The organism is Nostoc sp. (assembly GCF_036917095.1).
Lineage (GTDB): Bacteria > Cyanobacteriota > Cyanobacteriia > Cyanobacteriales > Nostocaceae > Nostoc.
In genome coordinates this window covers 1-57,671 of the sequence record NZ_JBALFH010000031.1, presented here as the reverse complement: position 1 = coordinate 57,671, position 57,671 = coordinate 1, and the positions used below count along the sequence as shown (strand labels likewise).

Genomic DNA, 57,671 nt, shown 5'->3' with positions numbered 1-57,671 from the left:
CTAAAGAATTTATGGTATCTCACGGTGTGGAAGTAATCGATCTGAATCTTGACGATTGCGAACAAATGATGAGTGAGTTTATTGAAACTAACCCCGAACTTTGGAATGAAGATATCGGTAATTAGAGACGCGATGAATCGCGTCTGTACAAGAGTTGTCGGTGTCTTGGTGACTTTTGATAGGAGAATTATGGTAGGAGCGATCGCTATCTAAAAAGTCACCTTGCTTTTAACCCAGAAAAAAAGTTACCTCCACACGGACACTCATCACTCCTAACCCAGCAGAAGCGTGCTGTTATTATCAATCAGCCTCAGAGTTCCACTAGTAGCTATGCCTGGGTTGGGCTGTGATGCACCATAGGACTGAATGTAACGCCGCACTTCTAGCGGAAAGTGGGGGTAATCTAATACTGCATCTCCATCGGCAATAGTTGCCCAGAATTCGCGCAAACTAGGAGCTAATTCTTTTGCCTCTGATAATGGTAAGTTTAACGGAGAGTGAGTTAGTAGCTTAACTAGGAAGGGGAAAGAGCGATCGCCCATCCATTGCCGCGATGACTGTTGCAAGTCGGGGAATTCAGGCACTGACTCTACCCGATGAGATAAAATCTGCAACGATTCTTTACCTTGGTCATCCCGATGAAACTCTAGCACCCGATAAGGGTGAGGATAGCTCACTAAAGAACCAGTGGTAATATCATATACTCCATCTGAGTAAGCAATATCCTGAACGTGCAAATGCCCGGTAAATACTAGTTTGACTCCGTAGCGCCTTAGCAACTGCAATAGTTCTGCTGAATTCGCCAACATGTATCGATTTGCCAGTGGATGGCTCGATTGATTGGGCAAATGCTCCACTACATTATGATGCACCATCACCAGAACTAATTCATCACTAGATGCCGCCAGCACTTCTTCTAACCACTGTAGTTGCTTGGCATCCAAACACCCTACCTGCTCACCCTGCTCGTTAAAGGAGTTAGAATTCAGTCCAATCAGCTTAACTCCAGGCAATAACTGACGAATGTAGTAAATCTGCTGCGGATCTTCATAGCCAAACTTCGTGTAATAGTAGGGAAAATCCGCAAAAGCAATTGATTGCTGATTGGCCAACAGCACAGGAACGTCATGATTGCCAGGAACAACATAGACGGGAAAAGGTAGCTGTGCTAAACATTGTTGCAACCAGGCGTGGTTCTCTGGTTCGCCGTGCTGGGTTAAGTCTCCTGGTAACAACAAGAAATCTAAATCGAGTTGTGTTAAATGTTCTAGTACACTTTGAAACGCCGAAATACTTACTTCTACCAGATGAAAACGGCTAGGATGATCCCAGATTGTGTGGGGAAGTGCCAGGTGTAAGTCGCTGACTACCGCAAAACGAAAATTCAGAGCCATTGATTTATGAAAATGTTAAAAACAGGGATTAAAATAAGCCTTTTCCCAAAAGTATAACGCTTGCTTTGTTTCGCTGCTCAGGAGTGCGGTTACTTAACATTTGTATACATTTAGTATAGATTAAACGCTATGCTGACAATTAATTTCAAGGCTGAATATAACCATTAATTTGCAAAAATTATCGGAGATTTGATTGCTAAATATTTAGTAATCAACGCTCAAATAACTGGGCGATCGCTTCTATTTGCACGCAAACAATTAATGAATAATAATTCAATAGTGTTAGCGACACGAAATGCGTAAGCGTACCTCGTCGTAGACATCGCTTTCTTTGTTGGCTTCTCTGCTACTCCCCTTTTCGGTAAAATAACTTAGCAGATCGGTAAGGAACAGGTTCAGGATCATGGCTCAAGCTAGTATTGGGATTATTGGTGGCAGTGGTCTGTATAAAATGGACGCGCTCAAAGATGTAGAAGAGGTGCATGTCCAAACCCCCTTTGGTTCGCCATCAGATGCTTTGATTCTAGGGACTTTGGATGGTACAAGGGTAGCTTTTTTGGCGCGTCATGGCCGCAATCACACGCTTTTACCCTCTGAGTTACCGTTTCGCGCTAATATCTATGCGATGAAGCAATTGGGTGTGGAGTATTTAATTTCAGCTAGTGCTGTGGGTTCCTTGAAGGAAGAGGCGAAACCACTGGATATGGTGGTGCCAGATCAGTTTATTGACAGAACGAAAAATCGGATTTCAACGTTTTTTGGTGAGGGAATTGTTGCTCACATTGCCTTTGGCGATCCGATTTGTAAGAACTTGGCTGTTGTGTTGGCAGATGCGATCGCATCTCTCAATTTACCAGAAGTTACTCTCCATCGCGGCGGCACTTATGTGTGCATGGAAGGGCCAGCTTTTTCCACCAAGGCAGAATCGAATCTTTACCGCAGTTGGGGTGCAACAATCATTGGGATGACAAATTTACCAGAGGCGAAGTTGGCAAGGGAAGCGGAAATTGCCTATGCAACCTTAGCACTGGTGACAGATTATGATTGTTGGCATCCAGACCATGACAGTGTGACGGTGGAATTGGTGATTGGCAATTTGCTGCGAAATGCTGTTAATGCTCAAAAAGTAATTCAAGAAACTGTGCGGCGCTTGAGTGAAAATCCGCCAACCAGTGAGGCGCATTCGGCGTTGCAGTATGCGATTTTGACTCAGTTGGATAAAGCACCAGCGGCGACGAAAGAAAAGTTAGGGTTATTGTTGCAGAAGTATTTGTAGTATTGCTGATGAATGAGCGATGTCTGTCAAGGGGTACAAAATATTTACCATAATTGTCAGCAAAGCAATCCCAGTCTTGATGAGATTGCTTCGCTTCGTACCCTTCTCTACGAGAGGCTGCGCCAACGAGAATGCCAACGGCGAACGCAATGACTAATCAACACTGCGTAAGTCCTACCCACCTAAAACTCAAACAAAGCCTGCATAGGCAGGCTTTGTTTAGATAGCTATAGGTCTGTGGGCGCTTTCAGATTTTGCAACAGATTGAATAACTAATCTCAATCAATGTCTCTGGCTGTTCTCTTCACTGCGTTGGCTGCATCTTCAGCTGTGCGCTGAACATTATTACCAGTATCCTCAGCTCCACGCCGAACATTTTTTGTCACGTCTTCGGCAGCATTCTGGGTATTACCCTTGATATTTTCAATTCCACGCTGAGTTCCCTTAACAACACCTTTGCGAACTTCTTCAGCTGAACTGCCAATATCTTCACCCAGGTTCTTCACTCTTTCACCAAAGGGTGTACCTGTTTTGTAATTTTCGCCATATTGCTCTGGGCTGTCAATTCCCTTGCGATCGATATTTTTTTGGGAATTTTTCGCCAGCGCATCAGCTCTGTCATTAGCTGCCTTCTCATCTGATTTCCCTCTGGGATCTACATCACTAAAGTTATTTATCCCACCCTCAGGAGAAGAGAGAGGATAATCTTTTGTGGGATCGTATCGTTGTTGAGTATAACTTGATTGCTGCTTTTCAGGCTGTGGTGGTTGTGTTGCTACTCCTGGATCGCCACAAGCTTGTGTCAGAAATAAGAATATTCCTGCAAAAAAAACAGTTAAAACTTTTAAGGGACGAATGCTTTTGAGCCAATTCATTGCTTTTTTCATACTTCTACTCCGTGCATTTTTGTGACTAAGTTAAACTTCAACCAAGACGGCATCTGGAATTAATTTTACATCCAAGGCATCCAGAAAAAATAAGGGTTCTATCTGCCTACTGCTGGATTTGGCTGTAATTCAGGTCTAGCAGTAGCTTCATCTCCCTTATCTTGCAAAAAGCCGGAAGCTTCTTCAAGATTCTCTTTTACAGTCTCAATCCGATCTTGAATCCGATCTCCTACCTTTGGTTCATTCTGAATCAAACCACCTGGTTCAGGTTCTCGGAAGTCCTTGTCTGTGATAATTGGCAATTCTGCTTCTTTCTGGATTCGACCTGCTGGTGTCTCAGCACCAGGATAAAGTATCTCAGATTCTCTATTTGTTGTAGCAATCAGCAATTGCGAACTTGGTTGTAAGCTAGCTTGGTCGCGTCCCTCATTGGCTTTTGGGTTTGCGATTTTCGGATCGGTAGACATTCTGTAGTTGGTATACTTGTCTCCACCATTCTTATAAGGATTGTTTGCTCCACCAGCTTGTACAGCAGGATTTTGTGGATTTGCACCTTGAGCATTTGCCCCACTACAAGCAGTGCTAACTATCAACAATAGTCCAGCTAAAAAGATAGTTACTATTTGGCGCAATCTTATTTTTTTCAAGAATAGTCTCACAGCGTTCACGTAGTCCTCCTTACCAAAATATTAATAAGTTAAGAGTTTGCTGAATCTTTGGAGTGGTCAGCAAGTTATTGTGCTTGTCTTGGTTTGCTCACTTTCGATAACCTCCATTAAGGATATGAATAATAAAATGCTCTTTACCTCTAGCGCAGGCTACATTTTTCTAAGTATAAAAATAAAAATTTTATCTAACTATAGAGAGATATAAAATAAAGTAATATACTTTTCGTAAAAAGAACTACATCAACCTGTTTGATACTTCAAAATCTTTGGATAGGTAGCTGATGTACTGTAATAGTTGAGGCATTGGCCCCTTGTTGCTCTAAGCGTTAAATTACTAAATTAATGAAGCAATTTTTACGTTGGATAATTTTGGGCGGAACGCTGTTTTTTTTAGCGAAAGCTCTGAAGGATAATTGGGTTGGAGTGACTGCTATCCGCATTGATGGGGTAGGATGGGCAATTATAGCGATCGCTACAGGCGTCACTTTACTAGCACATACTTGGGCAGGCTGGATTTGGACTTGGATTCTGCAAGAGTTAAATCAACCTGTATCATCTCCCCAGTTTATCCAGGTTTACCTAAAAACCAACATAGCTAAATATTTGCCAGGTAATATCTGGCATTACTACGGGCGAATTGTAGCCGCCAAAAATGCCAATGTTTCTGCTGGTGCAGCCACCTTAAGCGTTTTGCTAGAACCCCTACTCATGCTAGCGGCTGCTTTAACTATCATTGTTTTATGCAGCAGCCAATTTGCAGCAGCTAATAGTACTTTTGTTCTGCAAATACTACAATTGCTGAGTTTAGCTATAGTTCTTTGTGCGATTCATCCTTGGTTTTTAAACCCAGTTATTCGCTTCTTGTACAAATTGAAAACAAAAAAGTCTGCTGTCACGACTGAACCAACTGTACCCTTCAGTCTTAAAAACTATCCCCTACGACCTTTGTTAGGAGAATTAGGCTTTATGGGACTACGTGGAACTGGGTTTATATTAACTATGTTCGCTTTGGGTTCGTTGGATGCGAATCAAATTCCTTTGTTGTTAGGGGCTTTTAGCTGCGCTTGGTTGTTGGGGCTTGTGATTCCGGGTGCGCCTGGTGGGTTAGGTGTGTTTGAAGCGACTGCATATGAACTTTTACGACACCACTTTCCATCTGCCCTAGTTTTTAGTGCGATCGCTCTATATCGCCTAATTAGCATTCTAGCTGAAACTGCGGGTGCTGCCTTCGCTTGCTTAGACGAACGCCTTGCGAAATCATGAATCAGGCAACGCTCATTTTTGTCTATCTACCTTCATCTGTGAAAATACACGATAACCATCCAGATCCAACTGCGGATTACTGCTTTGTTCTTCTTCCATCTTAATCAAATTGTATTCTACGTTTTCTGCATGAATTGCAAACGTGATATTAAAAATCTCAATAAAATTTATTACCCCTTTGCATTCTTCTTCTGGATACTTTTCATAAAAACGAATTAGATGAGCAATCCGAGTCTCTAAATGCCTGCGGGAATTTTTAGAAATCAAAATAATCTTTAACAGGATAATCACCAATGTTAGAGAATGACCTTGGTTAATCAATAAGATAAATAATGACGAAGGTTCTTTGCCATTTTCTGCTGTCAAGCAGTCAATGACTCGATTACAGGTTCTTAGAAACAATTCCTTGGTGATAATTTCTTGATTATAATCCGTCTTCCATAAGGATAAAGCATCAGCCAACTGCTGCCGTAAATTTTCAACTATTTCTTGATTTTCTACAGAAAAGAATAGATATTTCTCTAGATTTATTTTAAATTCTTCAAAAGTTTGATTTTGAGTTTGTTTGATAAATATATGGGCAATATTTTCATGGCTAAATACACCTTTTTTTAAGACAATTGATTTTATTAAACGCAGAACATGGTCTCCCAAAATACTGGGATTTGTGTAGCGGTTTGTGCTTGATACGGCAGATTGAGAACGAGCAACATACATTGCTAGTTCAAACTTAAATTTGTCTTTTATCTGTTTAGAAAGCCTTCTGGCAGCCTCTTGCTGCTCTTTAGGATTATTTCCATTAACAGATTGATCGATTAATAAATAGGAAGTATAGCGATTAGCCCAATGACCTTTAGATGATTCGCCATATTTAGTGGCAAATAATTTAATTTCTTGGTAGTCTTTGCTGTTGACAAAATTCTCTAGCCAGCTTTTACAAATTTTTACTGCTGGAGGATTATGAGGCTTTATCTTTAAATTTTCATCAACAAATAAATTAACTAGCTCTTGGATATATTTGTCTTTTCTGTTGGTTTTCCAATTATTAATTATGATGTAGCAACAGCGTTTAAGTGTATTACATAAATCCCGATCGTTATCATCTAAAAAAATGCTGTATATTCCAGGTATATAGTTGGAATCCTCTGAATCAAGACCGTCTATAAATAATCCTTTGAATTCCCGTAAAACATCTTCTGGCGGCAATTTTTTGACAATTTCCACGAAGAAGCTATAAACCTCCTCTTGTGCAATTTGCACATTTAGCTGTTTAGTGTTAGATGTAACACAACGCGGATCTTCCTGACTAATTGGTAAACTATTAGCGGTCATTCCAGTTCTCAGGACAAAAAGGCTTCCTGTTCATATTATTACCAGCTTAACCTTGGCGAACAGTAGCATCAATATATTCTTCAGAGATTCAGTAATCTTTTTACACAAATTTGATAAACTCGGACTATAAATAAAGGATTAAATATAAATTATTTAATCCTTCATCAAATAGTCTAGTGAAATTACTTACTTGGAATCATCAAAGACCATACATAACTAAATATGGGCGAGTTAATCTTTGATTTAGATACAACCCGCCCATACATTCTATGGATGTGACTTTACCCATAACTTTGCCAAGACTAGAAGCATAAGCTTGCCGCAGAAGGGTCTGTGAAGCTTGATATTGCGTCAAATAAATTATAACTTTTCTCTACCTTTAGAACCATAACTTTGCCGCAAGTCAGGATTGGAAGCATAAGCTTGCCGCGAGTAATTATAAAATTTTATTTCTTTTGCCGCCCTATAAACATAGTTACTAAGCGACTCAACTCGCTAAACTGCATTTCCAGCAAGTCAGTTCTTTCTTCTGTGAGTTGAACTTGTTCGTGCAACTTCTCTACACCCTGCTCCAACAAGTTCACTCTGTCTTCAACCGAATCTTCTGGCAACTCCAAATACTGAGCGATTGCCTCCCTAATTACTTGAGTCCTGTCTTTATCATCAAGAATGGCACGAGCATCCAGGGCTTCCAACATAGTTTGGGACAATCTGATTGATATAGTTTTATCTTTACCGATTTTTGACATATTACTTTTGAGATACGACCGTGATATTCTTGAGATACAAAAGATCCGGTCAAGCCAGCAATCATATAAAAGTACGCCAAATACAGGGGTGAAGTAAAACTATGCCGTTATGTTTTGCGCCAAGAGATTGGCAAGAAAGATTTGTAAGAGCCTATCAAACAAATCTCAAAAAGAATTTTTTGCTTGAAGGCTGTACATCAGCAGGAAAAACTGCTGGAGCGCTACATGCTTTCGATTCTCTCAAAAACGTCCTGGACTGGCGCTTCTTAGTTGTTGTTGTTCCAGCGGAACACCTAATGCGGCAATACGCTCAAGATGCATTCAACCTCTTTGGTCTTAATCTTTTTTGCTCAGGAACTGTTAGAAGTTTAGGTAGGCTACCCACGCCAGAAGAGTTACTACAACAAGATTATCACGGATTAGTAATCAGTTATCAATGGCTAACTAGCTCCAACAACGCTAGCTTGCTTTTGAACGATTTGTCTCGAACTGTAGCTGGCAAAGTATTTCTGATTCTTGACGAAGTTCATCATGCTAGTTCTGACCTAGCTTTTGGGCAAGCTTGCGAAACGGCATTTCCAGACACGATTATCTCTCATCGATTAATGACTTCTGGTACACCGTTCCGTTCCGATAACAGAAGAATTTTGGGTAACTGGCTGACTTATGCGCCAGTAGAAGAGAACGCTTACCAGTGTATTCCTGACTTTCAATATAGGTTAGCTGATGCCCTGAGTGACGAAATAATCCCTCCCTTTTCGTTTGTCACGATGGAAGGAGAATTTGCTTACCGTCGAGGTCGCGCTGTCTACAATGGTAGAACTTTTACGAATGCAACTAATGAGCAACAGTTAAAAGATGCTCTGAATACAGCTATTGATGTCGAAGGTGGTTGGGTTCAAGAAGCTATTGTGTGGGCGCATACACGGATGAAACGAGACCGAGCCAAAGGACTTCCTGAATGTGCGACTTACGTCAGAGTTCCGACAATTCTTGCAGCACGACAGATGAAAGAGCGCATTCGTCGTCTTACTAATGAAGATGCTCTAGTCGTAGTCTCTAGAGATGACGAACCCGGCTCAATTACTAATTTTCAGCTTGGAAGAGACTCCAGCGAACAGATTGAACAGTTTGCCGCAGAAACTGGCTACAGTGCGCGGTCTTGGATCATTGGAGTAGGAATGCTAGGTGAGGGCGTTTCAATCAAACGATTGAAATATCGCATTCATGCGACCAATATTCGTGCCATTTTATCATTTATGCAAGATTTAGGGCGTTTGTTACGCCGTTTCCCTGAAGATAATCCTGAGCCTGTAGAAACACTCATTCCAGCCCACCCAGATTTAATTGATTTAGCCGTAAGTGCCTTAAATGAGATTGCTCACGTTGTACGGGAAAGGGAGGAAAACGATAGTAGCCAAGATGAGTCTGGCTCGAATGAAGCAGGGAATTCTCAGGGTGGTCAACAACTAACACTCTCTAATTTTATGCCCATTTCTTCTACAGGAGAATTGGGAAAACAAATTGTGGATGGAGAGGAAATTGAATCTGAATACGCCAATGTTGCTGAATGGGCAATCGCAAATAAACCAATTTGGCAAATCTTTCCTAGAACCCCTGCTCATTTGGCGCAAATGCTGGTGGAAGATAAGCCTTTATTTGACATATTACGCAAAGAATATGAAGAAGCATTTAACCAGACATCAAGCAATCAAGGATCTTCAGTCACTGTTATTCTTCAAGGATTTCCTTCCGAATATAACGGATATTTGCCGACTAAAAAAACTGCTTTTGCTCGTAGGGAAGCCAACAAAAAAGCTTATCGGCTAGCCTGCATTTTATATGGTAGTGCCAGCGAGGACGAAAAAAAAGAAAAAGTGAAGCAAATTCACACAATAGCCAAATCAAGAAACTGTCTTCCAAGCAATAGTTTTATTGCTCACGAAGGCTGGGAAAGGATTTATCAATGGCTATGTGATCGAATTGCTGAAGCGCCAACGCTAAAAGGAATTGAAGATTTATGAATCACAACAATTTTCACACTATTGACCCAGGCCAATCTTATATACCAGATAGTGCTGTTGTTCAGAAAGTTTTGTCTGATAATGACAGATTACCAACTGAACAACATGATAAAGCAGTCAGAGCTTTCTTTGTCTCCGATGGTATAGCCTCTGGGATTGGTAAGGATTTAGCTTTTGTTGACCAGATTCCTAACTTTATCAAAGAAATCATTGATAACAAGTTATGGGAGTGTCTTTACGTGGCAAAGGGAGTTGTAACCCCTTACTACTGCCGTTATACCAAAGGCACAGATGCTGAAAATTTTCAAGCATTCATCACTGCCAAGCGTCCTAATGGTTTAGAAACTAGCGTTGAGACAATAGAACGGGTTTTACAAGCAGATTCTGAAATACAACGCAGGTTTCAGGCGATTATTTACGAATCTCGTCAAGGACAAAGAACTGATCTGATTAATGAAACTTCCCGCAGTGACTGCGGGAAGTTAGGTAGCCTCAGTTCTCGGCAGCAAGAAAACTTGCGAGCTGCAAACCGTGCCGCAGAAGCTATTCCAGCAATAGGAGAGTTACTAGATCGGTCACTTATCGCTATAGATGTAGCAGCATTACTAGGACGTGACATAAAAGACCTCAACAACCTAACAGCAGAAGAACGAGAGTATGTAGACAAACGGGATTTGATTGGGTTGAGAATAAACCAGTACATACATACTAACCCAATTCCTGAAGATGAGGACAAAGAACCTGTTTACAGCCGAGAACTCAATAACCATATTAGAGACATACTAGGCATTAAAGATCGTTCCAAGTCCATACGAATGGACAACCCCAAAAAGGCTGCTGAGAAACTGCTTCAGTTTTATCAAGGGGATAAACTCCAAGAATTGATAACTCATCTACGGCAGGGTATAAACACAAATGCTGATAGCCAAGAGCTAACTAGGGAGCATTCTACCCACCAAAATAGCCAGCATTTTTCAGAACCATCCCCCTATAAACCTTCTGCTCCTTCTACTGAAGTTGAAAACACTAATGGGACACAACCTCATAAAAATCAAGCAGTCTCTGATGAAGCAAAATTAACCCTGAGCGTAGCCGAAGGGTTAAATCCGAGCGAGGCCGAGGCTTTAAAAAGTAAGCAAGCTGAAGTGGACGCATGGGTTAAAACAGGAAAAATAACTACGATACCCTCAAAATCACCATCAGGTTTCGATTCTGATACCAAGGCAAACATACCTCTCCTAAAACCTGCACCTGTTGATAATCGCACATTAGAGTTTGCAAAAGTTCAGGAGCGCGAAACAACGGAACTGCAAACCCTAGATCCAACTATGGCATTGACCTCAGATGAACTGGCACAACGATTACAGGTTAAGCCGGATACACTTCGCTCTATCTTTAACAGAAACAAAGAAAGATTTCCTAAATGGGCAAAAAGACACGACCCAGATGGTTGGGCTTGGCAGCGTAATGACATGAAAAAAGGACGTTGTTGGTTGTTTGTTCCTATAAATGAAACCAATTAGTCATCAACACAGGAGGTATTCATGCTGTCAAAAGCAGAATTTGATGCTTGGTGTTGTCGCCTTCATCTATCTCAACAAACGCAAAACTTAATTGAAAAAATCCGCTCATCAGAACCATCCCGCCGCGTAGGAGGTGGACGCAAAAATGTTTCTGGGCGTTATCCCAGTCGAAAAATGGGAGCTACTATTCAATTTGAGTCTCACCGTGTTGAACTTCCTACTATCTACGAATTTGAGCATGATGAGGAAGTTTTAGAGTTTTACGACCAACCCTCTCCAATCAAATTGGACTATCAAGGAAAAAATGGTCGAAACTTAGGGGTGTTGCATACACCAGACTTTTTCGTGATTAGAAGAGATTGTGCTGGTTGGGAGGAATGTAAAACCGAAGAGGAACTAAAAAAGCTAGCTGAAAAAAGTCCAAACCGCTATTTTTACGATTCTGAAAGTAGATGGCGCACTCCACCAGGAGAAAATTATGCACAACAGTTTGAGCTTTACTACCGCCTATGTGTAGACACTCAAATTAATTGGGTTATCCAGCGCAACGTAATTTTTTTGGAAGATTATTTTCGAGCCGAGTCTCTTCATTTAGAAACTGCAATCAACGCAGAAATTCAGCAGTTAGTATCAAGCTCACCAGGAATTTCCTTGGCTGAACTACTAAATCATGGGACACAAGCTAGTGCAGATGACATTTATGCTTTGATTGCCACAGAGCAATTATACGTTGATTTAAGTGTTGCGCCCTTAGCTGAACCAGAACGAGTTTGTGTTTTTTCCGACAAGCACACAGCTACTGCCTATGGTTTGATGCTAAAAACAACAACTTCATCAACTCCCATGAGTTTTTCTGCGATTAACCTTTCTATTGGGACATCAATATCTTGGGATGGCAAAGGCTTAAGTATTATTCATGTTGGAGACACTGAAGTTACTTTACAGGATGAACTTGAGCAATTAATTCAACTGAAAAAGAGTTTATTTTTAAATCTGGTTCAGCAAGCGAAAATAAAAAGCTTACAAAAATCTGAAACACCAGATATAAAAGCAGAATCTTGGGAGCAATTTTATAAAGCAAGCCCTGAAGACCAAGCAGAAGCCCTTCGCCGCTACAAAGTTATTGAACCATATTTAAATGGAAATCCACCTGAAAACGAAACAGTGTCAGAGAGGACTATTCGCCATTGGAAATTGAAGTATTTAGCAGCACAACAGCAGTACAGTTGTGGTTATATCGGGCTTCTCTCGCATCGTAGTGCTAAAGGCAACCGCACGCGAAAACTGCCAGAAGAAACCTTAGTGCTGATGGAGAAATTTATCCTTGATGACTATGAAACCCTCAAACAAAAGAAAATGTGGGAGGTACATGGTGCTTTAGTCAGGGTTTGCGAACAACAAGGTGCTATTGCTCCAAGCTATAAAGCGTTTACAAAAGAAATAAAGAAACGTTCTAGTTACAAACAAATCAAAAAACGCCAAGGTCGTAGGGCTGCATACAAGCAAGAAACTTTTTATTGGGAACTCAACAGGACAACGCCCAGGCATGGCGATCGCCCATTTGAAATTGCTCACATTGACCATACAGAATTAGATGTTGAATTAGTGTGTTCCCGTACTGGTCGTTCATTGGGTAGACCTTGGGTAACTTTTTTGATAGATGCGTATTCCAGAAGATTCTTAGCTGTTTATTTGACTTTTGACTCGCCTTCATATCGTTCTTGCTTGATGGTGTTACGATTGTGCGTTCAACGCCACAACCGTTTGCCACAGATAATTGTGGTAGATAACGGCGCAGAATTTCATAGCGTTTATTTTGAAACGCTTTTAGCCACTTTTGAATGTACGAAAAAAAATCGACCTCCAGCCAAAGCACGGTTTGGTTCTGTATGCGAACGTCTGTTTGGTACTTCCAACACTCAATTTATTCATAACCTACTCGGTAATACACAGATAACTCGTAACATTCGCCAAGTAACCAAGTCAGTTAACCCTAAAAATCAAGCTATTTGGACACTGGGCTTGCTTTACGAATATCTTTGCGCTTGGGCTTACGAAGTTTACGATATAGATGAACATCCCGCTCTTTTCCAGAGTCCGAGGGATGCTTTTGCTGCTGGTATAGCGATCGGCGGTAGTCGGCTTCACCGGATGATTCCTTACGATGAAAACTTTCAGATTCTTACCTTACCTACAACCTCAGAGGGAAAGGCGAAAGTTCAATCTGGAAGCGGCGTAAAAATTAACTCAATCTATTACTGGTCTAATAGTTTTCGTGACCCGCAAATTGAAAATACCTCTGTCCAGGTAAGATACGACCCGTTTGATATTGGTATCGCTTACGCCTTTGTTCGAGGGCTATGGGTACAGTGTATTTCTCAATATTATGCAGAATTTCAAGGTCGTTCAGAAAAAGAACTGAAATTAGCTAGTGCCGAGTTACGCAAACGCTCCTCAAATCATGCACGACAATCAAGAGTTTCAGCTAAGAATCTAGCGGAATTTTTAGCTTCGGTAGAAGCCCAAGAAGCCTTATTAGAACAGCGTTCTTATGATGCAGAAGCTAAAGAAGTCTTTAGGGTAATTGAAGGCGGAAAAGCTACTTTCAGTCGTAACGAAGAACCAAAAGTTATTCAAATTCCTTTTGGTAATACTGACAATCAAGTGACTGAAGTTCAAGCAAACACTCCAGAAACACTTGTAGTTTACGAGGAGTTTTAGTTATGACAATACTTACCGGATTTCCTCTCAAGCTCCTTGAGCAATCTGTCACAGAAAGGCTTGCCTATTTCGAGAATTACACGGTAGCACATCCCCGACTCAAAGAGGTGTATGAAACTCTAGTGCGGACAATTGCTGAACCAGCAGGTGCGTCATTTATTTTTGTCTATGGCCCTAGCGGTATCGGTAAAACAACTTTACGACTGCGGGTTGAGCAAAAATTAACAGAGTTGGCATTACCTAAGTTGGAAAGCGATCGCGGTTGCGTTCCTGTTGTTGGAGTTGAGGCTGTAGCTCCAGAATCGAGAAACTTTAACTGGAAAGATTACTACACACGCGCCTTAATAGCCTTAGAAGAACCACTCATCGATCACAAGTTTAATTACGGTGTACGAGGTATCTATCGTGATATTTTCGGAAAAATTAACGTTGAGTCGAAAGTGGTCGCACCTGCTCTACGCAGAGCTTTAGAAAACGCTCTCAGCTATCGCCATCCAGATGTATTTTTCATAGATGAAGCGCAACATTTTGGGAAAATGGCAAGCGGACACAAACTACAAGATCAGCTAGACTGTCTCAAATCTGTGGCAAATATGACAGGCATCTTGCATTGTCTGTTAGGAACATACGAATTACTGACATTCCGTAATTTAAGCGGTCAACTCTCACGCCGTAGCGTCGATATTCATTTCCGCCGTTATTGTGCTGACACCGCAGAAGATGTACAGGCTTTTAAAAGTGTATTGTTAACTTTCCAACAGCAGATGCCACTTGCAGACCCTCCAGATTTAGTTACTCATTGGGAATATTTTTATGAACGTACTTTAGGATGTGTTGGCATACTGAAAAATTGGCTAACACGCGCTCTTAAAGATGCTCTGGATCGAGAAGCAACAACCGTCACTCTAAAAGACTTGCAAAAACGTGCTTGGTCAGTTGCTCAGTGTCAGAGAATGTTCAAGGAAATTCAAGAGGGCGAACGACAATTATCTGAAACAGAAACAGATGTACAACATTTACGCTCTGCTCTAGGACTTGGAGCAAAGACAATTGCACAGCCAGAAGAAGCTCCAAAAAAGACTCTTCCACAAGGAAAAGTTGGCAAACGCAATCCCAAAAGAGATCCTATTGGAGTGAATCAAGATGTTAGCTAATGGATTAATAACATACGAATGTTGGGATTTAAAAAAGGTTGCTATTCCATCTCGTAGTCGGTTGTATCAATTAGAGCCTGTTGGCATTGGGAGTTCATTGGTAGAAAGCTTAACTGGCTATATATCTCGGCTAGCAGAAGCTCATTGTGTAACCCCAAAAATTTTAATATCCAGAGAACTTGTATCTTTTATACCTAAGACTTATAGAACTACAAATCTCTTTGAAATGCGAAGCTTGACTGGGGCACTCAATGGATTAGGTACGATGGCATTTGATTTAGTCACAGTACTAGAGTCGATGACTCTACGTAATGATTTGCGCTTCCTCACTCTATTAACATGGACTAATATCTTTCCTCAGAGGAAGTTACTTCGTTCTAGACGAGCTTGGTGTCCCTACTGTTATGAGGAGTGGTATTCCTCGAAAGATCAAGTAATTTACGAACCCTTAATTTGGTTTTTTGAGGCAGTTACAGTTTGTCATTGCCACAATCAGCATTTATGTCAGCAATGCCTTCACTGCAAACGAGATATTCCCCCACTAGCTTCCTATTCGAGGCCAGGTTATTGTCCATATTGCTTAGAATGGCTTGGTGTTACTGCTAATCACCAGTCTTCTGATAACACCCCACTGACCAAGGAAGAGATTATTTGGCAAACGTGGGTTATCAAGACTATTGGAGAGTTACTCGCTACTACCCCCCGCTTATCAAAACCTTTGCAAAGGGAAATAGTTGCCCAAGCGTTTTGTAGGTACGTAGAGCAATTTGCTGAAGGAAACACGGCTGCTTTTGCTCGTATGCTCGAAATTCCCAAAAACAAGGTTTGGATGTGGCAAATGGGAAAAGTCTTGCCAGAACTGAATGTGATTTTGAAAATCTGTTTTACTCTTCAGGTATCTGTACTGGATTTTTTGACTCAAGAGACTCTTAAGGAAAACTCTAGTAAATTTCCTGCTACGCCTCAAAACCAAGTCAGAGATAGCAGTACAAAAAAGCTTGAAGTAAAGTTTGATAGCGATCGCACTCAACAATTACTTGAAAATGTGCTTCAAGCGAATGAACAACCGCTACCGATGACAACAGTGGCGAAACGCCTTGGATATCCTAAGCGAGTTCTTTACAGGCATTTCCCAGAGCTATGCCGAGCGATTTCAGCCGAGTACGTTAAGTATATGAAAGAATCTCGCGTCAAACGAATCGAACAGTCTTGCGAGGAGGTAAAACAAGCTGTTATGCAAGTTCACAATGAAGGTATTTATCCTAGTGAGGCAGCTATTTCAAAGCTATTGGCTAAACCAGGATGTTTTCGTGACAAACAAGTTCGCGCTGCTTTAAGGGCAGCGCGAAAAGAAATTTGTTTGGAACCATAACCTTGCCACCCTTTATTGGAAGCATAAGCTTGCCGTTGCGGCAAAGTTATGGGTAAAGTCACAATGGAAGCCTTTCGGCATTTTAAATTTTTAGTGGGGGTGGAGGGACTTGAACCCACACGACCTTTTACGGTCAACGGATTTTCATTCTCCCGCAGCTTTCACTGCTACCTGATGGCTTTAGCAAAATCAGGTTTTAAGAATTGGACTCTCCCTTTACCCTCGACTTAACGTTAGGGTAGCTCCCGTCGGGTCTCTGCACCTTCCCTCAATTTTGGATTTTAGATTTTGAATTTTGGATTAAAGACTAATCGCAAATCTAAAATTTTTGGGCTTGGCTCAGGATTGCCATGTCTGTTACCAGATTTAGGTTTCCCTGAGTTTGAGAGCTTCCACTTGAGGGATTTCTCCTTCAAGGCTCAGTTATCTAAGTCCGTAGCGTCTACCATTCCGCCACACCCCCGCAGGTGTTTGGCAACTAGTATAACTAGTTATTTTGTGAAGGCAGCAAATACCTCCTCATCTATTCCACCATCAATTGTGTCTTTTGTCCAACATAGATTGAAAATATTTTTTCCAGAGTTAAAATTTTTCCTAGTTTCCTAGTTTCCTGGTAATCCATCTGGATGAGTTTTCGATCTTGTTTGACTAGAGCTTTGTTTGCTAGTGGATTCACTATTATAGCATAATACTACGTTTTATAATCAATTTGGACATATAAGAGGAATTCTGGCGTAGTTATGTTGAAAGCGTCATGACTATAGTTTCCTCAGTTTCGCTCTTCAGCCTATGATGGAAAACAGATGCTTAAGACTTGAAAGTTTATGATTGTCGCCCTGCTGTATCTGATTTTAGCTGGAGCTTACCTTCTAGTAATCCCAATTGCTATTTTGCTGTATCTGAAGCAGCGTTGGTATGTAGCTACCTCCATCGAGCGTACCTTTATGTACTTTTTGGTGTTTTTCTTCTTTCCGGGTTTGTTGGTTCTATCGCCGTTTCTAAATTTTCGACCCCAACGGCGACAAATTGAAGTTTAACTAGATTGGTAGGTCATAACTCTCATGCGACGGATTGACGCGATTGGAATTGGCTTGGGCGTTTTTATTGCTGGCGGCTTGGCTTATGTAGGATTGCAGCTAGTCGGTTTGGATAATCAAAAAGCTGGTATATGGAGCCAAGTCTTACTAATCAGTGGGTTAGTTGGCTGGTTAGCCACCTATTTTTTCCGCGCGGTGGGACAAAAAATGACCTACCACCAACAGCGGGAACAATATGAGCAAGACTTTCTGCAAAAGCGGTTAGATGAGCTTACTCCCGAAGAACTAGCACGAATTCAAGCCCAAATAGAACAAGAAGAGCAATCTCAGGTGTAAAGTTATCATTGGTCAGTTGTTATTTGTCCTTTGTCATTAGTCATTTGTCCTTTACTAATGACCAATGACTAATGACCAATGACCAATGACCACTGACACTTGACTAAAATGACTGCGATTTCTGATTGCTTTAAAACCCTTGGGCACAATCGTGAGTGTGCTCTGATTCCTTTTATCACCGCTGGCGATCCAGATTTAGAAACAACAGCAAAAGCGTTGCAGATTCTAGATCGCAATGGAGCCGACATAATTGAACTAGGTATACCCTACTCCGATCCTCTGGCTGATGGGCCAGTAATTCAAGCTGCTGCGACTCGCGCCTTACAAAGGGGTACGAAGTTAGAGCAGGTGTTGGAAATGCTGCAAGGGATTACTCCCAAATTACGATCGCCTATTGTCCTATTTACCTATTACAACCCAATTCTGCACCGGGGAATTGAAAAATTTCTCTCTTCAGTTGCTGCTGCTGGGGTTGCAGGATTGGTAATACCTGATTTGCCCTTAGAGGAAGCAGCAGGATTGCTCCAAGCAGCTAGTGAGAAGGGAATTGATATCATTTTGTTGGTTGCTCCCACTAGTTCTGCCCAACGGATCGAAGCGATCGCTCATTCTTCCCAAGGATTTATTTATTTAGTCAGCGTCACAGGGGTAACAGGGATGCGATCGCAACTGGAAAACCGCGTGTCCGATTTACTCAAAGAAATTCGTAGTGTTACTGATAAACCCATTGGTGTAGGTTTTGGCATCTCCGAAGCTGCCCAAGCCCGTCAGGTAAAGGAATGGGGCGCGGATGCAGCGATCGTGGGCAGTGCATTTGTGAAACGGTTAGCCCAAGGTACACCAGAGGAAGGACTAAATGCGATCGCCGAATTTTGCCAAAGTCTCAAAGCAGCCATCAAGACCACCAACACCAGCACAAATACTCCTCTTGATTAGACGGGGAAACTAGATTAAAAAAGTATAACAGCGCAGTTTTCCTATCCTTGTTTGGTAGACAATTTGACCGTTATGGTTTTGAATATTAACATCAGATATCATGATGTAAAAAAACTAGCCGATCCGGTCGCTTATAGTTTGAGTATTATGTGAAATCAAGTAGGCATAATTTATGAGTGTGAGAGTGAGTCAGTCACAAATGGTTATAATTACGTCGCAATCGAGGAGCAAAGGCGATGAGTGAGAGTATGGCGTTTATCGGCGGCGTTGCCGTAGCGGGGCTGGCGGCTCTCGTATTGCTCAAAGGAACAAATACCCCTCTACAGCCTAACTTTGCCGTTGCTCCGCAAATGCCAGGGACTGTAGTAGCGCCGGGAGTACAGCCACAAATGTATCCTTACGGCCCTTATGGGCAACCAATGTATCCAGGTCAGGTTCAACCATCGACTGCTCCCAATGCTGACCAGCGCCTAGAGATGGAGAAGTTGAACACGCAGATGCAGCTAGAGCGTTTAAAAAACGACAACGAACAGTTAAAGTTGCAAAATCAACAGCTACAGGGTCAAGTTCAAAATTTTAATACTCAGCAGCAGTGGCAATTAGCCCAGCAGAATAACCAGCAAAAAGCAGCAGCATTCCAGCCGCAAAATCCTTGGTGGTCTTCACCCATGCTTTGGGCTGTGGGAGGTGCAACTCTCACTATTGGTGGTGGTGTTGTCGTCGCTGGGGTATTGGCTTTATTCTCACCACGGCAGCGTCCAGCCCGTACTGTACAAGTGATTCACCCTTACCAAGGAAATACACCGCCCTTGGTTCCAGTCCGTCGCGCTGAGTTTCTGCCTGCTTCGCGGATGGAAGCAAGACGAGTTGAAGCCCAAGAATACGACGAAATGCACTAATTAGGGAAATTAAACTACAGATAAACACAGATTTAAAATCTCGTTTCCAGGTTCTACCTGGAAATGTTTTTATTGGGCTGCTGCTGCGAATTCAGGAGGTTCCGCTTCCTTGTTAGGCATTCCCAGTCAGAGGTTGGTAACGAAATAACTATTAAAAGCCGCTTTTAGGAGTTTCCGTAGCATTAGGACTCTCTGTAGTAGCAGGTTGGTTAGTATCGGGAAGTTTCTGTTGGGTATTTTTCTGACTACCTTGATTTTCTAGTTTAGGTAGTGCCTGTTTTGCCAGATTTTCGGCTGCTTGTTTAAATAATGGTTCTATTCGGTTTCGCCAGTATTTAGTATTAGGCAACTTTTCTGGATGGTTTTTATAATCTAAAACTTTATCCCATTTACCATCATCTATTGCTTTATTAATCTCGTTAGATAACGCCTCCGCCTTAGCCCAATCTTGCTGCCACTGGGCAATCACTTTGCCCGTCTCTTGGATACCAGAAGCAGCATTTGCCGGAACCGATTTTAAAAGTGCGATCGCTCCAACTATATCTCCTGATTCATACTTCTGTCTTGCTTGTTCTATAATATTGGCCCTGTTATCGCTAGGCTGCGATCGCTTTGTTTTCTCAGCTTCGGAAGTTAACCCCTTTGGTTTTTCTGGTAATGGAGTTACTACATCGCTAGATTTTGGTTTTGGCTTGGGAGTCGATCGAGTAGCAATCAGGGTACTATCATCTACAATCTTAGTGGCAATGCTTTTTTCGCGCAGGCAAGAAGCCCATTCTGGATTATTGGTTATCACGGCTGGGTGTGCCCAAGCCAAACGACCAGACTTAAGTTTAATTTCTATCCAACCTCGTTTTGTCCGCTTGCCAGTCACCTCGAAACTGGTATTATCACCAACTGTTTGCAAAATATTATCAGAATTAATCGAACTAGGTTCAGAACGGATATTAGAATTTCCGACAACAACAGCCGAGCATTTATTTGCTAAGGTGGTATCCTTGCCTGTAAGATTTAAAGCTAAATTTTTCACATTTGGATATACATTTGCTACCAAGGCAGCCGCGCCACCCGCCAATAATATGCCAATTAATATCGGCCATGGGTCGGATTTACTAGAGTCTTGACGCGCAGGTTTTGGGGCGACAGGATTTGCAGGTGCAACTGCAACCGTTTGCAACCGAGATACTTGAGGCTGAGATTTGGCTACTTGGTAACTAGAATTTTTGGCAGATTCTTGAGGTGTGGAAAGTGCAGGTATAGGATTAATAGCGTTTTTACATGCTTGCAGTGCTTCCGTGGCGTTTTGGTAGCGGTCTTTGAAGTGATAACGCACCATTTTGGTTAACACTGCCGCCAGTCGGTAGTTTACGGTTACTGATTGCTGCCAGATGATTTCGCCCGTTTCTGGATCTTCTTGCAATTCTGTTGCCTGTAATCCTGTTAATGCTTGAATGGCAATAATACCAAGGGAATAGATATCGCTGTTGGGGCGGGGTTTACCTTGCCCTTGCTCTGTGGGCATATAGCCAGGAGTGCCGATAACTACCGTGGCAGAGGGTTGTCCGCCAACTGTCACCAGTTGTGTACGTAACTGCTTCACTGCCCCAAAGTCTACTAAAACTAACTTATTATCTGAGGCGCGACGGATGATATTATCTGGTTTGATGTCGCGGTGAATCACGCCTTGGCGATGGACAAATTCGAGAATTTCTAGAACTTCCTGCAACAGTTGAATTACTTGGCTTTCACTCCAACGCTTACCAGGTATAAGTTCCTCAGCTAGGGTATGTCCTTCAATATATTCTTGTACTAAATAAAATTCTTGGTTTTCATCAAAATACGCTAGCAGCCTGGGTATCTGGTCATGGTTGCCCAGTTTTTCTAAGGTTTCGGCTTCGCTGTTGAACAGGCGTTTAGCAGTATCAAAAACTCTGGGGTCAGTTCCGGGCTTAAGGTGCTTGACAACGCAGATGGGGTTGCCTGGCCGCCTTGTATCTTCGGCAATGTAGGTTTGACCAAATCCTCCCATCGCGAGGACTCGAATTACTTGGTAACGATGGTCTAGTAGCTTGCCTATCATATTTACTCCCCAGAGTTATTACCTAATTTTCCAGCTGGTAATAAATATCTCCAAATTTTCTTCAATGAAATCCGCTATCTTGAGAAAAGATTTAGATTAAAAACGCAGCTTTTTAATAAACGCAGACTGTTTATTTTTCTTTTAGTGCCCCTGTTTACTACCAATGCCACCTAAAATAACAAACTCAGTTTCATGGCAGCAGGCTGAAATCCTCATGCAGCCTGCTTTCATTCGCGTTATCGATAATATCCGCAAGTCGCTTGATGAATCTTCCTGGACGGGAACTTACCACGATGTCCTGATTTGGCCGCCTAGCACCACTGATGAAATCAAAGCATTGGTGACTGAGCTATTGCAAGCAATGGAAACTGCAACGCCCCAAGAAGCAGATGAAATCAGAGAAACTCTGGCTCGTCTGCCGATGCCCCATCCAGGATATCATCTACGTTTGCAGCGTCAACAGCAAGAAGCGAGTATCGATTTGTGGGAACTGTGTTATGAAGTGTGTTTTCTTGAATACACACCACAAAAGGAAGTTGCTGATATTGATACTAGTTTAATCGATGAACTCGGTGAAGTCGATTGGCTGCGTTTGGATGCTAAGTCAAAGGAGTTGGTTGAGCAGGCGTTTGCTAAATTGCCAGAAGGGTAACAAAACTAGCGCTTCTCTCATTATCCCAACAGATCCTTCTAATCAACAGGTTGATGGTGTTGTGGCGATTACTGAGCAGATAAGTCGTAGTGCAAAATTAAATATATATTGTCATTGCGAGTGTAGCGTTCGCGGTAGCGTCTCGTAGAGAAGCGAAACGAAGCAATCGCAAGATTTTGGGATTGCTTCTCTTCGTTCGCAATGACATAAATAATTTTGCGTAACCATTTATTGGGTTTAAAAAGGGTTTTTTGGTGAGAGTTTGCGATCGTCACGTCATGGAAATTGTGAAGAAGTAGCTTTCGCAAGAGTGCTTCAGTATTTGGATTTACTGTTAAGTTGGTGCTATTTAAATTACCTTTATTCGATAGTTTCGAGGCGAAAACGCTTAAATGCTCTAGCTGCTTCAGGAATTAGCTCAATGTACCAATACCCATTCGTTTCATCTGCAAACCAATTAACTATTGCAAGTGCTGGTTGCCCAAATTCACCATCTTTTACTCCAAAAAATTTGCAAAACCTTGTACCTAAATGACCAATTTGTCCAGAAGAGTCACCATCATATCCCGCAGCTTCAGATAACTCCCAAGTACGTAATCTGCGATTATCTTTCATAAAATAACAATGTTGATACAACTTATCTAAAATGGCTTTATGTCCTAGAGTTAATCCGTCATAAATTGAGTGGAACGCCTCCAGATATTTGTCTTCTGAAGGAATATAACGTTCAGTATTTTTCAACACTTTGTTTTTCCCCTTTCGATTTACCAGAATACCAACATCAACGTTACAACAAATATACTAGTATTAAATATTGCTTTAAATATTTTTTTAGATTAATGAGCAGTTAAGATTTTATTAGAATTGTATCAAGTCCTCTTGATTAATCATTTTTTCCACATCTGTGCAAAAATCTACCAGTAAAGAGTAACAGATAAATTAAGGAACAAAAAATGTCTAATAAAATAAACTACACCGAAGCTTGCAATAATTTTGAAAAAGAGCAATCGCCATGAATCGCCGTTATCACTCTCATAACGACAGAACTTAATGTCGTAACCACAGCTTCAATGTTCTTAACAAAATTGCAATGTTGATTATACGCTACAAGAAAATCGGAGATGCATTGAAGCCGCAAACGCTTATTTGCTAAGATTTCCAGTGCGACAACATTAAAACAGGGCAACTTCTCATCACCATGCCAACATCTACACTTGATGATAAAGACGCAGCAGCTATCGAAGCCGCCAGAGTTGGGGTTGCGATATACGATCGCACCGCCTGGGGACGGATCAAAGTAGCTGGCGACGATCGCCTCAATTTCTTACACAACCAAAGTACTAACAATTTCCAAATACTCAAGCCAGGACAAGGTTGTGATACTGTTTTCGTCACTTCCACAGCCAGAACAATCGATTTAGCAACCGCCTACGTTAGAGAAGATGCGGTAATCCTGCTGGTTTCACCCAACCGCCGCGAATATCTCATGGAATGGCTGGATAAATATATTTTCTATGCTGATAAGGTGGAATTATCTGATATTACACAATACACAAACACCTTCAGCCTGATTGGCCCAGGAAGCGACGCTGTTTTAGAAAAGTTGGGTATTGGCGAACTCATCGGACAACCTTATGGTAGTCACAAAGTATACACCATTGCTGCCGCAGAGGGGGTGCGGATTGCTGTGGGTAGTGGGTTAGCGGCTCCTGGATACACCTTCACTTTCCCCTATACTGACAAAGAAACGGTGTGGAATAAATTGTTAGAAGCTGGGGCAGTAGAGATGAGCGATCGCGCCTGGGATGCATTGCGAATCTTACAAGGTCGCCCCGCCCCAGATGCGGAACTCACAGATGATTACAATCCTCTGGAAGTTGGTTTATGGCAAACAATTTCTTTTACTAAAGGTTGCTATATTGGGCAAGAAACTATCGCTCGGTTAAACACATATAAAGGTGTAAAACAACACCTTTTGGGTATCCGCCTCAGTGCCCCTGCGTCAGTTGGAAGTGCGATCGCAGTTGGAGATGAAAAGGTTGGCAAACTTACCAGTTGCACCCAAACGGCTGATGGTTACTTTGGACTAGGTTACATTCGCACCAAAGCTGGTGGCGTGGGCTTAAAAGTCCAAGTGGGAGAAACCGAGGGTGAAGTCGTAGAAATTCCCTTTGTTTCTCACGAGTACCCATAAGCAATTCAAATCAAAATATCTTTCTCTTTATCCCTAGCGCCATAACAAAATTCATCTACCCAAGAAGCTATACTACGGGCATTAGTGCTTGGTATTAAATGCACTTTCCTCTTAACGTGTTGTGGTTGGTTATTCGGGTGTTTGCTGTTGCTCTTAACCTCGGTAGTAATTGCTAGCGATCGCACTGGTTTGCCGTTACTAGAAATCTCAGTGGTAATTGCCAACGATGCGCCTACAGGGATTTGGACAGATGGCGCGTTGCTCTTAACCTCGGTAGCTAATGCCACAGATGGCATAGTTTTGGCTTTACTGTTGACCTCACTGGTCATTGTCGCCGATGCTCCTGAAGGTAACTGACCAGAGTGCCAGCGTACTAGTTGATATTCCCTTAGCAAACCGGAGGATGGCGTTTTTACCGGAGTATCTGGAGCAATTTTAGTTGCATTTGCTACTACCAACTCAGGTTCGCGTGTGCGACTTACCTCAGTAGTAGCTGTAAATGATGGCACAACTCGATCGGCACGTGGCAAGTTGGAATCTAGAGTATTGGCAAGAGAATGAGGCGCAATCTTGCTGGGAGTTACAACCGATGACACATGTTCATCCTCAAAATGCTTCTCATCTGGCGACTCGCTTTCAACTTGGGTTGTAGCGATAGAAGGTTCTGATTTGATTAAACGTAACTCTTCATCAGGATTGAAGTTAAGACCTAAAGCGGCGACTATTTTATCTGGATCGTTATTCAGATCCAGCATAAAAGAGAGTATTTCATCAAACTGCGGTTCCAAAACAGACAGTGTTGCCAAAATAAAACCGGACAAAGGACGCCGCAAACCGTCGTAAGTGCCCCAAATTCGTATTTTGACCAGCCAGGGAATATTTTGCTCGTAGTAAATCAGCCACTTTTGTTTTAAGGATTGACGCAGCTGCTGGATATTCATAGGATGCCTCGCTTCAGTCAACAAGATTGCAGACCTTGATATTGAAAATTTAGCTTTATTTCTGGGGATGAAACCGATAATAGAGCATCTGTTTGACTCTTTGACCACCTAGCAAATGATCTTCTACCAGTAGAGGTACTTCATTGGGTTGAACGCCGCTATACCAGACCATATCGGGTAATACCAGCACCATCGGCCCATTCCCACATTGCCCCAAACAGCTGCTAGCCGTTACCGTTACACCAGAGATTGGCAAAGCTGCAAAAGCTGCTAAAACCTTGAGGGCACCTTGCTTTTTGCAAGTACGATTTTGACAAACCTGCACACATTTAGGAGGAGAGGGTTGGTCTATTATCGGCAAGTTTGATGGTTGAGTTATGTTTGACATTTGTCCTTTGTCCGATGTCATTTGTTCTTTGTCTTTTGCTAATGACCAATGACCAATGACTAATGACTAATCTATTGAAAGTCCTTTTGAGGCTAGCCATTCAGGATTGAATATCCGCGACTGATACCGGGAACCGCTATCACACAAGATGGTGACAATGGTATGTCCTGGGCCCAACTGCTTCGCTAGGGCAACAGCTGCGCCAACATTAATACCTGTTGAACCGCCCATTAACAGCCCATCTTTCCTCAGCAGTTGGTAAACTACCCGTAAAGCTTCTTGGTCATCGATTTGGATGGCATCATCAGCAGGTGCGCCTTCCATATTGGCTGTGACACGACCATTACCAATGCCTTCAGTGATAGAACTTCCTTCTATATTGATTTCGCCGGTTTTGACATAGCTATAAAGTCCACTACCCAATGGGTCGGCAACAACGCATTTAATCGCCGGATTTTGTTCTTTCAAGTACATTGCTACACCAGCATAAGTACCACCAGTACCAGTTGCAGTTGTCCATGCATCTATTTTACCATCTGTCTGAGTCCAAATTTCTGGCCCTGTGGTTTCGTAGTGGGCAAGGCGGTTGGCTAAGTTATCAAACTGATTTGCCCAAATGGCATTTTCCAACTCAGCAGCGACTCTGCCAGATAGTTTGACGTAGTTGTTTGGGTCTTTGTAGGGTACGGCGGGGACGGGACGAACTTCTGCGCCTAGTGCTGTTAGTGCGTCTATCTTTTCTTGTGACTGGGTATCGGGAATAATAATTAGGCATTTGTAGCCTTTAGCGTTGCAAATATGCGCTAGTCCAATGCCAGTATTACCAGCGGTTCCTTCTACAACGGTGCCGCCAGGTTTGAGTAAACCTTTCTTTTCTGCATCTTCAATGATGTAAAGTGCTGCACGGTCTTTGACGGAACCGCCAGGATTGAGGAATTCTGCTTTAGCAAGGATTTCACACCCTGTTTCTTCACTGAAGCTGTTCAAGCGAATCAGGGGTGTGTTACCAACAGCGCCGACGAAGCCATTTTTAATATCCATTTTGACTGTACCTGTGTGAGTATCTATAAAAATTTTGGCTTATAGCAGTGGCATGATTTACAACTAATTTGCCTAAAATCCTATAATGCGTACACTACCAAACTTTACTCATATTCAAAACAAACCCAGGCAATAGCGATTCACCGCTAACATTCGCGGGATTTTCTAGACATTCTTCTGGCACACCAGGATGATGTAATATAGGCTCGGCGATGCTTACGGTCAATTAGCAAGCCTAGCTATACTCCTCGCCTCCTCATGTATTCCTCCATTTTCTCCTTCAACGGTTGGAGGTTATTAGAAGGCGATCGCAGTTAAACTACAAATCCAATATGCGTAGGCGTAGCCCGCCGTAGGCATCGCTTTCCTCTGAGGTTGTTGTCACTCTGGGAAAATAAAATAATTGGAGACGCGATAAATCGCCGTCTCTACAAAGAACTGATTATTATAAAGACGGCGATTTATCGCGTCTTTGCGATTAGCGGCGTGTTATCAAAAAACCTTATCCGAACCGTATAGTTATTTCACATCACAATGCATTTGTATAGTGCGTAAGTCCTAAAGATGACTAAATTGTGGTTGCAAAATTAACTTTGATAATCATATCATTGAAATCCTTGTCGCCACCAGCAGGCAAATCCTCAAAGCCAAAGGTGTTACTTGCTAACAGGCAAATGTGATCCGACCGATCGGAATTAGCACCCAAGAATGGAAAATAAACCGTTGGATCGTTATTAGGATTGTTATCTAAAAGCGTATCAGGGCTATCGTTAACAATAATAAAGGGAACAAAAATCCCACCCGGTTGCAAAGTACCACTGTAAGTAGCACTACCTTGGTTACTCACGGTCAAATCAATACCAGCAACCCGACTACGCACAGCAGCCTGAGTATAACCAGCCTGTCCCGTGAGAATATCAGCATTACCGTCGCCATTGGTATCAATCCCACCATTTTCATCAGTCACTTGATAGAAGCCGACGTAATTGTTGTAAGCCGCCTCTCTATAAACGTTAAATTCAGCGTTGACTGATTGTTTGACATCTCGCAAATCAATCACTTCCCCCTGGAATTTATTTTGGAGATTTGTACCCAAAGGTAAAGCTCGATCTGTCTGCTTAATTTTCACCACTAGATCGTTAAAATCTGTGGCACTCTTACCAGAAGCATCCTTCCAACCGAGAGAGAAACCATCATCACCCAAATTTGTAATTTTTTGGGTTGAAACGCTAGAAAACAGTAATTTTCCGATGGAGTTAGGATTATTGCGTACAGCATCAAGCGTACCATCTTGGACTAATAAGAATCTAAAACTCTGACCAGAATTCAATTCCAGCAGAGTGGTGAAATTATTGGTGTCAAATCCATTAGGAGTATTAGCGATCGCTGATAAAATTACCTTTGACCGTTCTAAAGCTGCTTTGGCATAACCTTCAGCGCCAGGGGCAATACCGTTAATCGTACCTTTAGCATCATCAACAGTAAATAAACCCAGTTCATTCACCAGCTTAGAACTGTGTCCAGTGAGTTTGATTTCCAGTTTGGCTTTAATATCCTTACTTGTAATGTTAAAGATATCATCATTCGGGTTAGTGAGACGGCTGGGTATTTCAATACCATTATTAACATTAATAGTTAATCCTTTCTCAAAGGTGAGATTACCATCGTCAGTGGTACGGACGCGGATTTTGTAACTAGATTTAGTTTTAAAGTCTGGAGATTTGTTGATTTTGAGGCTATTGCCATCAATGATGAAAGCATTATTATCAACATCGTCAATTCCCGAAACTAAGCTGTATGCAAAATTATCGTTTTGATCTGGGTCGGTGCTGCTGAATGTGCCGATGACGGAGTTGGCTGCTGCTTTATCATCGACATTTGTCTGACTCAACGCCAAATTTGTGGGTGCATCATTAACGGCAGTGAGATTAATGTCGCGGGTTACAACAGTACTATTTAAGTTGTCATCATTGACAATAAAGCTGATAGTGCGGGGAGTGGTGCTGGGGTTCTCGCTGCTGTTTTGATAGGTAACAGATTGTATTGCAGTTTGATATTGGGCGACGGTGGCAGTGCCAGTTAAGGTTAAGACACCGTTAGTATAAGTGCCAGTAATGCCATTTTGGTTGGTGAAAGCGAGGGTGTCTTCTGTGGCGACAAAACCGTTGGTAATGCTGATGGTGGCGCTGCTGAGGCTGGTGGAGTCTACATCGGTAACGGTGATGCCAGGGTCGATGGCTGTGGCGGGGTCGTTTTCGGTGTAGGCAAGGGCGGTGGTGCTGGCTGTGATGACTGGGGCACCAGGTTCGGCAATTGTTAAAGTGGCACTATGGTTATTCAGCAGCACTGAGACGTTGTTGCTGTCTATGTTAGCGGCAGCCAAGTCGAGCTTGCCGTCACCGTTGAAGTCTCCTACTGTTACTGAGGTGGGAGTAGTGGGAGTAGTGCTAACAAAGAAGTTGGTGGCGGTGCCAAAGCTCCCTGTGCCGTTACCTAGCAGCACTGAGACGTTGTTGCTGTCGGCATTAGCGGCAGCCAAGTCGAGCTTGCCGTCGTCGTTGAAGTCTCCAACTGTTACTGAAAAGGGAGTAGTGCCGACGGAGAAGTTGGTGGCGGTACCAAAGCCCCCTGTGCCGTTACCTATAAGCACGGAGACGTTGTTGCTGCTGATGTTAGCGGCAGCTAAATCGAGCTTGCCGTCGCCGTTGAAGTCTCCAACTGTGACTGAAAAGGGATTAGCGCCAACAGTGAAGTTAGTGGCGGTGCCAAAGCCTCCTGTACCGTTATTTAGCAGCACGGAGACGTTGTTGCTGTCTATGTTAGCGGCAGCCAAGTCGAGCTTACCGTCGCCGTTGAAGTCTCCAACTGTGACTGAGCGGGGACTATTGCCGACGGTGAAGTTGGTGGCGGTGCCAAAGCCTCCTGTGCCGTTATTTAGCAGCACGGAGACGTTATTGCTGTCTATGTTAGCGGTAGCCAAGTCGAGCAAGCCATCGCCGTTGAAGTCTCCAACTGTGACTGAATAGGGATTAGCGTCAACGGAGAAGTTGGTGGCGGTGTCAAAGCCCCCTGTGCCGTTTCCTAGCAGCACTGAGACGTTGTTGCTGCTACTGTTAGCGGTAGCCAAGTCGAGCTTGCCGTCGGCATTGAAGTCTCCAACCGTTACTGAAAAGGGACGACTGCCGACGGAGAAGTTGGTAGCGGTGCCAAAGCCCCCTGTGCCGTTATTTAGCAGCACTGAGACGTTGTTGCTGTCTATGTTAGCGGTAGCCAAGTCGAGCTTACCGTCGCCGTTGAAGTCTCCAACTGTGACTGTTCGGGGACGACTGCCGACGGTGAAGTTAGTGGCTGGTTGGAAATTCGCGGTACTGTTGGCATCGAGGATGTAGTCTGGGCTGGATTGTAAGTTGACAGTGACGGTTTCGTTGGGGTCAGAGACTCCATCAGCGATCGCTGTGACTGTTAAGGTAGCGGTGGTTTGTCCTTCAGCGATCGCAAAGGTGTTGGCTGTGACAGAGGTGATGTTTGTGCCTGCTGCCAAGGTGTAGTCGGTGGTGGCGGTGGCGGTGCTACCTGTGGTGTTAAAGTTAACCACTAAACCGCCAACTGGGGCAGGAGTGTCGAGGGTGATGTTAAAGCTGCCGACTGTACCGCCTTCTTTGGGGCTAGTGCCTGAGGCGATGGTAATTTTAGGGGTGGTATTCAGCAGCACGGAGACGTTGTTGCTGTTGTAGTTAGCGGCAGCCAAGTCGAGTTTGCCGTCGCCGTTGAAGTCTCCAACTGTTACTGAAACGGGAGTAGTGCCGACGGTGAAGTTGGTGGCGGTGCCAAAGCCCCCTGTGCCGTTTCCTAGCAGCACTGAGACGTTGTTGCTGTCTCTGTTAGCGGTAGCCAAGTCGAGTTTGCCGTCGCCGTTGAAGTCTCCAACTGTGACTGTTCGGGGACGACTGCCGACGGTGAAGTTGGTGGCAGTACCAAAGCCCCCTGTGCCGTTTCCTAGCAGCACTGAGACGTTGTTGCTGTTGTAGTTAGCGGCAGCCAAGTCGAGCAAGCCGTCGCCGTTGAAGTCTCCAACTGTGACTGAAAGGGGACTATTGCCGACGGAGAAGTTGGTGGCGGTGCCAAAGCCGCCTGTGCCGTTTCCTAGCAGCACTGAGACGTTATTGCTGTCTCTGTTAGCGGTAGCCAAGTCGAGCTTACCGTCGCCGTTGAAGTCTTCAACTGTTACTGAAACGGGAAAACTGCCGACGGAGAAGTTGGTGGCGGTGCCAAAGCCGCCTGTGCCGTTTCCTAGCAGCACTGAGACGTTGTTGCTGTCTCTGTTAGCGGCAGCCAAGTCGAGCTTACCGTCGCCGTTGAAGTCTTCAACTGTTACTGAAACGGGAAAACTGCCGACGGTGAAGTTGCTGGCGGTGCCAAAGCCCCCTGTGCCGTCTCCTAGCAGCACTGAGACGTTGTTGCTGTTGAAGTTAGTAGCAGCCAAGTCGAGCAAGCCGTCGCCGTTGAAGTCTCCAACTGTTACTGAGTTGGGACTACTGTCGGCGGAGATGTTGCTGGGGGTGCCAAAGCCCCCTGCGCCGTTACCTAGCAGCACTGAGACGTTGTTGATGTTTCTGTTAGCGGTAGCCAAGTCGAGCAAGCCGTCGCCGTTGAAGTCTCCAACTGTTACTGAATAGAGACCACTGCCGACGGTGAAGTTGGTGACGGTGCCAAAGGTGGCAAATACTCCAGGGTAGGCTTCCCTAATTTCTGGTTGCAAAGCTAGTGTGGAGGCGATTTGCCCGATCTTCACCTCTAGCTCCCAGGTTCCACCATGTTGGGCGTTGCCGATTTTCTGGGCTGAGGCGGCAATATTTGCCCCGGTGAGTTGATGTAGCTTTTCTATAAAGGTTTTTCCGATTTCTCCTCTGGCGACTTCACAGCCATAGATGAGGATTTCTGCGGCAAGCCACTGTTGTAGTTGCTGGCGATAGGTGTGGAGGTTGTCTAAACTTAGTTGGCTATTACCTAGTTGCAAATTGCCGGGGCTACCGTGAGCAATTATCTGGATACTGGCTGCGGGATGGTTTTTTGAGAGGGCGCTGATTTGGGCAATGCCGTCTTGGTGTTTGTTGAGGGTAATTACTTTGGCTGTGGGTATGATGCCTTGGGCAAGTATTTGACGATCGCCAATTGCTGAGTCGATGATAACTAGGGTGTGCTTTGTGGTACTTGCAGTTGTCATTATATTTAACTATTTCCCTGTTTTAATATTAATAATTTGACCTTAAGTAAAATCATTTTGCGGTCAGAACCCCGACTTCTCAAAACTCAAAGAAGTCAGGGATTTTGCAGCTAGCTCCTCAGTAGAATTGCGGCGAAGAGCGGGGAGAGAAATGTTCTAATGAATATTATGTAGCTATTGACTTGATTTTTTATGTATGTATAGTTAATAACTAAACGTCAAACACTCTAGCAATGTTTATCGCTAGTGTCAAAAGTTATATTGCCAATGAGCGTACAATCCACTGCTAAAGCTGCTCTCCCTGTAGAAATACTTGCCTCGCGTCATTTCATCGACTGGCTGCAATCCCAGCAAATTAGTCTGGCTTTCTCTACCTATCAAAGTTCGCGTCTGATGCTGTTAGGGGTGAACGCCCACGGGCAATTGTTGGGATTTGAGCGTGTTTTTGACCGCGCAATGGGGTTATACGCTACCCCAGAACGAATTTATCTCAGTTCTAGATCCCAACTTTGGCAGTTAGATAATGTGCTGACTCCAGGACAACTTCATGATGGTTATGACAAGCTGTATATTCCCCGGATTGCTTATACTACGGGAGATTTAGATATTCATGATTTGGCGGTGGAAGCTGATAACGGACGGATTATTTTTATCAGTACTATATTAAATTGTTTGGCGACGGTGAGCGATCGCCATAGTTGCATTCCTTTATGGAAACCTAAATTTATTTCTAGTTTGGTAAATGAGGATCGCTGTCACCTCAATGGTTTGGCGATGGTGGACGGTAAACCCCGCTATGTTACCCTCTGTGGTGAATCTGATGTGGTGGATGGTTGGCGCGACAAGCGACAAAGCGGCGGTTGTATTATTGATATTCAATCCGATCGGGTGATTGCTAGGGGTTTATCTATGCCCCACGCCCCACGATTTTATCAGGGTAAATTGTGGTTGCTGAATGCTGGCACGGGGGAATTTGGCTATATCGATTCCGATGGAGTATTTCAGGCTGTTGCTTTTTGTCCGGGTTTTTTGCGTGGTTTGGCTTTTACTGGCGATTATGCCATTGTCGGCTTATCTAAGCCCCGCGACAAAACTTTTTCTGGTTTAAAACTGGATGAGAATTTAGTCAATAAAAATACTGAACCCCGATGTGGATTGATGGTGATTGACTTGAAAACGGGTCAAGTTGTCCACTGGCTACGTCTAGAAGGAGAAGTGACAGAACTTTATGATGTGCAGGTTTTACCAGGAGTCCGTCGCCCACAAGCGTTAGGATTCCAGACTAAGGAGATTCAGCAGTTGATTACCCTCGATCCACGTTCTCCTCTCATAGAGGGAAATTTGCAAACTGACAAGTCAGCGCCTACACAAGAATTTACTGACAACGCAAATCGGGATAACATAATCTCTGCGATCGCACCTCAGAATCAAGACTGGCCTAATTCTGATTGGTTATGGCCAACCCCAGCGCAGGAATTATCGGCCATAGAACCGATTTATGAACAAGCATTAGCTTTACAAACACAACTACGATTTACAGAAGCGATCGCTTTATACGAACAAATAATTAGCCAATATCCTCAATATGCTCCCGCTTGGTATCAGTTGGGGGTAATTATGGACAATCAAGGACAAACTAACCAAGCTGTTCTGGCTTACCAACAGGCATTGACAATCAACCCGAAATATGCAGAAGCATACAATAATTTGGGTATCGTGGAAGTAGCCCAGAAAAATTTAGAAAAAGCGATCGCTTGTTTTGAGTCTGCAATTCTTAGCAACCCGAACTATGCTTTTGCTCACAACAATCTTGGTCTAGTTTGGCAAATGCAAGGTAAGCTATCAGCAGCAGCAGCTAAGTTTCAAGAGACTTTACAGAAAAATCCCAATTATCCAGAAGCTTATCTGAATTTGGGCATTGTCTTAGAGGCACAAGGGAATTTAGAAGGTGCGATCGCTTGTTATCGTTCTGCTATTCGCCACAACCCAGACTATATCAAAGCATATAACCGTTTAGGGTCAGCACTGTTATCTTTGGCGATCGCGACTCAAGGTCAAGTAGATGAAGCCAGGGTAGTATTTGAAAAGGTTTTACAACTGCAACCAGACTCGGCTGAAGCATTCAATTACTTGTTTTACCTCAAAGAAATGACTTGCGATTGGCGTAGTCGTCAGTCTGATTTAACCCGCATCTGGGAACAAACTCTCTCTGAGGTTGAGAAAGAAAAACGCACAACAATCTCCCCCTTTGATAGCTTATACAAGCCTTGGGACAAGACTTTTTTGCTAAAAATAGCTCGGACTTATGGAGAAAATATTAAAGCACAATGGGCAAGTCAAAAGCAATCTCTCAATTTTACTCATTCCCGTTCCTTGAATGGGCGGCTACGCATTGGCTATTTATCCAATGATTTCCGCAACCATGCTGTTAGTCATTTAATGAAAAGCTTATTTAACCTGCACGATCGAGCTAATTTTGAGATATTTGCTTACTCTTTCGGCGCAGACGATAACAGCGAATACCGCCAACCCATCCCTGTTAACTGCGAACATTTCCAAGATATTACTACTTTATCTATAGAAGAAAGCGCCCGCCAGATTTTTGATGATGGCATTCATATCTTAATCGATCTCAAAGGTTATACTACTGATTCTCGCAGTGCTATTCTGGCTTTGCGACCTGCTCCCATTCAGGTTAGTTATTTGGGCTATTCTGGAACAATGGGTGCTGAATTTATCGATTATATTATTAGCGATCCAGTAGTCACACCGCCAGAATTTGCTGATGGTTTCAGCGAGAAGTTAGTCACCTTACCCCACAGTTATCAAGTCAACGATTATCAACAAGCGATCGCTTCCACCCCTGTGACTCGTTCTCAGTATGGTTTACCAGAGTCGGGTTTTGTCTTTTGCTGCTTCAATAATAACTATAAAATTGAACCGCAGATTTTCGATGTTTGGATGAGAATTCTCGCCGCAGTTCCGGGTAGTGTGTTGTGGTTAACTGTCAAATTCCCTACTGCTGAGGATAATCTTAGAAGAGAAGCCCAAGCGCGAGGAATTAATAGCGATCGCTTAATTTTTGCCCAATATTCTCACACCAAAGCAGAACATTTAGCAAGACATCAATTAGCAGACTTATTTGTAGATACCCTTTATTGTAATGCTCACACTACTGCTAGTGATGCTTTATGGGCAGGTTTACCAGTCGTCACTTGTATAGGAAAAACCTTTGCTTCTCGTGTTGGGGCTAGTTTGCTAAGGGCAGTTGGTTTACCAGACTTAATCGCTAATAACTTAGAACAATATGAACAATTGGCAATACATTTAGGCCGTTTCCCTACAGCATTGCAGGAACTCAAACAGAGATTAGCACAAAATCGTACCACTTATCCTCTGTTTGATACACCACGCTTTACCCGCAATCTTGAACTTGCCTACTTTGCTATGTGGGAGATTTATGCTGCTGGGAACCCGCCAAAAACAATAGAGGTGAGCTAGATATATTTCAAAATTCTGCATCATTTAGAGTGAATGATGCCCATTGCGTAGGCGTAACCCGCCGCAGGCATCGCACGATCGCACCTTAGTAGTTAGGCACTTCGCTTTGATTTTGGAAAGCAGGTGCATTTTGTGGTGGCTAACTCTATAAGTTTAGTAGGCAATGAAAATTAAAAAGGTAATATTACTGGGGTTAGCCAATATTTATGTAAGTTAAGATACATCAGAATTCACGAATCAATGCTGACATCTTTTCATTGTCTTACACGAGATGGACACCGATGACATCTGAAAGCGATCGCCAAAAGGAACTTGAACAACGGGAACGTATATTACGAGAACGAGAAGTTGAATTGCGACTCCGGGAAATGGAAACAAACATCCATGCTACCGATGCGGCTTTTCATCAAACTGTGAAGCATCAGCCGGAAAATTCCCAGAAGCCCTGGATGAAAAAAGTGATTCTAGGTGGAAAGCTGTTTGCCCTTGGTGTGGTAGCGCTGGTTGCAGTGAAGATAGCCTCAGTGCTGGCTGGGTTTATTATTGTTGCTGCGCTAGGGTGGATGTCTTACAAATTATTTTTTGAATCCCAAAAAACCAATGTTTAATAAAGGTGTAACTATTGTGAGCGAACAGGTAGCAACTGACAGATTTATCCAAGATTTAGAGCGTGTTGCTCAAGTGCGATCAGAGATTTCTGTATGTTTGAGCAATATTGCTGAAACAATTAATAAAGCTGAGTTAGCTGGAGATTCATCATCAGGAAAACTCAGTTTAGAGCGAGATATTGAAGATATTACAGTAGCTAGTAAAAACCTCCGCCAAGGTGTATTTCGCCTTTTGGTATTAGGCGATATGAAACGGGGAAAAAGCACGTTTCTCAATGCCTTAATTGGTGAAAATTTATTGCCAAGTGACGTTAACCCTTGTACCGCAGTATTAACAGTTTTACGCTATGGCCCAGAGAAAAAAGTTACCATTCATTTTAATGATGGGAAAAGCCCGCAACAGCTAGACTTTCAAAACTTTAAATATAAATATACCATCGATCCGGCTGAAGCCAAAAAATTAGAGCAAGAGCAAAAACAAGCCTTTCCAGATGTTGATTATGCAGTAGTTGAGTATCCTTTAACGTTATTAGAAAAGGGAATTGAAATTGTCGATAGTCCAGGATTGAATGATACAGAAGCGCGAAACGAGTTATCTTTGGGTTATGTAAATAACTGCCATGCAATTCTGTTTGTGATGAGAGCTTCTCAACCTTGTACTTTGGGCGAGCGTCGCTACCTAGAAAATTACATTAAAGGTCGAGGATTGACAGTTTTCTTCTTAATTAATGCTTGGGATCAAGTGCGGGAATCATTAATAGATCCTGATGATGTTGAAGAATTACAAGCATCTGAGGATAGATTGCGGCAAGTATTTAACGCGAATTTAGCAGAATATTGTTCTGTAGAAGGTCAGAATATTTATGACGAACGCGTGTTTGAGCTTTCGTCAATTCAAGCACTCAGACGACGGTTAAAAAATCCCCAAGCTGATTTAGAGGGGACTGGCTTTCCCAAGTTTATGGATTCGCTTAATACTTTTCTTACCAGAGAACGTGCGATCGCAGAACTCCGTCAAGTCAGAACCTTAGCAAGACAAGCCTGCAATCATACCCGCGAAGCAGTTGCAAGACGCATACCATTACTTGACCAAGATGTAAATGAATTAAAAAAACGGATTGATTCAGTAGAACCAGAGTTTAACAAACTTACAGGTATTCGGGATGAATTCCAAAAAGAAATTATCAATACCAGAGATACTCAAGCAAGAACGATTTCCGAATCTTTTCGCAGCTACGTTTTAAATTTAGGTAATACCTTTGAAACCGATTTCTTACGCTATCAGCCAGAATTAAATCTGTTTGATTTTCTCAGTAGTGGTAAACGAGAAGCATTTAACATCGCACTGCAAAAAGCCTTTGAGCAATATATTACTGATAAATCTGCTGCTTGGACATTAACTGCTGAAAAAGATATCAATGCAGCTTTTAAACAACTTTCTCGCAGTGCTGCACAATATGGCGCGTCTTACAGTCAAGTCACAGACCAAATTACAGAAAAGCTCACTGGACAAGACGTAAAGATACATACCGCTACTACTGCTGAAGAAGATAACTCTCCCGGCTGGGCAAAATGGGCAATGGGATTGTTATCCCTATCTAAGGGAAATCTTGCTGGTGTTGCGCTAGCCGGTGCTGGATTTGATTGGAAAAATATCTTGTTAAACTACTTCACTGTAATTGGCGTTGGTGGGATAATTACAGCAGTGACAGGTGTTTTTCTTGGCCCCATCGGGTTTGCACTGCTAGGTTTGGGAGTAGGATTTTTGCAAGCAGATCAAGCGCGTAAAGAGTTAGTTAAAACAGCTAAAAAAGAGTTAGTTAAACACCTACCCCAAGTCGCACATGAGCAATCTCAGGTTGTATACAATGCCGTGAAAGAGTGTTTTGACTCTTATGAAAGAGAAGTTAGTAAGCGGATTAACGATGATATTGTATCTCGTAAATCTGAATTAGATAATCTAGTCCAGCAGAAACAAACCCGCGAAATAAATCGTGAGAGTGAGTTAAGACGTTTAAAAGATTTACAAGAAGATGTAATAGCTCAATTGCAAAAAATTGAGGCGGCATACAGCAATTTATTAGCTTACTATAGCTAATAAATCTCATTACTCTCGTTCCCAGCTTCTAGCTGGGAATGCCCACTTGGAGGGCTGCCGCCTCCCATAACCATAAAAATATGAGGCGGAGCCTCAATGAATTGCATTCCCAGATGGAGCCTGGGAACGAGGAAGATAGGGGAACTATGCAACAACAGTATGAAGGTTATAAGGATTTAGCGGATTCTCTCAAATTTGCATCTGCATTACTGAATTTAGAACGCAAATCGCAATTACATCAAGATATAATTACCATTTGCAATCATCTAGTTAATCCTAGCTTTCGGATTGCGGTATTTGGCCCCTTTAATCATGGCAAGTCTACTTTACTGAATGCCATGCTGGGGAATCGGACTTTACCAATCGATTTAATTCCTACCACAGGCGCGGCAATTACTGTCAAGTATGGCTCTGATGTGCGAACTCGCATCATGTTGATAGATGGTACAGAAATCTATCGCAGCGGCACAGAAGTTTTACAGCAATTTGCAATTCTTGATGGCAATAGGCAGATGCGAAAAGATGTAGCATCTGTAGAAGTTTTTTGCCCGCATCCCTTTTTGGAAACAGGTGTAGAATTGCTCGATTTACCGGGCACAAATGATAGAGATGAACAAGATAATTTAATCCGAGAACAACTTTTAAGTGCAGATTTAGTCATCCAATTATTAGATGCACGTAAGTTAATGACTTTAGGTGAGCGGGAAAACTTACGAGATTGGCTATTAGATCGCGGTATTAAAACAGTTATATTTGTTGCCAATTTTATTAACTTACTCGAACCCGACGAGCAAAAACAAGTCCAAAATCGCCTGCTGTTTGTTGCAGAAAGCTTTCGAGCCGAATTACCTCCAGGTTTTAGTAATTTATATCGTGTTGATGCTTTACCTGCCTTAAGAGCCAGGTTAAAAGGCGATGTTGCGGCTGCCAATAGTAGCGGGTTAGCGGCTTTTGAAACAGCTTTGCAAAATATTGTGGGGATTTTGCAACCAAATCGTGGTAGTGTGCGTTTGCCAAGAGTGGAAGCGATCGCTTCTCAAATTCAACTCTCATTAAAAGCTAAAATTGACCAGAGTGCTATTGAAATAAAATCCTTTGATGATAAAGAAAATAGTAAAATTGAAATTAAACGAAAAGCAGCCAACTTAATTTATAAAGGTTTTGCAACTAGCGTAGGAGAGTTACGCGATTGGCTAGCATTACCCAATCTACTTACAAAATATCAAGCTGATGCGGCAGTTGCATTGGCAGAAAATAACTTTAAAGCTTGGCAAACAAATACTCTAAAAAAAGACCTTACTCAAGTACAATTAGCTGCGGTAAAATGGCTTTATCAAGCTTATGAATTTTTCCAAGAAGAACGACCGCAAGATTTATTGATTCCCTTTCCTAGCGAACCACAAGTAATACTACCTTCAAAGCCAAACAATACTGATGATTTGAGCGAACCTGGTTCTATTGCTGTTGGTGGTGGTATTGGTTGGTTGTTAGGCGGGCCGGTGGGTGCTGCTGTCGTTGGAAGTATTTCTTATCTGTTAAACAAGAATATCCAAAAACAAGACGAACAATTAGCAAAGGAATCTTATCATCAGGAAGTTGCTAAACTTTGTATAACTGCAATTGAAGATTATTTATCTTTGTTCAGTAATCAAGGGTTATCAATATTGGCTGAATATGAACAGAAAGCTGAAAAAGTAATTTGCTTTGAATTCAGTCAAGAGCCAATAGAGATTACTAATAAACGTGAAAGTTTGCAACGGTTACAAAACGGTTTTAATCAGTTGTTACGACAGTTAGAAAACGTCAAAATCCTCTCAAATCATCAACCTTATAAAGAAATACCAAAATACCCAAATACCAATAGAAAATATTCGCCACAGCCAGAGAGAGTTCAAACTTCCCCTAAAAAAGATACTAGTGTTAAGCAAAAACAGGAAAATACTGCTAAGAATACTGCGACAAAGGTAGAATCTGTTTCTCCACCACCGCCAAAAGCTTCTCCGTCTCCGCGTCCAGAAGAAGTGGAGGCGAAATTTCGTGATTGGGAACTCAATGAGGAAATAGCGCGCATGAAAGCAGAGATGCGTAGCCCTAATGCTTGTCGTCAAACATCGCCTGGTTCTCAATCTGGCAAACAGCAAAATGCAACTCAAACCAATAAAGCACCCAACCAACCCAAAACCCAGACGCAAAAAGATAAGATTACCCGCGCCTACAGCATTTTAGGACTGCAAGCAAATGCTTCTCAGGCTGAGATAAAGCAGGCTTATCGAACTTTAGTAAAAAAATGGCATCCAGATTTGTTTGTAAATCAGCCACAACTGCTAAAACAAGCACAAGAGAAAATGCACTTAGTTAATGATGCTTACACAATTTTGAGTGACAAATGAACAACAAGATCCCTGACTCCTCAAAAAAGCCAGGGATCTTTAGATTTCATCCTAATTTCATTTCTGGCTGTAAAGCTAAGAAGTAAATATAGAATTAGGAAACTGTTAGGTGAGATTTATGCAACTGTTATCCTTGAGGAATGGCTTTTTGGCGTTAACCTTGAGTGCGATCGCTTCAGTAGGAGGGTTAATCACAGCCTGTACCAATACTGCTTCTCAGAACCAAAGCCAAGCGCCAAAGGTAACCGCTACCAATACTAGCGACAAGCAGATGAATCACAGCATGGGAATGGATTTAGGGCCAGCCGATGCTAATTTGGATTTACGGTTTCTCGACGCGATGATACCGCACCATCAAGGGGCTGTGGAAATGGCGAATGTTGCACAGCAGAAATCAAAACGTCCTGAAATCAAGAAGCTAGCAGACAATATCATCAAATCGCAAAACCAAGAAATCACTCAGATGAAGCAGTGGCGACAAGCTTGGTATCCCAAGGCGGGAGATAAACCAATGGCTTATGACAGTCAAATGGGCCACATGATGGAGATGTCGTCTGATCAAATGAAAGCCATGATGATGAGTCAAGATTTAGGTGCAGCTGATGCTGAGTTCGATCTGCGCTTTATCAATGCGATGATTCCTCACCACGAAGGGGCTGTAACAATGGCAAAAGATGTCTTGAGTAAGTCTAAGCGCCCTGAAATCAAGCAATTAGCCCAAGAAATCATCAAGGCACAAAGTACAGAGATTAAGCAAATGCAGCAGTGGCGAAAAACCTGGTATAACCAATAATACTAATTCGTAATTTGTAGTTTGCACAATCAGAGCAGGTCGGGTTTTGGCATTGCAAAATCTCAACCTGCGTTTCGTTAATTCCTTGAGAAGCTAAGTCAACTTCATTCGATTGTATGGAAGTTATAGCTACAATTCTCATTTATCGAATGCAACCAAATTGTTAGCTTAGATATGGATATACTTGCGCTATACAACCACACCTGTATAAAATTGAATTATTTTTTTGGGAATATGTATTTTGCCCCAATAGTCATCAATAAACATTTTAAAGTCTGTTATTGAAGTCCAATAAAATTCTTCACCAATTTTTTCATTTGCATTAGCAGGATTGAAAATTACAGAATGAAGAATTCCCCAAACTATGTTGCTGGAAATTAATAGTTTATCGCCATCATTTCCCAAAGTTACATGATTACTAAAAACAAGATTTGAATCGATTGAGTTGCCATGAACTAAATCACACCTTAAAACGTAATAAATCAGTTGTTCTACAGAAACAGTATCACCTATAACGCCTGGAAGAGATAACTTACCTCGGGGAATTTCTACATTCTGGCTCATCAATCCAGGCAAACCAGAATATGTGATCAGCCACATGAATTCCTTAAGAAAGCGTTGATATTCCTTCCATGAAGATTTGGGAAGCTGATAGTACCTGATAGAAGTTGCATCAACAGCAATACAAGCATCAGTCAAAGCTAGCTCAATCTCACCTTTTTCCCAATGGTCGATAGCTGATTTTACTCTTTTAGCAATAGTAATCATTTTTGCAGTTTGGCTGTGATAATTATAAATTTTAAAGATTAGCTAAAAATTTCCATTTGATGTCTAAATAGTCATTATAGAGCAATTTGTATGTACTGTGGTGCATTACTAACGGCTTCTGTATGCACTTTGCAAAGGTACTAGGATATTGAGAGAATCCTGTTTAACAGGTTTTTTGTAAAAATTAAAGCTGCATGGCTGCCAATGATATTTGATAGCGATCGCTCTCGTAAAACTGGCGGTTATACATTAGAATTAGCGATTGTTGAAACAATTATTTAAGTACACCAAGGTAGTTTAAACGTGCAAACTGAATTAAGTAAAGGTAGTACTTTTACTATTCAATTACCATTCGATGTTACCCCAAAGTTTAAATTTAACTAAAACTTTCTCTACCAAACTTTACTCATATTCAAAATAAACCCAGGTAATACCGACTCATTGCTAACGGTAGTAGGATTATCTAAACATTCCTCTGACAATCCAGGACGATAAATATAAACTTTACGCTGCTTACGGTCAATCAACCAGCCTAACTGTATTCCTGGCTCATTCATATATTCCTCCATTTTTTCCTTCAAAGTCTGGAGGTTGTCACTGGGAGATTTGAGTTCGACTACAAAATCTGGACAAATGGGGACAAATCTTTCTTGTTGTTTTGGAGACAGAGTATTCCACCGTTGTAGTTTAATCCAGGAAGCGTCTGGCGAGCTGTTTGCACCTGTTGATAGCTTAAATCCGGTACTAGAGTCAAAAGTTATACCTGAACCATCTTGTTCCGACCACACCCACAGCTGTCCAAAGATGTTGCCTCCACGGTTGCCTGTTGTCCCACCAGTAGGTGGCATAATTGATATTTCTCCAAATTTATTTCGCTCAATGCGTAAGTCACGATTCACCTGACAGAATTCAAAAAATTGTTCGTCTGTCATTTGCATTGATGACGGAATTTGTAAAACCAAAGGAGATGAAAACATCGGGATTTCCTCCAGGTTCGGATGCCTAGCCCACTGACTATATTCTCACGCAAAAAACAAAGACGCAAAGTTATATCTTGGCGTCTTTGCTTTTTTATCCGAAATCATTTTCAGATTTACTTGTTAGGCTGAGGAGTCATCCGCAGATAGGGTTTGATTTCCTCATAACCTTTGGGGAATTTCTCTTTGAGTACTTCTGGATCTTTCAGCGAGGGGACAATTACAACATCCTCTCCATCTTTCCAGTCAGCTGGTGTCGCCACGCTATAATTATCAGTCAATTGCAGAGAATCAATCACCCGCAACAGTTCATCAAAGTTGCGTCCCGTGCTGGGAGGGTAGGTGAAAGAGAGACGGAGTTTCTTGTTGGGATCGATCACAAAAACCGATCGCACCGTCACAGATGCATTAGCATTCGGATGAATCATGTCGTAAAGTTCAGAAACCTTGCGATCCGCATCTGCCAAAATTGGGTAGTTGAGGGTGGTGCTTTGAGTTTCTTCGATGTCTCCCACCCAGCCTTTGTGGGATTCTACATCATCAACGCTAAGTGCGATCGCTTTGACATTGCGTTTGTCAAACTCTGGTTTTAGCTTGGCAACTGTGCCTAATTCGGTTGTGCAAACAGGTGTAAAATCAGCAGGGTGAGAAAACAGCACAACCCAGCTGTCACCTGCCCATTGGTAAAAATCGATGTCGCCGTGTGTTGAGGCTTGCGTAAAGTTGGGTACTGTGTCACCTAGACGGAGAGCCATGTGAGATTCCCTGTAGTTAGAAAAGCATATGTGTTCTAGTATGCTATCATCCCATAAAACCCGCATTCCCCAATCGGGCTTTAGCGGTTTGAAACAAAATTTTAGGTTGTCACCACTCTTGGATAAGGGACGAAAGGCAGGTAAAAATTAGTAAAAGGGACTAGATGAGGCAGGAGGCAGAAACTTTTAATATCTGATTCGTGAGTCCTGCATTTTGTACTTCACTTAAAAAGCAAGCTGCTGTATATGTTAATTGGGATTGGTTTTGCGATTGCGGATATGGTTGTCAAAGCAGTTCTAGCGCCTATTTGGCAAAAACTGCTATTGTCTGCGTTGAGTTAACTTAATTTGTTCGTCAGAATTTTCTGGTAGGCTTGGATTGTTTGCCTAGCGATCGCATCCCAGCTAAAATTTTCCAAGGCATATTTTTGGGCGTTTAATCCCCGTCGTTGGCGTTCTGTGGGATTTTGCAAAGCTTCTTGCAGTAACTCTACCAGCGCTTGGACATCTGTTGCACCCACCCAACCCGACTCACTATCACGTATCTGTTGACAAATATGCACTTGGTCAGAAATGATTACGGGTACACCTGCAACCATCGCTTCAGCTACAGCAATCCCAAAATTTTCGTAGTAGGAAGGCAAAACAAATAAATCAGCAGCTTGTAGTAAACTAACTTTGAGTTCACCAGTGACAAAGCCAGTAATTGTAGTGTGCGATCGCAGTGGTGAATTTTGAATTTGGGATATTATCTTTTGTTCGTAATCTGGATCTTGGGGATTTGTTCCAGCTAAAACAAAATGAAACTTATAACCAACCCCTAATAGTTTTTCTAGTGCCGGAATCAACAAATTTAACCCTTTTTTCGGGTCAATTCGTGACATAAACAGCACTAATGGTACATCCTTTGGTATTTCTAACTGACTACATACATTTTTAAGGGGTGATTGAGGGGGGATTACACCCAAGGGAATCACCAAATCTGGCGTAGAGACTCCAAACCGTTCTGATATTTTAGCCTCTTGAGCGCTGGTAAAATGAATAGCCGCCGCACCAGCTAAATTTTGACGTTCTATAATTGCGACATAAAGCTGTTTTAATTGCTTTTTTTTCTGTAAATCAGCCGGATCGAGAGTACCCAAAGGACGGAAAATATAAGGTAATTTTTGCTGACGACACACAATAGCAGCAGCACTAATTATTGGGGAGAATAGAGCATGAATATGTGCGATGTCAAACTCGTGAGCATGACGTTTTAACCAGTTTAATAAATCTAAAGAAAATTTATAGCGACGAAAAGGAGCACAACGAAAGTAAATTATTTCATAGCCATCTTGTTTAATTGGGCAATTTAAAGGAACATCTAGAGGTGTTTGACCATTATCGCCATTACTATCAGTTGTGAGAATTGTAACTTCTACTCCCTCTTTTACCAATGCTGGAGCTAGCCCTAGTACCATTTGGCTTGGGCCGCCGTAAATCAAAGAAATTGAGGGGACAATTTGTAATATTTTCATTTTTTTGTCATTTGTCATTTGTCCTACCCTGCGGGAAGCCGCTGCCGCGTCTATGTACTTTGTTATTCACTAATGACCAATGACTAATAACTATTAACTAATTCTTGATAAAACTCTAATTGCTGTTTTGCTAAAGCTTTATTTGTATATTGAATCATTGCTTTTTGATAACCCATCTCACCGAGAGTGTGAGCAAAATCTGGTTTATCCATTAATCGAACTAAGCAATTAGCAAGGGCTTGAGCATCACCTTCGGGAAATACTAAACCAGCATCGCCAATTACATAGGGGATTTCACCAGAATCAGAACCAATTACAGGTACTTGGCAAGCCATTGCCTCAATTAGCACATGACCAAATTGTTCTTTCCAGCCAACAGAAGTTAAAGTTTTAAACTTATAAGTTGTTTCTGAAGGTAGTACTAAAGTACTCATTAAATTGATATAGTTTGTCACCTCATCATGAGGGACACTTTCTACCAAAATTAACCGTTCTTTAATATTGTTTTCTGCCGCTATTTTGATTAACTCACTTTGCAACTCTCCCCGTCCCAGTAGGAGTAATTTCCAAGGTTTATTTTTCAAGGCGATTAAGGCTTGTAAAAGTGTTAACAAACCCTTCTCTTGCACAAAACGTCCCACAAAACCTACAACAAAATCTCCTTTTTCAATGCCTAACTTAGCTGCTAAGTCTGGTTGGGCTTTGGGAGTAAATAGACTTTCATCTATGCCCAGTTGCGGCATGACTTTAATTGACCCTTGATATCCCCGTTGTCGTAAAACTTCTGCTCCATCTTGATTGCCAGAAATAATGCCGTGGCTGTGGTTGAGGTTATATTTTTCTAACAAAGAAATTGGTGGTTTAAGTTCATATGGAAGATTCCACCAAGTAAAAAATACGTTTTTTGCCTTGAGTCCTAATAGCTTATTTAAGGCAATCATTTGAGTATAAGCTAATGCTCTAGATCCTTGTTCTACCTGGATGATTTGGGGACGAAATTGCTTTAACAAAGATATTAAATCAGCACCAAAGGTAAGGAGTCCCTGGTGATTTTGACTAAAATTAGAAACAGGAACTATTCTAAATGTGCCTTCATCACGGTATTCAGTTTCAATAATTCTGTTTTGCACGCCACCTGGTTTCCAGCGCTTTGGTACTACAACTGTGACTTCAACTCCCGGTTCTAACTGAGATAAAGCGCGTAATTTTTCACAGTTGAGGTCTACGATATAAGTGTGACTAGCAACTAAAATTCTCATTTTTCATTTATTCTTTGTTATTCACTAATGACTAATGACCAATGACAAATGACTAATAGCTAAACTTGTTCATCCAATCGACTGTAAATTTGACCATCGTTCCATATTGATTGGATGACAGTACCCAAAGCTTTGAAAAAACCCAAAATGTAGAAAATAGCGCGAGTGGCAATTTTGATGGGGGAACCGCTTTTATGGCAAGGTGGGCGTCCCAGGACGTGGCAGTCAAATAAACGGCCGTATAAGCGTAAAGCTTGAGTAACGGTAAGGTTTTTCAGCCCCAGTAAGAAATGGTTGTGGTAAAAGGTGAGTTGATATTTCAGCGATCGCATACTAATATCATGACAACCCCCTGTTTCTTCGCCTAAATGCACCAAATGGGCTTCTGGGTCGTACCAAATCTTATACCCTGTCTGGCGCACGCGCAAACAAAAATCTGACTCTTCGCGCACTGCACTACCGCCAAACCTCTCATCAAACCTCAGCCCGTACTTAGTAAAGATTTCGCGGCGAAAAGACATATTACAACCCCTTGCTGTCAGTACTTGCTGGGCTTTGATGGTATGTACTAAATCAATATGATACCAAGCAATTCCGGGGTCCATAGCTTGAGGAGGCAGATATTCAATCTCTAAATCTCCTCCAGAATCACCCAATTTCATTCTGTCAAATACCCGTCCGGCTACAGCCCCCACTTCTGGGTTTTGCAAATAATTTTTCGCATGGGCTGCTAACAATCCAGGGGTTAGCTGAACATCATCATCAATAAATAATATTATTTCACCAGCAGACCGCCGGACAGCATAATTCCGCGCTCCTGGCAAACTCGCCCAATCTAAGCGCAACCATTTAATTTTGCCTGCCTCCGCCATCTCTTCTAGATAGGCTTGAATTTCTGGTTGGTGTTTTGGGGTTTGGTCTACAACTAAAACTTCAAAATTTGGATAGTCCTGTTTTAAGACATCCACAATGCTATCCCGTAGCGCTTCCTCTCTACCATAGGTCGGGATAACTACAGAAATTAAAGGATAATTATTCATGGTTTTTATTAAGTAATTTTTCTAGTTTGATGATAGCTTTGTAAAAATTAATTTTAATTAAATTCAGTAAGCTACCAATGCTTTAATTTGCATTTTGATTTTTCATGGGTACTGAAAACCCTCTCTCCAAACCTATCCCTTTGTAGAGAAGAGGCTTTAAATTTTCCCGTTCTCTACTAGGGAAGCTGGCTCGCTGGTTAGTTATTTGTTGGTTTTTACGCATAACCTAAAAAGTTATAATTCATATTTAGTCAATTGTTTAAGCTGCTGCATAAAGATTATCAAAGAACTCATTTTGCTTTTCGGAGTTATGCACAATTTGCGCTTGAGCTAATGCTCCTGCACTTAAAAATTCATAATGTTCTCGTTTATCCGTTCTATCAAGAAATTGGACGATCTGTTGCAATGCTTGCTCTGCCAAATAGTCATAGGTGCTATTCAAAATTTCCCAATATTCATTAGTTTTAGTTTTTTCTCCGTGCAGCCAATTACTCCAGTGTCTAATTTCATTAATTGGTAATTCTAAAATATAGCCATTTTCCCCATGACGAATAAATTCTGGTAAGGCACATACATTTGTCGTAATTGCAGGAGTGGCAACTGAAAAACCTTCGATGATACTATAGCCATAAGTATCATGCAATGTTGCCATCAATTGAAAATGACTTTGTGATAATAACTCAAGAACTTTGTCATTAGGAAGATTTTTATGGAAGACAACGTTATTGAGATCGAGTAATTTTAAATCCTCTACATATTTGGTGCGATCGGGGAAATCCGTCGGCACTCCTGGGCCATGTCCCAGTTCCGAAATTATATGTACAGTAATAGGTAAACCTAATTTTTCAGCTTTCTTGGCAAGTCTTAAAGCAACCACTCCACCTTTGCGGGCAAAGTGATTTCCGATAAATATAAGCTGGAGATTTTGTTGTTCCTGATAAAGTTTCGATTGATTAACCCTGACTGGAAAGTTTGGATGAATAACTTCCAACTTATTACTTACTTTTTTTTCTATCTTCCAACCTTCTATCCGCTTAATTAATCTCAACTTGGCATAATCTGAGATAGCTATAAGTTTTTGGCAATTTTCGAGCGCTAATCGATTATTTAACAATTCATAAATTGCAGCTTCCCCTTGATTTTGAGGATTTCTATATAAAACACGATGATCCTCAAAGGTGAGAAACCAAGGTTTGTTTGTATATAAAATTCTGTTGAAAGAATGAATAGCTTGGTATCTTTCCCATACAGGCTGCCACGCCATAAAGCTGCCTAAAGGATACCAAACTTTTTCTATAGGATATCTGCCTGCGGGAAAAGGCTTCGGGCGGATGAGTGTATGCCGAGAATTGCGAGGTAGATTTGGAATGCTGAGGTGTTTTTGACCTCCTATGATAACTTTTGCCATTTTTATTGCATTTAAATTGTTTTTAGACGTTTTTTCTTGTTTTTTTGGTCAGGGTTGGCATCTTCCTTATCTTGTTTCTCCAGTTCTGGCAATTTAAAAAGAACTCCTGCAAAAAACCAATAATAGACAGCAACCGGGTCGACATCCAGAGGATAGTAGTAGGTGTTGTAGCTAATAAACAATATAAACACCCATAAAGCTGCTCCGTAACTGCGGAAATTACGGTTCTTTATGGATCGATAGGTTTTAAAGCCAATAATTGTTAAACTAGTGACCAAACTCAGAAAAGCTAGTACTCCAACAATTCCAACTTCAAAAAGTACTTTGGGATAGTAGGTTTCCACTAGCTTAGTTTTACCCATTACACGGGCAGAGTTAGTTGCTCGACCTAAGCCACTTCCCAGCGGCCCGTCTACGTTTTTCCAATTCTCTTCAAATTGCTGGACGATAAAATCTTGAGGTGGTGATGCGTCCCAGCGACTGGTAAAACTCTCGGTTCTCTCTTGCACGACAGCAGGGTTAGCCACCATTGCTATTCCCAGAACGAAAGCAAGTCCTACCCCTATGGGTATAAACCGTTTAAGGTTGCCAATTTGACCAGTGAGCAATAGCAAAATCCCGAAGCAGGTTGGTACTAAAGCTAAGGCGATTCTTTGCCCAGAAATTACAGCATTGATAAAGACTGCGACTAAAGAACCTAAACCGACCAGTCGCCATAGTGGCAAAGGGTCAGCGAAGCCGGTAGCAAAGGTAAAAAAGGTGCTGGAAATTAAGAACCATGACCACTGCCAAGGAGCTACAAATGTCCCTGGTAGGCGAATGACTCCTTCTTCGGGGCTATATAAGAGCGCTCCACCAAAATAACATCGGGCTTCTAGTGATGTGACAAATAGGGCATTTCCTTCAAGACCTCTAGTGCCATGACATACACCAGTTAGTAGTAATAGGTATTGAATAAATCCCAACACGCAGCAAATCAGCGTGAGGACAATCTGGAGGCGCGATAAAAATAGAAAATCCCGCTTATCGCGAATTAAATAGTAAGCACAACCAAGGAGGGGGACATAGCCTAAAAATACTTTTAGTCCTAGAATTCCCATACCTAAGGGTATTTCTTTCTCTGCTTTTTGTAATAATCCCACGCTAGGCGGGTTAAACTGCTGACCACCATTAACAAACAACAGGGTTAGTATACTGCAACCCAAAACAATATAAAGTGGGATTTTAATGCCTTGGGGAATAATTAGGGGTAGCCCCTGTTTACGGCAAGTCTGCCAAAGCCCAATTAGGGCTGGAACATAAAAGGCATCTTTAGCTAATTGCAGTATGGGACTATTACCGAGGTAGTAAGTGATAGTACCCCCAATAGGCACGTAAATGATGAAGGCATATAGCGCTTGACGGGGGTATTTGTAGGAAAGGGATATGATGATTATCCCCAAGACACCAGGGGCTGCTGCTTTAATTCCAGCTATGAAAAAAAGCAGAACGCCAACGAAGAGACCGCCAAAGGTGGCGGTGCTAAGTAAGCTGGTGAGTTCTTTACGTGCTTGAGCTGCTTTGCGCTTTTGGGCTAACTGTTCTTTGAGGCTAAGGGTAGAAGTTTCCTTTTTAGCCTGCTTTTTCGATTTTTTAGATTGCTGAGATTTTGACTTGAATTTTGGCATGGTGGTGCTGTAGCCTATCAGCCACAGAAAATCAAATCTATTATAGTTGACAAATTTCTTTGGATTGCTGTAAGTCGTACAATCCGAATTCATCTATAACTGATTGATTTAATAATTTGCGATTAAAAATGCTAAATCTTAATCTTTTTGAATTATCAAAAAGGTTTTCTCCTGTTTCCAAAATATAAACCGCACCTGGAAATGGTAACGATCTAATAGCTTTTGCTTTGTTCTTTAAAATATCTCTGACTTTGGCATGGTCTATATAATATCTATAGTATCCATAACCACGATTGTATTCTGCGGTCTCTGGCAAATCATTCAAATCATAGCGAATAATATTACAACTACCGCACATTTTATAAAAATTGCTTCTTTTAATATATATGTAATTACTGCCTTCCTGATATTTATAACCTTTATTTATAAACCATCCATGAGAATCTGGATGTTGTTGAATAAATTTGGCTAATTTTTGACTTACACAATCGTCAGCATCAACTGTCATAGTGTGAGTGGGAGAAAATTTCTGAGCATAAATCAATCCTTTTAATATTTTACGCCCTTTATCTGTGTCTCCTTTAGCTACAGGGTTAGTCTCATTCGGAGGGGAAAAATCAACTGAAATGTATGTGATATGAGGATGAGTGAATTCTATTTTTGGCTTTTCGTGGCAAACAACAATAACGCGAAAGTTAGGTGAGGTTTGATTACAAACTGATTTAATGCATCTTTCAAATAATTGTGTAACACGTTCCCAGGAATTGGAAACTCGTGCACTTTTGAGTGGGATAACAAAAACAAGCACTGTATTATATCTAACAAATAGCGAAGAATATTGTCGAAGTAAATAATAACACGTTCCGACTGATACCAATTCTCTATCAAGACGCGCGAAAATAAAAATAGGTACGTGCTAAAGGTAAGCCAGTGCATTACGGGGGTTGTTCCAGTTAAAGCAACTGGCATATGGGGTGCAATGACTGTGGAAATGATAACTAATTATCCAAATATGATATTAAGAGTTAAAAATAATCATTTATACGCCTATACGAACACATATGAAAAATGACTAATCTAAAATCCCAAATCCCAAATCCCAAATCGTATCGTGGGTTATTTGTAGGTTTAGTAACCTTAGATTTGATTTATCTTGCTGACTCCGCCCCTAAGAACAATCAAAAGATTGTCGCTACTGACTATACTGTAGCGGCAGGGGGGCCAGCTACAAACGCGGCTGTAACTTTCAGCCATTTAGGTAATCAAGCTACAGTCTTGGGTGTGGTGGGTTCTCACCCTATGACACAGCTAATTCGAGGAGATTTGGCAAATTACAAAGTTGCGATCGCAGACCTTGAGCCTACCACTGATTTAGCACCGCCTGTCTCCTCAATCATTGTTACCCAAGCCACGGGCGAACGAGCTGTGGTTTCCATCAATGCTGTCAAAACTCAAGCCAGCAGCGCATCTATCCCGCCAGATATTTTGCAAAATGTCGATATAGTACTGATTGATGGACATCAAATGGCGGTTAGTTATTCCATAGCCCAAATGGCAAAAGCGAAAAATATCCCAGTAGTAATTGATGGTGGAAGTTGGAAGCCTGGATTTGAGCAAATTTTACCCTTTGTAGATTACGCTATCTGTTCGGCTAATTTTTATCCCCCAAACTGCCAGACTGGAGAAGACGTTTTTGCCTATCTGGGCAGATTTGACATTCCTCACATCGCCATTAGCCACGGACAAAAACCAATTGAATACTTGAGTTGCACTAAAACTGGTATCGTAGATGTGCCGCAGATTCAAGCGGTTGATACATTAGGGGCTGGAGATATTTTCCACGGTGCTTTCTGCGATCGCATTTTAAGGGAAAGTTTTACTGATGCACTGGCACTGGCAGCTAATATTGCTGCTGATTCCTGTAAATTTTTTGGTACCCGACGCTGGATGGATTTAAACTAGGGGCGCACAGAGGTGCGTCTCTACTCAGGTTATACATATTTTTAAATTAGGGCAAATTAATGAAAGACTTTCAAGAAATATTAGCGATCGCTCGTGAGGTAGGTTGGGGCGCAGCAGAGATACTGCGATCGTATTACCACGGCACTGCCAAAGACCCTAATTTAGAAATACAATATAAACAAAATGAGCCTGTTACCGTTGCCGATGTAGCTGTGAGTCAATACATTTTGCAAAGCCTACAAGCAGCTTTGGGTAACGAAGATTTTGCTTACATCAGTGAAGAAACTTACCAATCGCCAAGTCGTGGGGCACAGCCTTCTAACCCTTGGGTATGGATAATCGATCCTTTGGATGGCACACGAGACTTTATCGAAAAAACTGGCGACTATGCAGTTCACATTGCTTTAGTCAAGGAAACACGCCCAGTGTTAGCAGTGGTGGCAGTACCAGAGACAGAAAAATTATATTACGCGATCAAAGGCGGGGGTACATTTGTCGAAACCCGTGATGGATCTGTTCCTTTACAAGTGTCGTCAGGTAAACGAGTTGAGGATTTAACCTTAGTTGTTAGTCGCTCTCACCGCAACCAACGCTTAGATTACTTACTAAAAAACTTACCCTGTCAAAATCAGAAAGCTGTGGGTAGTGTTGGTTGCAAAATCGCCACCATTGTGGAGCAACAGGCAGATATCTACATTTCCCTTTCCGGTAAGTCTGCGCCCAAAGACTGGGATATAGCAGCCCCAGAACTGATTTTAACAGAAGCTGGCGGTAAATTTACCCACTTCGACGGTACTCCGTTGCAGTATGACACCGGTGATATCAGTCAATGGGGAGGCTTGCTGGCTAGTAACGGTGAATATCACGAGGTGCTGTGCAAGGAAGCAGAGAGGATTATAGCGCAGTTTGATCGTAGCTAATGGAGCATTTGAGGATGAATATTTTTAATTTGCTTTTAAGACAGTTAGTCATGGTATGATTGCCACCACTACCGATAATAATCTTTACTTCTTAGTCCACAGCTAAATTTTCAAAACACTAACTGCCTGAGCGATCGCTAGTTAATTCCGAATTGCTTTTAAAAGTATAACTTTTATACTACAAGCAACAAAAGCCTGTCGTTGGAAGGTCTGGGAACCTGCCCTAAAGGTTTTATTTGTCAATAAAATTCACTTTCAGACGATATTCACAGGCTGAAGGCTGTGTTAAACTCATGGACATAAGGATTATTTTCGGTTGAGTAACTCGTTTTGATTTCTAAAAACCGTCTCTCCGAATTTAACTCTCTACACTCTGTGAATTCGGAGATTTCTATGTCAATCTACGTCGGAAACCTGTCCTATCAGGTTACAGAAGAGGACCTAAAGCAGGCTTTTGCAGAATACGGAACAGTAAATCGCGTTCAACTACCCACAGATCGGGAAACAGGCCGGCCGCGTGGGTTCGCTTTTGTGGAAATGGAATCAGACACACAAGAACAAGCTGCCATCGATGCACTTGATGGTGCTGAGTGGATGGGACGTGATTTGAAAGTGAACAAAGCTAAACCTCGTGAGGAAAGAAGTAACTCTTCTCGTGGTAACTGGGGTGGCGGTAATGCCCGCCGGAACAATAATCGCTACTAAGTCCATTCCTAAAAATTTCTTTCACATTTAGAGTCTCCAGCAGATTGGAGCCTTTGGCTTTCTCTGCTGGAATATTTTATTTTGTATCTAGTCTTGAACTATTCATCCACAATTAGGGAGGAATGAGAATGACACAAGTAATTTTAGGGGAGAATGAAGGTATTGAATCAGCCTTGAGAAGATTTAAGCGGGAAGTTTCTAAAGCAGGAATTTTCCAAGATATGAGAAAAAAGCGTCACTTCGAGACGCCGATAGAAAAACAGAAGCGTAAAACAATTGCTAGGCACAAGCAACGTCGTCAACAACGTTCTCGCTTCAATTAACAAATCCAAAAATTTGCCTTTCAATTTGACATCCAGCCAAAATCTCTTCATTGTTGTCATACCTCCGGCAAACCACAAGTAATTAGGGATACATCAACAAACAATACTGTTCGTAGTAGCGCTGTATTTGCTTTCAGCGCTACTAGCCGTATATAACCATATAAAAGCAACATAATTTGTTGAGTTCCATTTGCGGAACTTGTAGCAAATAAATGTATCTTCCTGTATACCCATAAAGTATTGTAGATATCGTTAGGCTGCAATCCCTAGCTCTGGATTTTCAGGAAAATGTTACGACTTTATCATTTATTACTAGGTTCTATTTTGCTGGTGTCAATACCGGTGGGAGCAAAATTACTTGTCCCCCAATTTTCTCCACCCAAAGTGGTAAAACCTGCTGCCGTTGCAAAACTTCCCAACCCTAATCAGGGAAATATCTGGCAGAAAATCCTGGGAAGTGCTGCTGCTCCCACTAACTGGCAAGTTGCTGCTTGTGAGGGAAATGCACCTCTGTTGTGTGTCTCCTCTAAAGGGAAACGTTTGGGTACAGTTGAGATTAACGTTTACCCATTAGCAAGCAATGAGGATTTCCAGAAGAAACTCTTAGCAGTTGGTATTCCCAATCGTTCCCAATTGGATTACCAAAGTTCCAAATACCAAACCCAGGTATTATCAGCACTCAAGGCTTGGGTAGCAGGCCACTACGCTGCTTTTGCCAAAGATCGTCAGGGTAAATATGGAAAAGAGATTACTTTCTCAGCCTACCCACCGCAACCAGTACCCGTTGGTAAGCTTCAGGGAATCCGCTATGGATTCGCCGGACTCAAGCAACAAGGTGGAGTAGAAGAGCAACATATCGGTCATGTTGCCTTTGATGGCAGTAAACTTTACGTAATTACCACTGCATTCGATCCAGGTACGCAAACAGGTAAGTTTGAGAAACTGGAAAACTTGGCTATTTTTCAACCTTACTTATATGCGATCGCAGCAGATTTACGTTTACCCCAATAGGGATTGGGTTAAGGTAAAGGTTACAGGTAATAGGGAATAATCTGTCCCCTGTAACCTGTAACCTATTCTCTTCTTCAGTCTCAATCAACCTAAATCTCAGCCACCGCCCGTTCAATCAAGCGATGTGCCAAAGTTTGCGTGCCAGTGTGTTCATAATAATTTGTTGCTACATCTAGGAAGGCTGCGAGGTAGTCTAACTTATCATCAGCAATATTGGTAAAACTTTGCAAGTTGTGGACAACCTTTTGTGGGGTTAAATTATTCGCGCTAACTAGCCCACTCATCCAACCTTTAACTGAGTCAAAGCTTTCGCCAATAAAGTTGAGTTTACTGCCAGCATTGTTCCCTGGAATCACATCTTTGATGCTTTGGAAAGTCGAGTTTTGTTCTAACTCCTGTGGATTTGTTTGATTAAGTCCAGATATCGCTTTGCTGATGAAGTCTGGGCCTAGCGGTATTAAACCATCAACACAAACTAATGCCACCATGCGGATGAGTGACTCACCACTATACTCACCTAAAGAGGCGACAAAATCTCCAATACTGTCTCCAGGAATGCCATTAATTTGGCAGAAGGCTACCAACTCAGCCACTAATTTCAATGTCAAATCGATGGTTTGGGCTTTATCTGGTTTGGGAGTGACAGAGTTTAAAAAACCTAACAAAGGAATTTTTTCGCCAACTTTGTTAGCTAAAGCTGCTGCACCAAGGGCTTTATCTGTAGCATCAACGGTTTGATATAACCACAAGGCTGTTTGGTATCCTTGGGATTTGTCGTTGAATAGATAAATCGCTCTTTCGCCAATTTGCTGAATTAAATCTTCGTCGTCTTCGCCAGTGACAGTCTTAATAGTATTGACAAAGCCAACAGTATTTTGCCACTGACCGGGAGCAACAAAATCGAGGGACTTTAGCAGAGAAACAGTCAAGCCGCCGGTTGGTAATTGATCGACCAACTCAAAAATTGATTTGCTCACAAAAATCTCCTTAGGTTTTGTTATCTAAATGTTCCTAGTACAAATCATTTCAGGCTAGCGAGACGGTTAAGATTAAACTTCTCTAGCCAATCTGCGCGATCGCTAGCTGTAAATGACGGATCGCGGGAAATTGCTTTTACTTGGTACTTACCTACCAAAATTGCAGTTTGCGTCTTACCAGTTTCTACTGCGGGATAACCACCAATTTTTTTGGTGCTTTTCGAGAACTTTGCGGCTGCACTCGGTATACTGCTGGTATCAGAAATAGACAGTAAGGCTACTTCTTTACCACCTTTTTTCAACTTTGCTTCCGCAAAGCCTTTTTTCTCTTGGGTATAGACACGCTGGTAGCCATCACCTGCATCAGGGAAAAGTTTATTAAATTCGCTACCCTGAGTTGCGGTCTTAGCCACCGCTTGACCCTTTTTCTGTTGAGTGCTTTCTTTTTGCACCTGGTCAAAACGTCCAGGTGTTTTGGGGCTACAGGCTGTTGTCAGTAGTACCACCGACAGCAACAAAGCAGCCACTACCCTACGCCCACGGTGTAAAATCATTTTTGGCTTCTCCTTATACTTGAGCTTTGAGGCAATTATCTGCGCTGCTAGCAATTATTACCCGTAAAATTTACTTTTTGATAATTATTGCCTAAGTTCTGAACTATAACAGTCTAGTTTTGATGCAACACCCATCATTTTGTACTTCAAAAAGGCTTAACATACTCAATTCACCCAATGCAAAAACGCCCCCCCTTTCGGGAGAGCGTCTTTTAGTTATAGATAAGCGTGAATAGCGTATCTCAGATTTTGATTAACCGTTGATAGCAGGAGCGGTAAGAGCAACAGGAGCAACATCACCAGCAGCCAAATCTAAGGGGAAGTTGTGAGCGTTACGCTCGTGCATT

47 protein-coding genes and 3 pseudogenes (1 of these 50 running past the window's edge) are annotated in these 57,671 nt (G+C 42.1%); 25 read left to right on the top strand and 25 right to left on the bottom strand.

Annotated features, from left to right (window positions below; translation table 11 throughout):
- Nucleotides 1–125: the end of a nucleoside deaminase gene (locus tag V7L01_RS15025; protein ID WP_335035987.1), read on the top strand. The gene continues 307 nt to the left of window position 1, outside the view; the window shows 125 of its 432 coding nt (coding positions 308–432); its start codon lies off the left edge, out of view; it ends in the stop codon at nucleotides 123–125.
- Nucleotides 126–272: 147 nt separating this feature from the next.
- Here V7L01_RS15025 and V7L01_RS15020 read toward each other — a convergent pair whose 3' ends face one another.
- A complete protein-coding gene (locus V7L01_RS15020; protein ID WP_335035985.1) occupies nucleotides 273–1,394 on the bottom strand; it encodes a metallophosphoesterase family protein in 1,122 nt (373 codons plus the stop codon).
- Between the two features lie 403 nt (nucleotides 1,395–1,797).
- Between V7L01_RS15020 and V7L01_RS15015 the strand changes: the two genes are divergently transcribed.
- On the top strand, nucleotides 1,798–2,670 hold the full coding sequence (locus tag V7L01_RS15015) for an S-methyl-5'-thioadenosine phosphorylase (protein WP_292702484.1): 873 nt from the start codon (nucleotides 1,798–1,800) through the stop codon (nucleotides 2,668–2,670).
- A gap of 278 nt (nucleotides 2,671–2,948) precedes the next feature.
- On the opposite strand, the gene V7L01_RS15010 is transcribed toward V7L01_RS15015, so the two are convergent.
- Nucleotides 2,949–3,557 carry a hypothetical protein gene (locus tag V7L01_RS15010; RefSeq protein ID WP_335035983.1) on the bottom strand — a complete coding sequence of 203 codons (609 nt, stop codon included), beginning with the start codon at nucleotides 3,555–3,557 and terminating at the stop codon, nucleotides 2,949–2,951.
- 98 nt (nucleotides 3,558–3,655) lie between these two features.
- Nucleotides 3,656–4,225 carry a DUF6658 family protein gene (locus V7L01_RS15005; protein WP_335035981.1) on the bottom strand — a complete coding sequence of 190 codons (570 nt, stop codon included), beginning with the start codon at nucleotides 4,223–4,225 and terminating at the stop codon, nucleotides 3,656–3,658.
- Between the two features lie 342 nt (nucleotides 4,226–4,567).
- On the opposite strand from V7L01_RS15005, the gene V7L01_RS15000 reads away from it, so the two are divergent.
- On the top strand, nucleotides 4,568–5,488 hold the full coding sequence (locus V7L01_RS15000) for a lysylphosphatidylglycerol synthase domain-containing protein (RefSeq protein WP_335035979.1): 921 nt from the start codon (nucleotides 4,568–4,570) through the stop codon (nucleotides 5,486–5,488).
- A 12-nt stretch (nucleotides 5,489–5,500) separates the two neighbouring features.
- Here V7L01_RS15000 and V7L01_RS14995 read toward each other — a convergent pair whose 3' ends face one another.
- Nucleotides 5,501–6,820, bottom strand: coding sequence for a hypothetical protein (locus tag V7L01_RS14995; RefSeq protein WP_335035978.1), 1,320 nt, complete (start codon nucleotides 6,818–6,820; stop codon nucleotides 5,501–5,503).
- Nucleotides 6,821–7,266: 446 nt separating this feature from the next.
- The gene (locus tag V7L01_RS14990; RefSeq protein WP_335035976.1) at nucleotides 7,267–7,569 is read right to left on the bottom strand and encodes a ribbon-helix-helix protein, CopG family; all 303 of its coding nucleotides are present in this window, start codon (nucleotides 7,567–7,569) and stop codon (nucleotides 7,267–7,269) included.
- A 101-nt stretch (nucleotides 7,570–7,670) separates the two neighbouring features.
- Between V7L01_RS14990 and V7L01_RS14985 the strand changes: the two genes are divergently transcribed.
- The 9 genes from V7L01_RS14985 (at nucleotide 7,671) to V7L01_RS14945 (ending at nucleotide 19,571) form a co-directional block, all read left to right on the top strand.
- On the top strand, nucleotides 7,671–9,593 hold the full coding sequence (locus tag V7L01_RS14985; RefSeq protein ID WP_335035974.1) for a DEAD/DEAH box helicase: 1,923 nt from the start codon (nucleotides 7,671–7,673) through the stop codon (nucleotides 9,591–9,593).
- Nucleotides 9,590–11,116 carry a hypothetical protein gene (locus V7L01_RS14980; protein WP_335035972.1) on the top strand — a complete coding sequence of 509 codons (1,527 nt, stop codon included), beginning with the start codon at nucleotides 9,590–9,592 and terminating at the stop codon, nucleotides 11,114–11,116. Before V7L01_RS14985 ends, V7L01_RS14980 begins: the two co-directional genes overlap by 4 nt.
- A 21-nt stretch (nucleotides 11,117–11,137) precedes the next feature.
- The gene (locus tag V7L01_RS14975) at nucleotides 11,138–13,837 is read left to right on the top strand and encodes a TnsA endonuclease N-terminal domain-containing protein (protein WP_335035970.1); all 2,700 of its coding nucleotides are present in this window, start codon (nucleotides 11,138–11,140) and stop codon (nucleotides 13,835–13,837) included.
- A 2-nt stretch (nucleotides 13,838–13,839) separates the two neighbouring features.
- Nucleotides 13,840–14,991 (top strand): AAA family ATPase, encoded by a 1,152-nt coding sequence (locus V7L01_RS14970; RefSeq protein ID WP_335035968.1) that lies wholly within the window; start codon nucleotides 13,840–13,842, stop codon nucleotides 14,989–14,991.
- Nucleotides 14,981–16,363, top strand: a complete 1,383-nt coding sequence (locus V7L01_RS14965) for a TniQ family protein (protein ID WP_335035966.1) — start codon at nucleotides 14,981–14,983, stop codon at nucleotides 16,361–16,363. Before V7L01_RS14970 ends, V7L01_RS14965 begins: the two co-directional genes overlap by 11 nt.
- 824 nt (nucleotides 16,364–17,187) lie before the next feature.
- Nucleotides 17,188–17,400, top strand: coding sequence for an NAD(P)H-quinone oxidoreductase subunit L (gene ndhL / locus V7L01_RS14960; protein ID WP_100900242.1), 213 nt, complete (start codon nucleotides 17,188–17,190; stop codon nucleotides 17,398–17,400).
- Between the two features lie 24 nt (nucleotides 17,401–17,424).
- Entirely contained in the window at nucleotides 17,425–17,736 is a 312-nt protein-coding gene (locus V7L01_RS14955; protein ID WP_335035964.1) for a DUF3007 family protein, read from the top strand.
- 108 nt (nucleotides 17,737–17,844) lie between these two features.
- Nucleotides 17,845–18,672: a tryptophan synthase subunit alpha gene (gene trpA / locus V7L01_RS14950; RefSeq protein ID WP_335036276.1), complete on the top strand. Its 828-nt coding sequence runs from the start codon at nucleotides 17,845–17,847 to the stop codon at nucleotides 18,670–18,672.
- 236 nt (nucleotides 18,673–18,908) lie between these two features.
- Nucleotides 18,909–19,571, top strand: coding sequence for a heterocyst differentiation related protein (locus V7L01_RS14945; protein WP_335035963.1), 663 nt, complete (start codon nucleotides 18,909–18,911; stop codon nucleotides 19,569–19,571).
- 151 nt (nucleotides 19,572–19,722) lie between these two features.
- Here V7L01_RS14945 and V7L01_RS14940 read toward each other — a convergent pair whose 3' ends face one another.
- Complete coding sequence (locus V7L01_RS14940) at nucleotides 19,723–21,651, bottom strand: serine/threonine protein kinase (RefSeq protein ID WP_335035961.1); 1,929 nt, start codon at nucleotides 21,649–21,651, stop codon at nucleotides 19,723–19,725.
- A gap of 163 nt (nucleotides 21,652–21,814) precedes the next feature.
- On the opposite strand from V7L01_RS14940, the gene V7L01_RS14935 reads away from it, so the two are divergent.
- On the top strand, nucleotides 21,815–22,303 hold the full coding sequence (locus V7L01_RS14935; protein ID WP_335035960.1) for a hypothetical protein: 489 nt from the start codon (nucleotides 21,815–21,817) through the stop codon (nucleotides 22,301–22,303).
- A 68-nt stretch (nucleotides 22,304–22,371) separates the two neighbouring features.
- On the opposite strand, the gene V7L01_RS14930 is transcribed toward V7L01_RS14935, so the two are convergent.
- Together V7L01_RS14930 and V7L01_RS14925 are read right to left on the bottom strand one after the other, a co-directional pair.
- The gene (locus tag V7L01_RS14930) at nucleotides 22,372–22,611 is read right to left on the bottom strand and encodes a hypothetical protein (protein WP_335035959.1); all 240 of its coding nucleotides are present in this window, start codon (nucleotides 22,609–22,611) and stop codon (nucleotides 22,372–22,374) included.
- A gap of 52 nt (nucleotides 22,612–22,663) precedes the next feature.
- Complete coding sequence (locus V7L01_RS14925; RefSeq protein WP_335035958.1) at nucleotides 22,664–23,047, bottom strand: hypothetical protein; 384 nt, start codon at nucleotides 23,045–23,047, stop codon at nucleotides 22,664–22,666.
- A gap of 454 nt (nucleotides 23,048–23,501) precedes the next feature.
- Between V7L01_RS14925 and ygfZ the strand changes: the two genes are divergently transcribed.
- Nucleotides 23,502–24,497, top strand: coding sequence for a CAF17-like 4Fe-4S cluster assembly/insertion protein YgfZ (ygfZ, locus tag V7L01_RS14920; RefSeq protein WP_335035956.1), 996 nt, complete (start codon nucleotides 23,502–23,504; stop codon nucleotides 24,495–24,497).
- A 5-nt stretch (nucleotides 24,498–24,502) separates the two neighbouring features.
- On the opposite strand, the gene V7L01_RS14915 is transcribed toward ygfZ, so the two are convergent.
- The 5 genes and pseudogenes from V7L01_RS14915 to V7L01_RS14895 form a co-directional block, all read right to left on the bottom strand.
- The gene (locus V7L01_RS14915; protein WP_335035954.1) at nucleotides 24,503–25,438 is read right to left on the bottom strand and encodes a DUF5331 domain-containing protein; all 936 of its coding nucleotides are present in this window, start codon (nucleotides 25,436–25,438) and stop codon (nucleotides 24,503–24,505) included.
- Nucleotides 25,439–25,493: 55 nt separating this feature from the next.
- The gene (locus tag V7L01_RS14910; RefSeq protein ID WP_335035952.1) at nucleotides 25,494–25,826 is read right to left on the bottom strand and encodes a (2Fe-2S) ferredoxin domain-containing protein; all 333 of its coding nucleotides are present in this window, start codon (nucleotides 25,824–25,826) and stop codon (nucleotides 25,494–25,496) included.
- A 66-nt stretch (nucleotides 25,827–25,892) separates the two neighbouring features.
- Nucleotides 25,893–26,867 (bottom strand): cysteine synthase A, encoded by a 975-nt coding sequence (locus V7L01_RS14905; protein WP_335035950.1) that lies wholly within the window; start codon nucleotides 26,865–26,867, stop codon nucleotides 25,893–25,895.
- Nucleotides 26,868–26,961: 94 nt separating this feature from the next.
- Nucleotides 26,962–27,181: pseudogene (locus V7L01_RS14900) on the bottom strand (Uma2 family endonuclease); the annotation flags it as partial.
- Nucleotides 27,182–27,435: 254 nt separating this feature from the next.
- Entirely contained in the window at nucleotides 27,436–32,091 is a 4,656-nt protein-coding gene (locus tag V7L01_RS14895; protein WP_335035948.1) for an FG-GAP-like repeat-containing protein, read from the bottom strand.
- Nucleotides 32,092–32,358: 267 nt separating this feature from the next.
- On the opposite strand from V7L01_RS14895, the gene V7L01_RS14890 reads away from it, so the two are divergent.
- The 5 genes from V7L01_RS14890 (at nucleotide 32,359) to V7L01_RS14870 (ending at nucleotide 41,481) form a co-directional block, all read left to right on the top strand.
- Complete coding sequence (locus V7L01_RS14890; RefSeq protein WP_335035946.1) at nucleotides 32,359–35,592, top strand: TIGR03032 family protein; 3,234 nt, start codon at nucleotides 32,359–32,361, stop codon at nucleotides 35,590–35,592.
- A gap of 281 nt (nucleotides 35,593–35,873) precedes the next feature.
- Nucleotides 35,874–36,200: a DUF3040 domain-containing protein gene (locus tag V7L01_RS14885; RefSeq protein ID WP_335036274.1), complete on the top strand. Its 327-nt coding sequence runs from the start codon at nucleotides 35,874–35,876 to the stop codon at nucleotides 36,198–36,200.
- A 16-nt stretch (nucleotides 36,201–36,216) separates the two neighbouring features.
- A complete protein-coding gene (locus V7L01_RS14880; protein ID WP_335036272.1) occupies nucleotides 36,217–38,298 on the top strand; it encodes a dynamin family protein in 2,082 nt (693 codons plus the stop codon).
- A gap of 146 nt (nucleotides 38,299–38,444) precedes the next feature.
- Nucleotides 38,445–40,688, top strand: a complete 2,244-nt coding sequence (locus V7L01_RS14875) for a dynamin family protein (RefSeq protein ID WP_335036270.1) — start codon at nucleotides 38,445–38,447, stop codon at nucleotides 40,686–40,688.
- Between the two features lie 118 nt (nucleotides 40,689–40,806).
- Complete coding sequence (locus V7L01_RS14870) at nucleotides 40,807–41,481, top strand: DUF305 domain-containing protein (protein ID WP_335035944.1); 675 nt, start codon at nucleotides 40,807–40,809, stop codon at nucleotides 41,479–41,481.
- 189 nt (nucleotides 41,482–41,670) lie between these two features.
- Here the strand turns inward: V7L01_RS14870 and V7L01_RS14865 are convergent, their stop codons facing one another.
- Complete coding sequence (locus tag V7L01_RS14865; protein ID WP_335035943.1) at nucleotides 41,671–42,249, bottom strand: hypothetical protein; 579 nt, start codon at nucleotides 42,247–42,249, stop codon at nucleotides 41,671–41,673.
- 198 nt (nucleotides 42,250–42,447) lie between these two features.
- On the opposite strand from V7L01_RS14865, the pseudogene V7L01_RS35465 reads away from it, so the two are divergent.
- Nucleotides 42,448–42,633, top strand: a pseudogene (locus tag V7L01_RS35465) (ATP-binding protein); the annotation flags it as partial.
- Between the two features lie 8 nt (nucleotides 42,634–42,641).
- Here V7L01_RS35465 and V7L01_RS14860 read toward each other — a convergent pair.
- From V7L01_RS14860 to V7L01_RS14825, 8 genes are all read right to left on the bottom strand, one after another.
- Nucleotides 42,642–43,226 (bottom strand): Uma2 family endonuclease, encoded by a 585-nt coding sequence (locus tag V7L01_RS14860; protein WP_335035941.1) that lies wholly within the window; start codon nucleotides 43,224–43,226, stop codon nucleotides 42,642–42,644.
- Between the two features lie 116 nt (nucleotides 43,227–43,342).
- The gene (locus V7L01_RS14855; protein WP_100900226.1) at nucleotides 43,343–43,981 is read right to left on the bottom strand and encodes a peroxiredoxin; all 639 of its coding nucleotides are present in this window, start codon (nucleotides 43,979–43,981) and stop codon (nucleotides 43,343–43,345) included.
- A gap of 338 nt (nucleotides 43,982–44,319) precedes the next feature.
- On the bottom strand, nucleotides 44,320–45,498 hold the full coding sequence (gene hpsP, locus V7L01_RS14850) for a hormogonium polysaccharide biosynthesis glycosyltransferase HpsP (protein WP_335036268.1): 1,179 nt from the start codon (nucleotides 45,496–45,498) through the stop codon (nucleotides 44,320–44,322).
- Between the two features lie 83 nt (nucleotides 45,499–45,581).
- Entirely contained in the window at nucleotides 45,582–46,757 is a 1,176-nt protein-coding gene (gene hpsO, locus V7L01_RS14845) for a hormogonium polysaccharide biosynthesis glycosyltransferase HpsO (RefSeq protein WP_335035938.1), read from the bottom strand.
- Nucleotides 46,758–46,816: 59 nt separating this feature from the next.
- A complete protein-coding gene (hpsN, locus tag V7L01_RS14840) occupies nucleotides 46,817–47,797 on the bottom strand; it encodes a hormogonium polysaccharide biosynthesis glycosyltransferase HpsN (protein WP_335035936.1) in 981 nt (326 codons plus the stop codon).
- Nucleotides 47,798–48,056: 259 nt separating this feature from the next.
- Nucleotides 48,057–49,205 carry a glycosyltransferase family 4 protein gene (locus V7L01_RS14835; RefSeq protein WP_335035934.1) on the bottom strand — a complete coding sequence of 383 codons (1,149 nt, stop codon included), beginning with the start codon at nucleotides 49,203–49,205 and terminating at the stop codon, nucleotides 48,057–48,059.
- An 11-nt stretch (nucleotides 49,206–49,216) separates the two neighbouring features.
- Complete coding sequence (hpsL, locus tag V7L01_RS14830; RefSeq protein WP_335036266.1) at nucleotides 49,217–50,872, bottom strand: hormogonium polysaccharide biosynthesis protein HpsL; 1,656 nt, start codon at nucleotides 50,870–50,872, stop codon at nucleotides 49,217–49,219.
- A 40-nt stretch (nucleotides 50,873–50,912) separates the two neighbouring features.
- Nucleotides 50,913–51,680: a glycosyltransferase family A protein gene (locus V7L01_RS14825; protein WP_335035932.1), complete on the bottom strand. Its 768-nt coding sequence runs from the start codon at nucleotides 51,678–51,680 to the stop codon at nucleotides 50,913–50,915.
- Between the two features lie 260 nt (nucleotides 51,681–51,940).
- Here V7L01_RS14825 and V7L01_RS14820 point away from each other — a divergent pair, with 260 nt between their 5' ends.
- The 5 genes from V7L01_RS14820 (at nucleotide 51,941) to V7L01_RS14800 (ending at nucleotide 55,793) form a co-directional block, all read left to right on the top strand.
- On the top strand, nucleotides 51,941–52,834 hold the full coding sequence (locus V7L01_RS14820) for a sugar kinase (protein ID WP_335035930.1): 894 nt from the start codon (nucleotides 51,941–51,943) through the stop codon (nucleotides 52,832–52,834).
- Between the two features lie 59 nt (nucleotides 52,835–52,893).
- Nucleotides 52,894–53,754: a 3'(2'),5'-bisphosphate nucleotidase CysQ family protein gene (locus tag V7L01_RS14815; RefSeq protein ID WP_335035928.1), complete on the top strand. Its 861-nt coding sequence runs from the start codon at nucleotides 52,894–52,896 to the stop codon at nucleotides 53,752–53,754.
- Nucleotides 53,755–54,147: 393 nt separating this feature from the next.
- Nucleotides 54,148–54,459, top strand: coding sequence for an RNA recognition motif domain-containing protein (locus tag V7L01_RS14810; protein WP_292717215.1), 312 nt, complete (start codon nucleotides 54,148–54,150; stop codon nucleotides 54,457–54,459).
- A gap of 128 nt (nucleotides 54,460–54,587) precedes the next feature.
- On the top strand, nucleotides 54,588–54,782 hold the full coding sequence (rpsU, locus tag V7L01_RS14805; protein WP_335035926.1) for a 30S ribosomal protein S21: 195 nt from the start codon (nucleotides 54,588–54,590) through the stop codon (nucleotides 54,780–54,782).
- A gap of 288 nt (nucleotides 54,783–55,070) precedes the next feature.
- A complete protein-coding gene (locus V7L01_RS14800) occupies nucleotides 55,071–55,793 on the top strand; it encodes a hypothetical protein (protein ID WP_335035924.1) in 723 nt (240 codons plus the stop codon).
- A gap of 89 nt (nucleotides 55,794–55,882) precedes the next feature.
- Here V7L01_RS14800 and V7L01_RS14795 read toward each other — a convergent pair whose 3' ends face one another.
- The 3 genes and pseudogenes from V7L01_RS14795 to V7L01_RS14785 all read right to left on the bottom strand — a co-directional run.
- On the bottom strand, nucleotides 55,883–56,770 hold the full coding sequence (locus tag V7L01_RS14795; protein WP_335035922.1) for a hypothetical protein: 888 nt from the start codon (nucleotides 56,768–56,770) through the stop codon (nucleotides 55,883–55,885).
- A 44-nt stretch (nucleotides 56,771–56,814) separates the two neighbouring features.
- The gene (locus V7L01_RS14790; RefSeq protein ID WP_335035921.1) at nucleotides 56,815–57,324 is read right to left on the bottom strand and encodes a hypothetical protein; all 510 of its coding nucleotides are present in this window, start codon (nucleotides 57,322–57,324) and stop codon (nucleotides 56,815–56,817) included.
- A gap of 253 nt (nucleotides 57,325–57,577) precedes the next feature.
- Nucleotides 57,578–57,671 (bottom strand): annotated as a pseudogene (locus V7L01_RS14785) (photosystem II protein D1); the annotation flags it as partial.

Bases quoted from the DNA above. Each gene is read 5' to 3' on its own strand.
- V7L01_RS15020 (WP_335035985.1), bottom strand. From the start codon at position 1,394: ATGGCTCTGAATTTTCGTTTTGCGGTAGTCAGCGACTTACACCTGGCA.
- V7L01_RS15015 (WP_292702484.1), top strand. From the start codon at position 1,798: ATGGCTCAAGCTAGTATTGGGATTATTGGTGGCAGTGGTCTGTATAAA.
- V7L01_RS15010 (WP_335035983.1), bottom strand. From the start codon at position 3,557: ATGAAAAAAGCAATGAATTGGCTCAAAAGCATTCGTCCCTTAAAAGTT.
- V7L01_RS15000 (WP_335035979.1), top strand. From the start codon at position 4,568: ATGAAGCAATTTTTACGTTGGATAATTTTGGGCGGAACGCTGTTTTTT.
- V7L01_RS14995 (WP_335035978.1), bottom strand. From the start codon at position 6,820: ATGACCGCTAATAGTTTACCAATTAGTCAGGAAGATCCGCGTTGTGTT.
- V7L01_RS14990 (WP_335035976.1), bottom strand. From the start codon at position 7,569: ATGTCAAAAATCGGTAAAGATAAAACTATATCAATCAGATTGTCCCAA.
- V7L01_RS14985 (WP_335035974.1), top strand. From the start codon at position 7,671: ATGCCGTTATGTTTTGCGCCAAGAGATTGGCAAGAAAGATTTGTAAGA.
- V7L01_RS14980 (WP_335035972.1), top strand. From the start codon at position 9,590: ATGAATCACAACAATTTTCACACTATTGACCCAGGCCAATCTTATATA.
- V7L01_RS14975 (WP_335035970.1), top strand. From the start codon at position 11,138: ATGCTGTCAAAAGCAGAATTTGATGCTTGGTGTTGTCGCCTTCATCTA.
- V7L01_RS14970 (WP_335035968.1), top strand. From the start codon at position 13,840: ATGACAATACTTACCGGATTTCCTCTCAAGCTCCTTGAGCAATCTGTC.
- V7L01_RS14965 (WP_335035966.1), top strand. From the start codon at position 14,981: ATGTTAGCTAATGGATTAATAACATACGAATGTTGGGATTTAAAAAAG.
- ndhL (WP_100900242.1), top strand. From the start codon at position 17,188: ATGATTGTCGCCCTGCTGTATCTGATTTTAGCTGGAGCTTACCTTCTA.
- V7L01_RS14955 (WP_335035964.1), top strand. From the start codon at position 17,425: ATGCGACGGATTGACGCGATTGGAATTGGCTTGGGCGTTTTTATTGCT.
- trpA (WP_335036276.1), top strand. From the start codon at position 17,845: ATGACTGCGATTTCTGATTGCTTTAAAACCCTTGGGCACAATCGTGAG.
- V7L01_RS14945 (WP_335035963.1), top strand. From the start codon at position 18,909: ATGAGTGAGAGTATGGCGTTTATCGGCGGCGTTGCCGTAGCGGGGCTG.
- V7L01_RS14940 (WP_335035961.1), bottom strand. From the start codon at position 21,651: ATGATAGGCAAGCTACTAGACCATCGTTACCAAGTAATTCGAGTCCTC.
- V7L01_RS14935 (WP_335035960.1), top strand. From the start codon at position 21,815: ATGCCACCTAAAATAACAAACTCAGTTTCATGGCAGCAGGCTGAAATC.
- ygfZ (WP_335035956.1), top strand. From the start codon at position 23,502: ATGCCAACATCTACACTTGATGATAAAGACGCAGCAGCTATCGAAGCC.
- V7L01_RS14915 (WP_335035954.1), bottom strand. From the start codon at position 25,438: ATGAATATCCAGCAGCTGCGTCAATCCTTAAAACAAAAGTGGCTGATT.
- V7L01_RS14910 (WP_335035952.1), bottom strand. From the start codon at position 25,826: ATGTCAAACATAACTCAACCATCAAACTTGCCGATAATAGACCAACCC.
- V7L01_RS14905 (WP_335035950.1), bottom strand. From the start codon at position 26,867: ATGGATATTAAAAATGGCTTCGTCGGCGCTGTTGGTAACACACCCCTG.
- V7L01_RS14895 (WP_335035948.1), bottom strand. From the start codon at position 32,091: ATGACAACTGCAAGTACCACAAAGCACACCCTAGTTATCATCGACTCA.
- V7L01_RS14890 (WP_335035946.1), top strand. From the start codon at position 32,359: ATGAGCGTACAATCCACTGCTAAAGCTGCTCTCCCTGTAGAAATACTT.
- V7L01_RS14885 (WP_335036274.1), top strand. From the start codon at position 35,874: ATGACATCTGAAAGCGATCGCCAAAAGGAACTTGAACAACGGGAACGT.
- V7L01_RS14875 (WP_335036270.1), top strand. From the start codon at position 38,445: ATGCAACAACAGTATGAAGGTTATAAGGATTTAGCGGATTCTCTCAAA.
- V7L01_RS14870 (WP_335035944.1), top strand. From the start codon at position 40,807: ATGCAACTGTTATCCTTGAGGAATGGCTTTTTGGCGTTAACCTTGAGT.
- V7L01_RS14865 (WP_335035943.1), bottom strand. From the start codon at position 42,249: ATGATTACTATTGCTAAAAGAGTAAAATCAGCTATCGACCATTGGGAA.
- V7L01_RS14860 (WP_335035941.1), bottom strand. From the start codon at position 43,226: ATGTTTTCATCTCCTTTGGTTTTACAAATTCCGTCATCAATGCAAATG.
- V7L01_RS14855 (WP_100900226.1), bottom strand. From the start codon at position 43,981: ATGGCTCTCCGTCTAGGTGACACAGTACCCAACTTTACGCAAGCCTCA.
- hpsP (WP_335036268.1), bottom strand. From the start codon at position 45,498: ATGAAAATATTACAAATTGTCCCCTCAATTTCTTTGATTTACGGCGGC.
- hpsO (WP_335035938.1), bottom strand. From the start codon at position 46,757: ATGAGAATTTTAGTTGCTAGTCACACTTATATCGTAGACCTCAACTGT.
- hpsN (WP_335035936.1), bottom strand. From the start codon at position 47,797: ATGAATAATTATCCTTTAATTTCTGTAGTTATCCCGACCTATGGTAGA.
- V7L01_RS14835 (WP_335035934.1), bottom strand. From the start codon at position 49,205: ATGGCAAAAGTTATCATAGGAGGTCAAAAACACCTCAGCATTCCAAAT.
- hpsL (WP_335036266.1), bottom strand. From the start codon at position 50,872: ATGCCAAAATTCAAGTCAAAATCTCAGCAATCTAAAAAATCGAAAAAG.
- V7L01_RS14820 (WP_335035930.1), top strand. From the start codon at position 51,941: ATGACTAATCTAAAATCCCAAATCCCAAATCCCAAATCGTATCGTGGG.
- V7L01_RS14815 (WP_335035928.1), top strand. From the start codon at position 52,894: ATGAAAGACTTTCAAGAAATATTAGCGATCGCTCGTGAGGTAGGTTGG.
- V7L01_RS14810 (WP_292717215.1), top strand. From the start codon at position 54,148: ATGTCAATCTACGTCGGAAACCTGTCCTATCAGGTTACAGAAGAGGAC.
- rpsU (WP_335035926.1), top strand. From the start codon at position 54,588: ATGACACAAGTAATTTTAGGGGAGAATGAAGGTATTGAATCAGCCTTG.
- V7L01_RS14800 (WP_335035924.1), top strand. From the start codon at position 55,071: ATGTTACGACTTTATCATTTATTACTAGGTTCTATTTTGCTGGTGTCA.
- V7L01_RS14790 (WP_335035921.1), bottom strand. From the start codon at position 57,324: ATGATTTTACACCGTGGGCGTAGGGTAGTGGCTGCTTTGTTGCTGTCG.